The organism is Streptomyces sp. NPDC004752 (assembly GCF_053601275.1).
The window spans coordinates 1-43,621 of record NZ_JBSGBN010000082.1 but is presented as its reverse complement, the minus strand read 5'-3'; the positions used below and the strand labels follow the sequence as shown (position 1 = coordinate 43,621).

At 72.1% G+C, this 43,621-nt stretch carries 36 protein-coding genes; 15 read left to right on the top strand and 21 right to left on the bottom strand.

Translation table 11 applies throughout. The features are described 5' to 3' along the window. Window positions 1–169: 169 nt before the first annotated feature. Complete coding sequence (locus ACWEKM_RS29530) at window positions 170–625, bottom strand: tellurite resistance TerB family protein (RefSeq protein ID WP_451624302.1); 456 nt, start codon at window positions 623–625, stop codon at window positions 170–172. 646 nt (window positions 626–1,271) lie between these two features. On the opposite strand from ACWEKM_RS29530, the gene ACWEKM_RS29525 reads away from it, so the two are divergent. The 5 genes from ACWEKM_RS29525 (at window position 1,272) to ACWEKM_RS29505 (ending at window position 9,150) form a co-directional block, all read left to right on the top strand. Then, entirely contained in the window at window positions 1,272–1,919 is a 648-nt protein-coding gene (locus ACWEKM_RS29525) for a ScbR family autoregulator-binding transcription factor (RefSeq protein ID WP_451624301.1), read from the top strand. 22 nt (window positions 1,920–1,941) lie between these two features. Further along, window positions 1,942–3,132, top strand: a complete 1,191-nt coding sequence (locus tag ACWEKM_RS29520; protein WP_451624300.1) for a damage-control phosphatase ARMT1 family protein — start codon at window positions 1,942–1,944, stop codon at window positions 3,130–3,132. A gap of 334 nt (window positions 3,133–3,466) precedes the next feature. Further along, window positions 3,467–5,626 (top strand): germacradienol/geosmin synthase Cyc2, encoded by a 2,160-nt coding sequence (gene cyc2 / locus ACWEKM_RS29515; protein WP_451624299.1) that lies wholly within the window; start codon window positions 3,467–3,469, stop codon window positions 5,624–5,626. Window positions 5,627–7,013: 1,387 nt separating this feature from the next. After that, on the top strand, window positions 7,014–8,141 hold the full coding sequence (locus ACWEKM_RS29510) for an aminopeptidase P family protein (protein WP_451624298.1): 1,128 nt from the start codon (window positions 7,014–7,016) through the stop codon (window positions 8,139–8,141). 64 nt (window positions 8,142–8,205) lie between these two features. Beyond that, a complete protein-coding gene (locus tag ACWEKM_RS29505) occupies window positions 8,206–9,150 on the top strand; it encodes a phosphotransferase family protein (RefSeq protein WP_451624297.1) in 945 nt (314 codons plus the stop codon). Between the two features lie 59 nt (window positions 9,151–9,209). Here the strand turns inward: ACWEKM_RS29505 and treZ are convergent, their stop codons facing one another. Continuing rightward, on the bottom strand, window positions 9,210–10,955 hold the full coding sequence (gene treZ / locus ACWEKM_RS29500) for a malto-oligosyltrehalose trehalohydrolase (protein ID WP_451624296.1): 1,746 nt from the start codon (window positions 10,953–10,955) through the stop codon (window positions 9,210–9,212). A 185-nt stretch (window positions 10,956–11,140) separates the two neighbouring features. Here treZ and ACWEKM_RS29495 point away from each other — a divergent pair, with 185 nt between their 5' ends. After that, on the top strand, window positions 11,141–11,692 hold the full coding sequence (locus tag ACWEKM_RS29495) for an FHA domain-containing protein (protein WP_451624295.1): 552 nt from the start codon (window positions 11,141–11,143) through the stop codon (window positions 11,690–11,692). A 121-nt stretch (window positions 11,693–11,813) separates the two neighbouring features. Here ACWEKM_RS29495 and ACWEKM_RS29490 read toward each other — a convergent pair whose 3' ends face one another. The 3 genes from ACWEKM_RS29490 to ACWEKM_RS29480 form a co-directional block, all read right to left on the bottom strand. Further along, a complete protein-coding gene (locus ACWEKM_RS29490; protein ID WP_451624294.1) occupies window positions 11,814–13,064 on the bottom strand; it encodes a M14 family zinc carboxypeptidase in 1,251 nt (416 codons plus the stop codon). A gap of 568 nt (window positions 13,065–13,632) precedes the next feature. After that, window positions 13,633–16,056 carry a malto-oligosyltrehalose synthase gene (gene treY, locus ACWEKM_RS29485; protein WP_451624293.1) on the bottom strand — a complete coding sequence of 808 codons (2,424 nt, stop codon included), beginning with the start codon at window positions 16,054–16,056 and terminating at the stop codon, window positions 13,633–13,635. Window positions 16,057–16,062: 6 nt separating this feature from the next. Next, window positions 16,063–16,215 carry a hypothetical protein gene (locus ACWEKM_RS29480; RefSeq protein ID WP_451624304.1) on the bottom strand — a complete coding sequence of 51 codons (153 nt, stop codon included), beginning with the start codon at window positions 16,213–16,215 and terminating at the stop codon, window positions 16,063–16,065. Window positions 16,216–16,382: 167 nt separating this feature from the next. Here ACWEKM_RS29480 and ACWEKM_RS29475 point away from each other — a divergent pair, with 167 nt between their 5' ends. The 4 genes from ACWEKM_RS29475 to ACWEKM_RS29460 all read left to right on the top strand — a co-directional run bounded on the left by ACWEKM_RS29475 (window position 16,383) and on the right by ACWEKM_RS29460 (window position 21,001). Continuing rightward, entirely contained in the window at window positions 16,383–17,201 is an 819-nt protein-coding gene (locus ACWEKM_RS29475; protein WP_451624292.1) for a Tat pathway signal sequence domain protein, read from the top strand. A 110-nt stretch (window positions 17,202–17,311) separates the two neighbouring features. Then, complete coding sequence (locus tag ACWEKM_RS29470) at window positions 17,312–18,631, top strand: copper amine oxidase (RefSeq protein WP_451624291.1); 1,320 nt, start codon at window positions 17,312–17,314, stop codon at window positions 18,629–18,631. Between the two features lie 82 nt (window positions 18,632–18,713). Then, entirely contained in the window at window positions 18,714–19,985 is a 1,272-nt protein-coding gene (locus ACWEKM_RS29465) for an SAV2148 family HEPN domain-containing protein (protein WP_451624290.1), read from the top strand. Window positions 19,986–20,287: 302 nt separating this feature from the next. Continuing rightward, window positions 20,288–21,001, top strand: coding sequence for an exonuclease domain-containing protein (locus tag ACWEKM_RS29460; RefSeq protein WP_451624289.1), 714 nt, complete (start codon window positions 20,288–20,290; stop codon window positions 20,999–21,001). 63 nt (window positions 21,002–21,064) lie between these two features. On the opposite strand, the gene ACWEKM_RS29455 is transcribed toward ACWEKM_RS29460, so the two are convergent. Beyond that, window positions 21,065–21,928 (bottom strand): phosphotransferase enzyme family protein, encoded by an 864-nt coding sequence (locus ACWEKM_RS29455; protein WP_451624288.1) that lies wholly within the window; start codon window positions 21,926–21,928, stop codon window positions 21,065–21,067. Between the two features lie 495 nt (window positions 21,929–22,423). On the opposite strand from ACWEKM_RS29455, the gene mgt reads away from it, so the two are divergent. From mgt to ACWEKM_RS29440, 3 genes are all read left to right on the top strand, one after another. Beyond that, complete coding sequence (gene mgt / locus ACWEKM_RS29450; RefSeq protein WP_451624287.1) at window positions 22,424–23,635, top strand: macrolide-inactivating glycosyltransferase; 1,212 nt, start codon at window positions 22,424–22,426, stop codon at window positions 23,633–23,635. Window positions 23,636–23,971: 336 nt separating this feature from the next. After that, window positions 23,972–24,592, top strand: a complete 621-nt coding sequence (locus ACWEKM_RS29445) for an RNA polymerase sigma factor (protein ID WP_451624286.1) — start codon at window positions 23,972–23,974, stop codon at window positions 24,590–24,592. Next, window positions 24,589–25,659 carry a CU044_5270 family protein gene (locus ACWEKM_RS29440; RefSeq protein WP_451624285.1) on the top strand — a complete coding sequence of 357 codons (1,071 nt, stop codon included), beginning with the start codon at window positions 24,589–24,591 and terminating at the stop codon, window positions 25,657–25,659. Before ACWEKM_RS29445 ends, ACWEKM_RS29440 begins: the two co-directional genes overlap by 4 nt. Window positions 25,660–26,057: 398 nt before the next feature. On the opposite strand, the gene ACWEKM_RS29435 is transcribed toward ACWEKM_RS29440, so the two are convergent. Next, window positions 26,058–28,301 (bottom strand): MMPL family transporter, encoded by a 2,244-nt coding sequence (locus ACWEKM_RS29435; RefSeq protein ID WP_451624284.1) that lies wholly within the window; start codon window positions 28,299–28,301, stop codon window positions 26,058–26,060. Between the two features lie 428 nt (window positions 28,302–28,729). Here ACWEKM_RS29435 and ACWEKM_RS29430 point away from each other — a divergent pair, with 428 nt between their 5' ends. Both ACWEKM_RS29430 and ACWEKM_RS29425 read left to right on the top strand, forming a co-directional pair. After that, window positions 28,730–29,278, top strand: coding sequence for a DUF1697 domain-containing protein (locus ACWEKM_RS29430; protein WP_451624283.1), 549 nt, complete (start codon window positions 28,730–28,732; stop codon window positions 29,276–29,278). A gap of 186 nt (window positions 29,279–29,464) precedes the next feature. After that, on the top strand, window positions 29,465–30,073 hold the full coding sequence (locus ACWEKM_RS29425) for a TIGR03086 family metal-binding protein (RefSeq protein ID WP_451624282.1): 609 nt from the start codon (window positions 29,465–29,467) through the stop codon (window positions 30,071–30,073). 475 nt (window positions 30,074–30,548) lie between these two features. Here the strand turns inward: ACWEKM_RS29425 and ACWEKM_RS29420 are convergent, their stop codons facing one another. From ACWEKM_RS29420 to ACWEKM_RS29355, 14 genes are all read right to left on the bottom strand, one after another. Continuing rightward, complete coding sequence (locus ACWEKM_RS29420) at window positions 30,549–31,418, bottom strand: sirohydrochlorin chelatase (protein ID WP_451624281.1); 870 nt, start codon at window positions 31,416–31,418, stop codon at window positions 30,549–30,551. Window positions 31,419–31,426: 8 nt separating this feature from the next. Then, window positions 31,427–32,317 (bottom strand): ABC transporter permease, encoded by an 891-nt coding sequence (locus ACWEKM_RS29415; protein ID WP_451624280.1) that lies wholly within the window; start codon window positions 32,315–32,317, stop codon window positions 31,427–31,429. After that, window positions 32,304–33,083, bottom strand: coding sequence for an ABC transporter ATP-binding protein (locus tag ACWEKM_RS29410; RefSeq protein ID WP_451624279.1), 780 nt, complete (start codon window positions 33,081–33,083; stop codon window positions 32,304–32,306). Before ACWEKM_RS29410 ends, ACWEKM_RS29415 begins: the two co-directional genes overlap by 14 nt. Window positions 33,084–33,116: 33 nt before the next feature. After that, window positions 33,117–34,229: an aliphatic sulfonate ABC transporter substrate-binding protein gene (locus tag ACWEKM_RS29405; RefSeq protein WP_451624278.1), complete on the bottom strand. Its 1,113-nt coding sequence runs from the start codon at window positions 34,227–34,229 to the stop codon at window positions 33,117–33,119. Window positions 34,230–34,452: 223 nt separating this feature from the next. Next, entirely contained in the window at window positions 34,453–35,802 is a 1,350-nt protein-coding gene (locus ACWEKM_RS29400) for a sulfate adenylyltransferase subunit 1 (protein ID WP_451624277.1), read from the bottom strand. A 1-nt stretch (window position 35,803) separates the two neighbouring features. Then, window positions 35,804–36,739 carry a sulfate adenylyltransferase subunit CysD gene (gene cysD / locus ACWEKM_RS29395; RefSeq protein WP_451624276.1) on the bottom strand — a complete coding sequence of 312 codons (936 nt, stop codon included), beginning with the start codon at window positions 36,737–36,739 and terminating at the stop codon, window positions 35,804–35,806. After that, window positions 36,736–37,272 (bottom strand): adenylyl-sulfate kinase, encoded by a 537-nt coding sequence (gene cysC / locus ACWEKM_RS29390; RefSeq protein ID WP_451624275.1) that lies wholly within the window; start codon window positions 37,270–37,272, stop codon window positions 36,736–36,738. Before cysC ends, cysD begins: the two co-directional genes overlap by 4 nt. A gap of 26 nt (window positions 37,273–37,298) precedes the next feature. Further along, window positions 37,299–38,009: a phosphoadenylyl-sulfate reductase gene (locus ACWEKM_RS29385; RefSeq protein ID WP_451624274.1), complete on the bottom strand. Its 711-nt coding sequence runs from the start codon at window positions 38,007–38,009 to the stop codon at window positions 37,299–37,301. After that, window positions 38,006–38,251 (bottom strand): hypothetical protein, encoded by a 246-nt coding sequence (locus ACWEKM_RS29380; RefSeq protein WP_451624303.1) that lies wholly within the window; start codon window positions 38,249–38,251, stop codon window positions 38,006–38,008. Before ACWEKM_RS29380 ends, ACWEKM_RS29385 begins: the two co-directional genes overlap by 4 nt. Next, on the bottom strand, window positions 38,248–39,945 hold the full coding sequence (locus ACWEKM_RS29375; RefSeq protein ID WP_451624273.1) for a nitrite/sulfite reductase: 1,698 nt from the start codon (window positions 39,943–39,945) through the stop codon (window positions 38,248–38,250). The genes ACWEKM_RS29380 and ACWEKM_RS29375 overlap by 4 nt, the downstream gene beginning before the upstream one ends. A 126-nt stretch (window positions 39,946–40,071) precedes the next feature. Beyond that, window positions 40,072–40,155, bottom strand: coding sequence for a putative leader peptide (locus ACWEKM_RS29370; RefSeq protein WP_309486338.1), 84 nt, complete (start codon window positions 40,153–40,155; stop codon window positions 40,072–40,074). Window positions 40,156–40,282: 127 nt separating this feature from the next. Then, complete coding sequence (locus tag ACWEKM_RS29365; RefSeq protein WP_451624272.1) at window positions 40,283–40,870, bottom strand: GNAT family N-acetyltransferase; 588 nt, start codon at window positions 40,868–40,870, stop codon at window positions 40,283–40,285. 55 nt (window positions 40,871–40,925) lie between these two features. Continuing rightward, window positions 40,926–42,260: a hypothetical protein gene (locus tag ACWEKM_RS29360; RefSeq protein ID WP_451624271.1), complete on the bottom strand. Its 1,335-nt coding sequence runs from the start codon at window positions 42,258–42,260 to the stop codon at window positions 40,926–40,928. Between the two features lie 187 nt (window positions 42,261–42,447). Then, window positions 42,448–43,621, bottom strand: a 1,174-nt coding sequence (locus ACWEKM_RS29355; protein ID WP_451624270.1) for a GAF domain-containing protein, incomplete at its 5' end; no start/stop codon positions are given.

Below are 43,621 nucleotides of genomic sequence, written 5' to 3'. Positions count from 1 at the left end.
GATGCCGTAGCCGCGGGCCGCCACCGCCACCGCCGGTGCACCGTTTCGCCCGCGCCCCGCTCCCGCCCCGTTCCGGTTCCGTTGCCGGACCGGGAGCGGGGCGGTGCCGGTGCCGGTGGCGGCCGCACGCCGGGTGCCGGTCGTCAAAGAGGTTGAATCAGAGGGCGAGTCAGAGGTCGAACTCGTGCGGCGCGAGGTCCAGGGTGAAGCACGCCTCGCGCACCACCGCCTGCTCGGTCTTGTCGAAGTCGCCGTCGGCCCCGCCGATGACGATGCCGATCTGGATCACCGCGCGGGCCTCGGCGGGCTTCTTCTTCGCCTTGGCGATCTCCTGGAGCACGCTGACCTTGCCGAAGTCGAAGTCGGTGGTCAGTTTGTTCAGGTTCTCCTCGAAACGGCGCTGCAGGTCGTCCGCGGGGAAGTTCTGCAGCACCTCGTTGGTGGCGATCAACTGGGCCACGCGCCGGCGCTCGGCCGGGTCGATGGTTCCGTCGGCGGCGGCGACGAGCGCGCACATGGCCATGCTCGCGTCACGGAAGGCACCGCTCTTCAGGTCGTTCTTCTTCGCCACGAGCTGGGTCTGCATCGTCGATGCGGACTCCTTGATGCGGTCCCACAGGGCCATGCGAACTCCTTGAATGCACAGTCGAAAGCCTCTACAGCACCGTAGAAACTCTCAGGGGTCCCGTTAAGTTCCGGAAGTTCCGGCGGCCTGGAACACCCACGCCGCCGACTCGCCCGGCGCGGCCGTCGCGGGCACGCCGGGGCGCGCGTTGACCGCATACCGGGCGACCGGCCGGAACCAGCGGGTACTTTCCGGCCATATCGCATCGGCGTTCGAGGGTGGCGCCATCCGCGGCCCGGTGCCGTGCCCGGCCGTTGCAGGCGCGATGACCGCGAGCGGGGTGATGTCCCTGGCCGTCGAGCCGATCGATGTGCAAGTGCACCGATCGGCCCGGCCGTTCCACGGCCTGGCCGACGCGCCATTGAGAACAGACCGGCCGCCTCGTATGGTGGCGATCGCCGGTGTGGCTCGCCTGTCCGCCGGAGCCTCCGCAAACCGGCAGAGAACCGAGGGGATACCCATGCCTCGACACCGTCCGTATGTCGAAGAGAAAGGGCGGACCGGCTCGCCCGCGCCGCCGTGGTGCGTGCGGGGCACCCGGTCCGCACCCCGAACGACCGCTGTCGCACCGTGAGTTATCGTGTGCGGGGGGTAAAAACATACGGCACGTCCCGTTCTTTTCCGGCCGTCAAGGAGTGTCCAGCAGATGGCGAGGCAGTTACGCGCCGAGCAGACCCGTGCAACGATCATCACGGCCGCGGCCGACCTGTTCGACCGTCAGGGCTACGAGTCCACCAGCCTGAGCGACATCGTCGAGCACGCCCAGGTCACCAAGGGGGCGCTGTACTTCCACTTCGCCGCCAAGGAGGACCTCGCGCACGCCATCATGGAGCTCCAGTCCAGGTTCGCCCGGCTGCTGGTGGCCGAGGTGGACCGCCGTCGCTGCTCCTCGTTGGAGTCCCTGATCCGCACCACGTTCGGCATCGCCCGGCTCGCCGTCGAGGGCCCCATCCCCCGGGCCGGACTCCGTCTGGCCACCGCGGACATCGCCGTACGGCCGCCGCTCAGACACCCCTTCACCGAGTGGCTGGAGCTGGCCAACCGCAAACTCCTCGGCGCCGTCAAGGAGTCCGACGTGCACCCGGACGTCGACGTGGAGGCCGTCGCCCACTCCCTGGTCTGTTTCTTCGTCGGCACGCGCGTCGCCGGCCGCTCCCTCGATCCCGTCGGCCGACTGCCCCGCCGGATCGCCGAGATGTGGCACCTGCTGATCCGAAGTCTGGTACCGGTGCCCCGCAGAGCCCGCTATCTGACGCTCACCACGCAACTGGAGCGGGAGATCAGAACCCTCTGAACCGGGCGGTACGGTGACGGACATGCCCGACACCCCCGCCGCGCCCGTGATCCTCGGTAACGCACCCGGCTCGTTCCCGCACAGCGTGCTCGCCGAGCGGCACCCGGCGATCGTCCGCCAGGTACGGGACGCCGCACCGTACGGCCCCGAGCAACACCGCGCGCTCGACGCGCTGCTGAAGAGCTGCGCCGACGGCGTGATCGAACCGCTCCCCGCCGACGCGGCCGACCGTGACCGGTGGCGGGACTGGGGCCTGGCAGCGCAGACCGGCCGGTCCTGGTTCGACGTGCCGTGGCTGTGGTCCGAGAGCCACTTCTACCGCCGACTCCTCGACGCCGTGGGCTACTTCGGCCCCGGCGCCTGGCAGGGCATCGACCCCTTCCGTCCCGTGAAACGCGCCGAACTCGACTCGGCGGAGACGGACGAGGAACTGGCCGCGCTGGACGCGCCGGCGGACCGGCCGCACGACGAGCGGGCACGGGCCCTGCTGCACGGCTCGCTCTGGGGCAACCGTGCCGACCTCGGCTTCCGCCTCTCGGCCGTGGGCGCCGAGGCCCGGGCGGCGGTCCCCGCGCTGGTCCACGACGACAGCGACGCCCTGTGGGCGCGGCTCCCGCAGACCGGCACCGGCACGCTCTGCCTGGTCGCGGACAACGCGGGCCGCGAACTCATTCCCGATCTGCTGCTGATCGCCCACCTGCTCGCCGAGGGCCGGGCCGGGCGGGCGGTGCTGCACGTCAAGCCGTACCCGTACTACGTCTCCGACGCGACCACCGCCGACGTGGTGGACGCGCTGCGCCGGCTCACCTCGGCGCCCGGCGCGGCGGCCCGGTACGGGCGGCTGCTGTGGACGGCCATGGCCGACGGGCGCCTCGACGTGCGCGCACACCCCTTCTCCTGCGCCCCGCTGCCGTACGCGGACATGCCGGACGACCTACGCGCCGACTTCGCCGCGGCCACCCTCACGATCGTCAAGGGCGACCTCAACTACCGGCGTCTGGTGGGCGACCGGATGTGGCCGCCGACCACGCCCTTCCACGAGGTCACCGCCTACTGGCCCGGCCCCGTCGCCGCCCTGCGCACGCTGAAGTCCGACGTGATCACCGGACTGGACGCGGACACCGAGGCCGCCCTCGTCCGGGCCGAGGGGCAGCGCTGGCGCACCGCGGGCACGCATGCGTTGATCCAGGTCAGGGCGTCACAACGGTCGTAGCGGAAGCGACTTGACGGAAGCGACTTGAAGGCAGCGACTTGAACCCGTCGCCGCAGTTCGCCGAAGTCCGACACCAGCCGCTCGGGTGGCACGGCGAGGGCGGCGGCCCGCCGAGGCACAAGGGGTGAAGACGAGTGGCCCGACATCGGCCGTGAACCCGCCCCGGGGCCGCCGTGCGATCACCCCATACCGCCCGGTCACCGCCGGTCCGCCGGGTGCTCGGCCAAGCATCGGGACCGCGGAAAGTCCGGGTGTTCGGCCGGGGTTCACGCGATGGTGTGATCATGTGCTGGGGGGTGGATGGGGGTCGGAGGGCGCGGGTAGGGCCCCGGCCATGACGCAGCCCTTCGAACTTCCGCACTTCTACATGCCGTACCCCGCGCGGCTGAACCCGCATGTCGACGAGGCGCGTGCCCACTCGACCGAGTGGGCACGCGAGATGGGCATGCTGGAGGGCTCCGGGATCTGGGACCAGGCCGACCTGGAGGCGCACGACTACGGTCTGCTGTGCGCCTACACACACCCCGACTGCGACGGCCGGGCCCTCTCGTTGATCACCGACTGGTACGTGTGGGTGTTCTTCTTCGACGACCACTTCCTGGAGCAGTACAAGCGCAGCCAGGACCGCGCCGCGGGCAAGGCCCATCTCGACCGGTTGCCACAGTTCATGCCGCTGGACGCGACGGCCCCCGTGCCGAAGCCGGAGAACCCCGTCGAGGCGGGCCTCGCCGACCTCTGGGCGCGCACGATCCCTGCGATGTCCGCCGACTGGCGGGCACGGTTCGCCGTCGCCACCGAGCACCTGCTCAACGAGTCCCTGTGGGAGCTGTCCAACATCAACGAGGGGCGGATCGCCAACCCCGTCGAGTACATCGAGATGCGCCGCAAGGTGGGCGGCGCCCCCTGGTCGGCGGGGCTCGTCGAGTACGCGACCGCCGAGGTGCCCGCCGCCGTGGCCGGCTCGCGGCCGCTGCGGGTGCTCATGGAGACCTTCGCCGACGCCGTGCACCTGCGCAACGACCTGTTCTCCTACCAGCGCGAGGTGGAGGACGAGGGCGAGAACAGCAACGGCGTGCTCGTCCTGGAGACCTTCTTCGGCTGCGCCACCCAGGAAGCCGCCGACACCGTCAACGACATCCTCACCTCGCGCCTGCACCAGTTCGAGCACACCGCGCTCACCGAAGTGCCCGCGCTCGCCCTGGAGAAGGGCCTCGCCCCGGACCAGGTGGCGGCGGTGGCCGCCTACACAAAGGGTCTGCAGGACTGGCAGTCCGGCGGCCACGAATGGCATCTGCGCTCCAGCCGCTACATGAACGAGGGAGCCGTCTCGGGCTCCCCGTGGCACGGGCTGACCGGCCCCGGCACCTCCGCGGCGGACATCGGCGCCCTGCTCGCCTCCGCCGCGGCCGAACGGCTGCGCGCCTACTCCCACGTGCCGTTCCAGAAGGTCGGCCCGTCCCTGCTGCCCGACTTCCACATGCCCTTCCAGGTGGAGCTGAGCCCCCACCTCGACGCCGCCCGCGCCCGGCTCACCGACTGGATGCACCGCATGGGCATGCTGGCCGAGGGCGTCTGGGACGAGGACCGGCTCGCCGCCTACGACCTCCCGCTGTGCGCCGCCGGACTCGACCCGGACGCCACACCCGAGGCCCTCGACCTCAGCTCCGCCTGGCTCTCCTGGGGGACCTACGGCGACGACTACTACCCGCTGCTGTTCGGCCACCGCCGGGACCTGGCCGCCGCCCGGGTCACCACGGCACGGCTGTCGGCCTGCATGCCCCTGGACGGCGAGCCGGTCCCCACCCCGGCGAACGGACTGGAGCGCGGCCTGATCGACCTGTGGGCGCGTACGACCGCCGGGATGACCGCCGAGCAGCGGCGCACCGTACGGGCCTCCGTCGACGTGATGACCGAGAGCTGGCTGTGGGAGCTGTCCAACCAGGCGCAGAACCGCATCCCCGACCCGGTCGACTATCTGGAGATGCGGCGGGCCACCTTCGGCGCCGACCTCACCCTCAGCCTGTGCCGGATGGGCCAGGGCCCGGCGATCCCGCCGGAGGTGTATCGCAGCGGCCCGGTGCGCTCGATGGAGAACGCCGCCGTCGACTACGCGTGCCTCCTCAACGACGTCTTCTCGTACCAGAAGGAGATCGAGTACGAGGGCGAGATCCACAACGCCGTCCTCGTCGTGCAGAACTTCTTCGGCGTCGACTACCCGACCGCGCTGGGTGTCGTGCACGATCTGATGACCCGGCGCATGGAACAGTTCCAGCACGTCGTGGCGCACGAACTCCCCGTCGTACGGGAGGACTTCGGCCTCTCGGACGAGGCCGCCCGGGCGCTCGACGGCTATGTGGCCGACCTGCAGAACTGGCTGGCCGGCATCCTGAACTGGCACCGCGCGGTCGACCGTTACAAGTCCGGCTATCTGGCCCGCCGTGCCCACGGCTTCCTGCCGGACCGGCCGCCGACGCCCGCCCTGCCCGTCAGCTGAGGCCCGACACCGCCGCCCGGCACGCACATGTCTGTGCGTGCTTGGCCGTGGCCCGGGCCGACGCCCCTGCGTGGGGTGTGGGTGCGAGCCGTCGTCTGGGGGGCTTCGGCTGGAGGAGTGCGACGGGGGGAGGGGCGGTCGGCCGGTTCGGGGGCCTTGGGGGCCTTGCTGCTCACCTGCCGCCTGGCCGCGGCCAGCCCGGCGGTGAGGGGCTCCTGGGGCACGTGGGGCTTGTGGGTGCTTGCGTGCGTGTGCTTGCGTGCGTGTGCTTGACCGTGGCCGGGCCGCGCGCGTACCGCCGGGTGCGGTCCCGGGGGCACGCGGGACCGCTGCTGCCGTGGCCGGACGCGGCCCGCGCCGGCATCGCCCGGACGGCCGCGGTGCCCGCGCACGGGCAGGCGCTCGCCGCGACCCAGGCCCCGCCCGACCTTCGCGTCCTGGTCGCGCTCGACCTTCGCGTACCGGTTGCCCTGCCCGCCGCGGGCGCCACCCTGCGGGCCCGCGCCCGGCGCGAGATCCCGGCCGCCATCACCCCGGGCACGGCAAGAGCCGGGGTTGGCCGACGCTCTCGCCTTGCCCGGCGATCCACCGCGGCTGCCCGACGTGGCCGTGCTGACCGCGCATGGTGTTACGCAGGGGCCCGTCATGGTTCTGCTGTCAGTCGTGCACTCGGCGCCCGGTGTAGCGGGCTGTGGTGGCCTGGCCGCCGTCCATTGGTTCGGTGCGGCCGGTGTCGCGGTGCCGCTCGCTCGGCTGCGTACCGCCTACGGGGGGGCGCGTTCCGCCAGGCCCTGCGCTACGAGGACACCGAGGTGCGCGCCCGCATCGTGCGTGCCGCCGCGGGCCACGGCCTGACCCTGCTGTCCCGCCCGGCGATCCACCGCAGCTGTCCCACGTGGCCGCGCTGACTGCGTGCGACTGCGCGTAGGAGCCCGTCAGCGTTTTGTTGTTGGCCGCGTACCCGGTGGTCCGCTGCGTTGGGCCGCGTGGCGGTGATCTGGCTGCCGTCTGTCGGCTCGGTGTGGCCGGCGCTGCGTTGCCGCTCGGCCGGGCGCGTACCGCGCATGGGGGCGGCGCCTTCCGTCGGGCCAGCGCTCCGAGGGCGCCGGTCTGCGTGCCCGCGCTGTGCTTGTCGCCGCGGGCCACGGCCTGACCTGCTGCCCCGCCCGGCATCCCGGCGGCGCCCGTCGGCCGGTCGGCGGCCGGTCGGCGGTGTGGCGCCGGGGCGGGGGCGACCGGCCGCCGCCGGGACCCCGCGGTCACCGCCGCCGGGACCCCGCGGTCACCGCGACGCGAGTCCGTAACGGCTCGCGTCGCCCTTCGGGTCCGGGCAGGATGCTTCCCGTGGTTGTTCACCCTGTTCGCGCACGCGTCCCCGGAGGCCCGGATGCCCGGTAGCCCGCCCGCCCCCTTCACCGCCGACGACTACCGGGCCCGCATGGCAGGCGCGGCGCGCTCCGCCGCAGACGCGGGTCTCGCCGGGCTGCTGGTCGCGCCGGGACCCGACCTGGTGTGGCTCACCGGCTACGCGCCCACCGCCGTCACCGAACGGCTCACCCTGCTGGTGCTGGCCGCAGGCCGCGACCCGGTGCTCGTCGTGCCCGCCCTGGAGGCCCCCGACGCCCAGAAGGCGCCCGGCGCGCCCGCGCTGACCCTGCGTGACTGGACCGACGGCGTGGACCCCTACGCCGTGACCGGCGCCCTGCTCGCCCCGAGCGGCCGGTTCGGCGTCAGCGACAACGCCTGGGCGATGCACCTGCTCGCTCTCCAGAAGACGCTGCCCGACACCTCCTACGCCTCCCTCACCGACGCCCTGCCGATGCTCCGCGCCGTCAAGGACGCCGCGGAACTGGAGCTGCTGGCCGCCGCGGGAGCGGCGGCCGACGCGGCGTTCGAGGAGATCCGGAAGGCCCCCTTCGCCGGCCGCCGAGAGTCCGACGTGGGCCGCGACCTCGCCGATCTGCTGCGGCGGTTCGGGCACTCCCAGGTCGACTTCACCATCGTCGGCTCCGGACCGAACGGCGCCAACCCGCACCACGAGGTCGGCGATCGTGTCATCCGGCGGGGCGACATGGTCGTCCTCGACTTCGGCGGTCTGAAGGACGGCTACGGCTCCGACACCACGCGTACGGTCCACGTCGGCGAACCCACCGACGAGGAACGCGCGGTCCACGACATCGTGCGTGCCGCCCAGGAGGCGGGCTTTCGCGCGGTACGGCCCGGCGTCGCCTGCCAGGAGGTCGACCGCGCCGCCCGCGCGGTGATCGAGGACGCCGGGTACGGCGAGTACTTCATCCACCGCACCGGTCACGGCATCGGCGTCACCACGCACGAGCCGCCGTACATGATCGAGGGCGAGGCCCAGCCCCTCGTGCCCGGCATGTGCTTCTCCGTGGAACCCGGCATCTACCTGCCCGGCCGGTTCGGCGTGCGCATCGAGGACATCGTCACCGTGACCGGGGACGGCGGCCGTCGGCTCAACACCACCACCCGCGAGATGGTCATAGTGGAGTGAGGGCACCGCCCCCGCGAGCAGGAGACACCCCCTCGACGACACCCCGGACGACAACGGCGCGACCATGACCCAGGCACCGACCCCCAGCACGGACACCGTCCGCCGGCTGATCCGCGCGCTCGTCCAGGAGAGCGCGGACGGCGCCGCAGGACCCGATGTGCGGCCCGTCGCGGAGGGCGGCGAGCACGCCACGTGGTGGGTCGGCAGCCGCTATGTGCTGCGGCTCGCCCCCGACCGGGACGCCTCCGTGCGCCAGCGGCGCGAACTGCGCGTGCGCGATCTCGTGCGCCCGCACCTGCCGGTCGGCGTCCCGGTCAGCGTGGCGCACGGCGAGTGGGCGCCGGGCCTGGCCTACACCCTCGACGTCAGGCTGCCCGGCGGCTCCGGGGAGGAGCACGACGTGTCCGCCGTCGGCGAGGCCGACCTCGCCGGGCTGCTCATGGGCCTGCGCGAGGTGCCCGTACGGCAGGCCGAGGGCCTCGGCGTGCCGCGCGCCGCGCCGCGCTCGCTGCAGGCGCTGCGCCGGATGGCCGTGCCCGCCGCCGAACGCCTGGCCGCCGCCGACGAGTTCGACCCCACCCTGCTGCGGCAGCTCACCCGGGCCGGCGCGGCGCAGCTCACCGCACAGTCCGGCACCGCGGTCCTCGTCCATCACGACCTCAAGGGCGAGCACCTGGTGGTGCGCGACGACGGACGGGTGCGCGGTGTCCTCGACTGGACCGACACGGCCGTCGGCGACCCCGCAGAGGACATCGCCGGGCTCGCGCTCGCCGTCGGCTCCGGCACGGCCGTGCGCGCCGCCACCCTCGCCGACTACGGCGCCCGGCTCTGCCTGCGCGGCCTGTGGCTCGCCCGCTGCGACACCGTGCTCCGTCTCGCCGACCGCCTCGACGGCCGTGACGTGAGCCCCCTGCCGCTCCTGCGGACCCAGCTGCGGCGGGCCTGGGAGGCGATCCTGCTGGAGCGGGTCACCGAGTTCCGCGACGACAAGCCGGACGAGGCCGGGTAACCGGACGAGGCCGGGAGCCGGGCCGCCCGCTGGGCCCGGCGCCCTCGCGCGGCGGTGCGTCAGCCCTGGTTCAGCACCACGCACGACTGGCCGGGCAGGTGCAGCAGCCCGTCCGGGCCCGGCGCCTCGACCGGCTCCCACGCGGCGAGCACCTCGGCCCCGCGGGTGCCCAGCGCGATCGCCGCGGGGCCGGTACCGAGGTTCACGGCGACGCGGACGTCCCCGCGGCGGAGAGCGAGCCAGCGCGCCTGCTCGTCGTACGCCACCTTGGTGTCGGCGAGGTCGGGATCGGTGAGGTCCGGCAGTTCCCGGCGCAGCGCGAGGAGCCGGCGGTACCAGGCCAGCACGCGCGCGTGAGGCTCGCGTTCCGGCTCCGACCAGTCCAGGCAGGAACGCGCGCGGGTCGCCGGGTCCTGTGGGTCGGGCACGTCCTCCTCGGCCCAGCCGTGCGCCGCGAACTCCCGCCGCCTGCCCCGCCGTACGGCCTGCGCCAGGTCGGGATCGGTGTGGTCGGTGAAGAACTGCCACGGCGTGCCGGCGGCCCACTCCTCGCCCATGAACAGCATCGGCGTGAACGGCGCGGTCAGCGTGAGCGTCGCCGCGCAGGCCAGCAGGCCCGGGGAGAGGGCGGCCGACAGCCGGTCGCCCCGGGCCCGGTTGCCGACCTGGTCGTGGTTCTGGGTGTAGCCGAGCAGCCGGTACCCGGCCACGCGGGTGCGGTCCAGCGGCCGGCCGTGCCGCCGGCCCCGGAAGCTCGCATACGTGCCGTCGTGAAAGAAACCACCGGTCAGCGTCTTGGCGAGGCCGGCGAACGGGGCCCGCGCGAAATCGACGTAGTAGCCCTGGGACTCGCCGGTCAGCGCGGTGTGCAGGGCGTGGTGGAAGTCGTCGTTCCATTGCGCGTGCACACCGAGCCCGTGCTCCGCGCGCGGGGTGATGATCCGCGGGTCGTTGAGGTCGGACTCGGCGATCAGGAACAGCGGCCGGCCCAGTTCGGCGGCGAGGCCGTCCACGGCCGCAGACAGCTCCTCCAGGAAGTGCAGCGCGCGCGTGTCCCGCAGCGCGTGCACCGCGTCCAGCCGCAGGCCGTCGATCCGGTAATCGCGCAGCCAGGCCAGCGCGCTGCCCACGAGATAGCCGCGCACCTCGTCGGAGCCGGGCGCGTCCAGGTTGACGGCCGCGCCCCAGGGGGTGTGATGGGTCTCGGTGAAGTACGGGCCGAACGCGGGCAGATGGTTGCCGCTCGGGCCCAGGTGGTTGTGTACGACGTCCAGGACGACGCCGAGCCCGAGCGCGTGCGCCCGGTCGACGAACCGTTTCAGCGCCTCGGGGCCGCCGTACGGTTCGTGCACCGCCCACAGCGACACCCCCTCGTAACCCCAGCCGTGCCGCCCGGGGAAGGGACACAGCGGCAGCAACTCCACGTGGGTCACGCCCAGTTCCACCAGATGCCCCAGCCGCTCGGCCGCCGCGTCCAGGGTTCCCTCGGGGGTGTACGTCCCCACGTGCAGCTCGTACAGCACGGCGCCCGGCAGCGCGCGCCCCGCCCACACCGCACGCCACGCGTACCGCCCGTGGTCCACGACGGCGCTCGGCCCGTCCGGTCCGTCCGGCTGGCGGCGCGAACGGGGGTCGGGCAGCACCGGGCCGTCGTCCAGCGCGAACCCGTACCGCGCGCCGTCGCCCGCCGCCGCCTGACCGGACCACCACCCCACCCGGTCCCGATCGCGTTCCAACGCGTGCGTGGCGCCCTCGCAATGGAGCGTCACCCGGTCTGCCAGCGGTGCCCACACCTCGAACTGCACGGACGGTTCCCCTTCGTCTGCTCACCGTGATGTAGCCCGTCCATCGTGCCGTGAGCGGGGGTGGATCCGCGTTTGAATCGTGGCATTCCCGGTGTATGTCGCCGCAAGTACGCGCGCGTGGCGGGCGTTCTCACGTCGCGGCGGTCTCCTGGACACTCAGGGCTCACTGACCGACAATCACCAGGGTGACGTCGTCCTTCGAGCACCACACGTATCCCGCGCGGCTGTCCGACGCCGAGCGCGACAAGGCGCTGAAGGTGCTCCGCGACGGCGCCGCCGTGGGCCGGCTGTCGCACGACACGTTCTTGCGCCGCATGGAACTGGCGCTCGCCGCGCGGCGGCCCGACGAACTCGCCGCGCTCACCGCCGATCTGCCCCGGGAGAGCCGCTTCACGCGCGGCGTCCTCGGCGCCGTCGAAGCTGTCTCCGGGTTCACCGTACGGCTGCGCGGGGCCTGGCGTGTCGAGCGGTTGCCCAAGCTGCTGCTGCCGCATCCGGCGGTCGGCCGGCCGTTGCGCATCGGCCGTGATCCGGCCAATGGGCTGCGCCTGAACCATGAGACCGTCTCCCGGGTGCACGCCGAACTCAGCCGCCAGGGCGGCTTGTGGGTGCTCAGGGATCTCGGCTCGACCAACGGTACGAGTGTGAACGGACGCCGGGTGATCGGTGCCGCCGTCGTCCGCGCGGGCGACCAGGTCTCCTTCGGCCGGGTGGCCTTCCGGCTCGCGGCGGTCTGAGCGGGCTCGGCGGATGTACGCGCACCCGTGCCTGGGGGTACGTGCGCGTACTTGTACGTACGTGCGCGCACCCGTCCATGAGTGGCCCGGACACGTGTCCATGGGCGGGCCGGGACGTGGCTCACACGCCTCGGTCGCGGGCGTGCAGGGCCGTGGCCAGCACCGTGCGCGACTGGTGCTCGACCTGGTGCTCCAGGGGCACCCAACGGGCGCGGAAACGTTTCGCGAAGGCGTCGCACCAGGCCGCGACGAGCCGTTCGAGCCCGGGTGCGGCACGGTCGTCGGCGGCCCGGAGCACCCGCAGCAGCATCGCCGCCGCCCGCAGCGGCAGCCGCCGCCCGAACGCGTCCACGCTGCCGACATACGCCATCGTCGTGTCGACGGGAGGCGTGTCGATCCAGTCCGCGGCCAGCCCCGGGACCAGCTCCAGCGCCCACCGGGCGGCCCGCAGCAGCGGCCCCCCGCTGCCGTCCAGCCGCGGCAGCGACTCGGCCAGCACCCGCTCCACCTGGAGCGCGTCCCGCTGCAACCGGTGCGCGAGCCGGCGTATCGCCGCCGCCGGGGCGGGGTGCGGCGCCGGGTCGTCCACCAGGTCGCTGGCCCACATAGGCACCTCCACCACGGCCGTCAGACCGCCGTACCGGTGCGCGTGGTACCAGGTGCTGCGCCGCGCGTCGTCCGGCATGCTCGGGTATGCGACACCGCAGTCCGGACCCGGCATCACCCGCACCCCGGGCCCCGAGGCGGGCCACCCGGCGGCGTCCGAGGCGCCCGTCTCCACCGGGATGTGCAACTCGGCCGCGGACTTGGCGAACGGCTCGGCGAGCCCCGGCACGTCCCTGGTCAACTGCACCCAGCTGCCGCCCAGATCGGTCCCGTGCAGCGTCACCTGGAGATAGGGCCGCAACTCGTCGATCACCCCGGTCAGGGCCCGGGTCTCGGGCGGCAGCCGGTCCGGCGGCAGCACCGCGGGCGACCACTCCGGCTGCTCGGGCCCGGCCGGGCGGTAGAAGCCGAGGTGGTAGTCGAACAGGCTGCGCGGCGCCGGGGCCACATGCAGACTCGCCCCGTCCGGGTCCGCGCACAGCAGGAAGTGCCAGGCGGTGCCGGACAGTAACTCGCGCTCGTGCAGCACCCGTTCGGCGAGGGCGAGAAGAGTGCAGCCACCGGTCGGCTCGTTGGCGTGGGCACCCGCCACCACCAGGACGGCCCGTCGGGCATGCCCCACGGACAGCAGGTGCAGAGGTCTGCCCGCGCTGGAGACACCCACCTGCCGCAGGGTGCACAGGCTGGGCCGTTCCCTGGCCAACGCCCTTGCCGCAGCGGTGAGTTCGGGAACGCTGGGGTAACGCAGCTCCGGCAGCAGACCCACCCCCGACTTGTCCGCCTGACTTCGCCAACCCCAGTGCCGCACGACGGGGAGCAACTGTCAAGGACGATGCGGGGGAGGCACAGGGTCCGGGGTCACCACCGTTGGTGCGGGCCGCCGCGCCCGGCGAGCATCGGGAACACCACGCCGACCGCCTTCACCACGCCCCATACCCGTGCACGATGCTCCCCTGCCCGTGCACCATGCCCGTGCATCATGCTCCCCTGCCCGTGCACCATGTCCTTGGGGACGGCCGTCAAAGGCAGCGTGCTGACTTCGACGCCGTGTCCACGCGCGTGTGCCTCGGCCTCGGCCGGCCCCACCGACGCGGTCCGAGGCGACGACTACGCCCCCGGGGCACGGCCGTGTAGCCGACGGGCACGGCCGGCCGACCCCGGCGACGTGGTTCGGTCGCACGTCCATGGTGTGCGCCTCCATGGTGTACGCCACATGGTGCGCTCCTCCATGGTGTACGCCACATGGTGCGCTCCTCCATGGTGTACGCCTCCATGGTGCGCTCCTCCATGGCGGACGGTCACGGTACGGGCTCCGCATCGATGGGCGTGACGCCTCAGTCCGTCCCGTCGGTCCGCTCCAGCAGGGCCACCGGGCGCGGTCCGAACAGGTCGGCCACGCGCGCGTGGCCGTCGAACGTGCGCTCCAGGGCCAGCACGTCCAGCCAGCGGCCCGGCGGAAGCGTGAGCCGTGTGTCGCGCCAGCCGCCCGCCTCCGCCAGCCGCAGTGACAGCCGCGTCACCGCGGTCACCACCTCCCCGGACCGTGTGAACGCCAGACAGTGCGCCGCGGCCGGACCCTCCGCGGCCAGTGGCGCGTACGTCCCCGTGTCCCCGAAGACGTCGGGCCGGCGCGCACGCAGCCGCAGTGCCGCCGCCGTCACCGCGGTCTTCTCCCCGGACCGGCCCGGCTCCAGGGGCTCCCCGGACTCACCCGCCTCCCGGGTCGGGAACCGCACCGGCCGCCGGTTGTCCGGGTCCACCAGCGCCCGGTACTCGTCCTCCGTGCCCTGGTACAGGTCCGGCACCCCGGGCATCGTCAGATGGACCAGGGCGGTGCCCAGGACGTTGGCCCGTACGTGCGCCGCCAGGGAGTCCCGGAAGGCCGCCACGCGCGCGCCGGGCGGCCCGCACGGCCCGGCCGCGACGAACGCCGCCACCGCCTCCTCGTACACCGTGTCCGGTTCCGTCCAGCTGGTGTGCAGGCCCGCTTCGCGCGCGTGCTTCAGCAGGGCCCGCCCGACCCGCTCCGGGTCCGCCGGGCCCAGCCCGAACACCGTCTGCCAGGCCACCCAGGCGAGCTGCGCGTCCGGTACGACCGCGCCGTCGCGGCTCACCTCGGCGAGGACGTCCGCCCATCGCCGCGGGCACTCGGTGAGCACGGCAAGCGCGGCGCGTACATCGGCGCTGCGCTTGGTGTCGTGCGTCGACACCACGGTCCCGGTGCCCGGCCAGTCCCGCTGCACGCGCGCGCAGTACGCGTGGAAGTCTTCCGGGGACACGGCCGGGCGGCCCGGGTCGCCGCCGACCTCGGTCGCGGACAGCAGCGGTACATACCGGTAGAACGCGGTGTCCTCCACGGACTTGGCGCGCAGCGCCGACGCGGTCTGCGCGAACCGCGCCCGGAACTGAGCGAGGCCCGGACCGGCACCGGACGCCCCGTCGGCGCGCGGCCCCAGCAGCAGGCCGCGCACGACGTCCACCGCCGCGCCCTCCTCGGGCACGGCGAAGGCGTGCCGGGCCTCGGCGGCGGCCTCCCGGGTGAGCACCAGGGCCACGTCTTCGGAGGCGTACGGCCGGTACACCCGCAGCCGGACCAGCAGCTCCAGCAGCGCGGTGCGCACCGCCCAGGGCGCGCGGTCGCGCAGCGCGGGGTCCGGGGAGGCGGTGCACAGCCGGGCCGCCACCCGGGTCAGCCGGTCCGTCTCGGCGGCCAGCTCATGCGTGAGCACTTTGTAGGCGGCCCGGCGCACCGTGGCGTCCCAGTCGCCGCCCCGGTCCGTCTGCGGCGCCGCGAACCGCCGGTAGTGGCCGAGCAGTTCACCGGCGCCCGCCGGGTCCGTGAACAGGCCGTCGACGTGCCGGAGCGCGTCGTAGCCGGTGGTCCCGGCGACGGGCCAGGAGGCGGGCAGGTGTTCCCCGTCGGCCAGGATCTTCTCGACGACGGTCCAGCGCCCGCCGGCCGCCTCGTGCAGCCGCCGCAGATAGCCGTCGGGGTCGGCGAGGCCGTCGGGGTGGTCGATGCGCAGCCCGTCGATCACGCCCTCGCGCAGCAGTTGGAGGATCTTCGCGTGGGTGGCCTCGAACACCTCCGGGTCCTCCACCCGTACGCCGATGAGTTCGGAGACGCTGAAGAAGCGCCGGTAGTTGAGTTCCGTACGGGCCAGCCGCCACCACACCGGCCGGTACCACTGGGCGTCCAGCAGCCGGGGCAGCGGCAGGTCCTCGGTGCCCTCACGCAGCGGGAAGACATGGTCGTGGTAGCGCAGCACGTCGCCGTCCACCACCAGGTGCGCGGTCTCCGTGCCGAGGGGACCGCCGAGGACGGGCAGCAGCAACTGCCCGCGCTGTCCCTCCCAGTCGATGTCGAACCAGCGCGCGTACGGCGATGTGGGGCCCTCCCGCAGCACCTCCCACAGGGAGCGATTGTGGCGCGGGGCCATCGCCATGTGGTTGGGCACGATGTCCGCGACGAGGCCGAGCCCGTGCTCCCGCGCGGTCCGCGCGAGCGCCCGCAGACCCTCCTCGCCGCCCAGCTCACCCCGTACGCGCGCGTGGTCCACCACGTCGTAGCCGTGCGTCGAGCCGGGCACGGCCTCCAGGACGGGCGAGAGATGCAGATGCGACACGCCGAGTGAGGCCAGGTGGGGCACGGCGGCCGCGGCCGCCGCGAACGGAAACCCGGGCTGCACCTGGAGCCGATAGGTGGCCGTGGGCACGCCCGGTGCGGATCGCTCGGCTGTCATACGGACCTCTGTCATGCAGACCTACGTACCCATCCCACCTCTGGTCGTGTCACGCTCCCCCCGCATGGTCGGGCCCTTCACCTGGGCCTCGTAGCTCACCGTGTGGTGGTACGCGGTGTGCGGTCCGCGGTCGTCGCCCCGGTCGAAGTACGGGTCGACCACGACCGACGCCATGGTGCGCGGCGCCGGGTCGAGTCTTGGCGGAAAGTGAGGGAACCCGCCGTGACTTACGTCCCTCTTACCGAGCGACCAGCGCATACAGCGACGCATGTGTCGCCGTGTGCCGAATTAGTGGGGCAGACACGTACTCCCGGGAACACAGGGGGAGTAGGGGGAGGACAGTGCGCGAGACAGTGCACCGACATCTGGGCAAGGTGGTGGCCGGTGGGGCCATCGCGGTGGCGGCGACGGCCGTGATGATCGGGATCACCCTGCCGGGCACGGCGGGAGCCGAGGGCGCGGGAGGCGGCGCCGCGGCGGACGGCCGGTCCACGGGGCGGGCCGCGTCCGGACAGAACGCGGCGGTCGCGCCGGGCGTGGTCGAGCAGGCGCCCGAGGAGGGCGCGAAGGGCAGCGGAAACGACCCGCTCACCGACGACGAGATCACCCGGGTCGAACAGATCGCCCGGGACCGGCAGCAGTTCGGTACCGCGGAGAACGTCGAGGGCGAGCGCGGCCCGCAGCGCCTCACCGTCGACGTCGCCGAGCCGGACGCCGACGAGGCGGACGACCCGGCCGCGCCGCGCCGCGCGGACGTGACGTTCTACGACTACCGGGACGACACCCTCGTCACCAAGACCGTCGACCTCGGCGCCGGGAAGGTCGTGCGGACCGGTGTCCAGCACGGCGTCCAGCCGCCGCTGAGCCGCGCCGAGAACGCCGAGGCGGCCCGGCTCCTGATCGCCGACCCGCTGGGCGCGGGCCTGCGGGCGGACTACCGCGATGCCACCGGCCGGGACCTCACCTCCTCGGACCAGTTGCTGCTCAACGGGGCGGTCTACCGGGCCGCGCCGGGCGCCCAGCCCGCGGCCCTGGACAAGTGCGGCGAGCACCGCTGTGTGCGACTGTTCCCGAAGGTCGTCAACGGGCCCTGGATCGACACCCGGTACCTGGTGGTCGACCTGAGCGCGCGCAAGGTCGCCGCGCTGGACCGCGGCTGAGCCGCCGTCCGTGCGCCGCGTCCGTGCGCCGCGTCGGCCCGCTTCCGTGAACCCCGGTACCCGCTGAGACCCGGTACCTCCCGCACCTCCTGCAGGGGAGTCATTTCTTCATGCGTGTGAACAGAATCAGCCGTGCCCGCACGCGGGCGGCCGTCGGACTGTCCGTGGCCGCGCTGGCCGCCGGTGCCACCACCGGAACCGGTCCGGCCGCCGCCCAGCCGCGCGCCGCCGCACCCGCCGCCGCCGAGTGCAGCGCCGCCTACCGCATCGAGCAGAAGCTCGCCACCGGCACCACCTGGCGGATGTGCTGGCGCTACGACAGCAAGGCCGGACTCGTCCTCGACGACGTCTCCTACCAGCCCAAGGGCGAAGCCAAGCCGATCAAGGTCCTCAACAGTGCCCGGCTCGGCCAGATCCATGTCCCCTACGACGACGGCAGCGTCGAGTACGACGACCTGACGGGCTTCGGCTTCGCGCAGGGCCTGATGAACCTGGCACCGGGCGAATGCCCCGGCGGCACCATCAAGACCGTCAAGGTGCCGGACGCCTGGGACCCGCAGCACCCGAACGTCAACGGCCTGTGCACCACCACCCGCACCCGGGGCCACGCCTACCGGATGCAGGGCGACAGCGCGACCAAGGTCTACCAGACCCAGGGCAAGGACCTGCTGGTGTACACCGTCAACCAGGTCGGCTGGTACGAGTACATCTCCGAGTGGCGCTTCCAGGACGACGGCACGATCACCATGAACGTCGGCGCGACCGGCAGCCTCTCCTACGAGGACTACGACGCGGGCGACGGCCGCGGCTGGCCGATCGGCAAGGGCGCCAAGGCATACGCCACCAGCCACAGCCACAACGTCTTCTGGCGGCTGGACTTCGGCCTCGACGGCTCGTCCAAGACGAAGATCGAGCAGTACGACTCGACCGTCACCGCGCCGGCCCGCGGCCAGGAGGCCCCCACCGCGAAGACCACCCGCACCAAGGTCACCAAGGAACTCGCCGGGGACTACAAGACCTACCGCTGGTGGCGGGTGGTCAGCGCCACCGGCAAGAACAAGGACGGCCATGCCCGTTCGTACGAGATCGTCCCCGGGCCCACGACCAGGTACCCCGGGCGCAGCTACACCCGGCACGACGTGTACTTCACCCAGTACAACAAGTGCGAACAGTTCGCCAGCAACAACACCGGCAACTGCCCCGCCGGGGCGGGCAAGTCCGTCGACAAGTGGGTGAACGGCCAGACCCTCACACACCCCGTGGTCTGGATGAACGTGGGCTTCCACCACATAGCGCGGGACGAGGACCAGCAGCCCATGCCGGTCCACTGGCAGGGGTTCTCCATCGCCCCCCGGGACGTCACCGCCATGAATCCGCTCACTCCCGACCAGCTCTCCTGGCAGAACGGACACTGGCAGCCTCGCAGTTGAGAGACGACCTGTCCATCCGGCTGCATCGCCGACCGCTCCCGGAGTACCCTTCCTTGATCGTTGGGGGATCGTTGGGACAGGGATGCTCGGGGGAGCGGAAGGCGGTGCACGGGTGGGCTCGGGAGGGCTGGAGCTGCCCCCTGGTGACGAGGGTCACGAGGGGAACTCCACAGACGTCCCGCCCGGCGCGGTGTCCCTGGCGCGGCCGATGGACGCGGCGGGCTCGATCGGCCCGGAACTGGACTGGGACACCGACGCCTGGCTCGAGGTGCGCACCCGGGCCCAGCGGGCCGGGCGGGCCTATATCTGGCTGAACCTCGTCGAACAGCGGCTGCGCACGGTCGTGGCCGCCGTCCTGCGGCCCATCTACGAGCCCGTCCACGGCGACGAATGGGTGGTCGCCGCGGCCGGCCCCGCCGGACAGGAGTGGGTGCAGCGCGCGGTCGCCGTGCGCGAGGTCAGCCGCCGCAAGGGCTATCTGCTCGATCCGGCCGACGACAACGTGCTCAGCTTCCTCACACTGCCGCAGCTGCGCGAGCTGATGGTGCAGCACTGGCCGTGCTTCGAGCCCTACTTCGACGAGCGCCGGGACGTCGAACTCGCCCTGGACGAGCTGGAGGTCACCCGCAACGTCGTCTCGCGCAACCGCGCGCTGTCCGAGGCCGTCCTGGGCCAGGCCGAGCGGGCCTCCGCCCGGCTGCTGGACATGCTCGGCGCGGGCGGTGACGTGCCCTCGGCACGGCGGCTGCCCGTCGACGCGGTGGAAGACCTGGTCGGCGACCGGTACGCGGACGTGGTCGCCGTGCACCCGGACCGGGTGCGGCTGCTGCGCCAGTTCCCCGCCGAGGACATCTTCGGCGGCGCCCGCCGCCTGGACGCCATCGGGATCGGCCTCAACCTGCTCGTGCAGAACTTCTCCGGACGGCGCCTGGTGCGGCTGGCCGAGACCGGCGGCCGGGCCCGTCTGCTCTTCCTGAACCCGGCCTCCAGCGCAGTGAAGCGGCGGGAGCGCGAACTGGGGATGAAACGGGGCGAGCTGAGCCGGTCGGTCGAGATGAACATCCTGCACATGCGCCGGGTGCGGTCCCGGCTGCGCGACCCGGACGCCTTCGAGATCCAGGTGTACGACGAGACGCCGCGCTTCACGGCGTACCTCGTGGACGGCGACGGCGCGGACGGGATAGCCGTGGTGCAGTCCTATCTGCGCGGGGCGCGGGGGATGGAGTCACCGGTGCTGGTGCTGCGCGGCGGGAGCCGCGTGGTCAAGCCGGACGACGTGGTCGAAGCCGGACTCTTCCCCACCTATCGCGAGGAGTTCGAGCTGGCTTGGGCTGATTCGCGCCCGGTGTCCTGAACTGTCGCCGGACACAAGCGGAATGCGACCCTCGGATTGTCAGTGGCGCATGCGATGGTGAGAACCACTGGGGGAACGCACCATCAAGAAGGGGGGCCGCCCATGGGCCGGCACCGGGAGCCGCTGATCGGCTTCGACCTGGGGACGACCGGGACGACCGGGACGGATCCGCGTAGGACGCGCGGCGTCCCAGCCGTCGTCGCCGACGTCCCAGCCTTCGTCGCCATCGACGCCGTATTTTGTCCTCGCGCTTCGGCAGAGTCCCGGGCCTTGCGGGTCGCATCGGTGAACGGGGTCCCGCGATGAGCTGGATCAGCGGGCCGCTGGTCGCCTTCGACCTGGAAACCACGGGGACCGACATCGAGACCGACCGGATCGTCACCGCGGCGGTCGTGGCCGTGGCCGCGGACGGGCGACCGCCCGAGCCACGAACCTGGCTGCTCGACCCGGGCGTCACCATCCCGCAGCAGGCTTCGGCCATCCACGGCATCTCCACGGAACACGCCCGCAGCCATGGCGTGTCGGCCGCTCCCGCGATCGAGGAGATCACCTCGACCGTCGCCGACGTGGTGAACTCGGGCACCCCGCTGGTGGTGATGAACGCGCGGTACGACCTCTCGCTCCTGGACCGCGAGTGTCGACGCCACGGCATAGAGCCGCTCGCGACGCGGCTGCACGGCGAGGCATCGCCCGTCATCGACCCCCTGGTCCTGGACAAGCACGTGGACCGCTACCGAAAAGGCTCGCGCAACCTCCGGGCGCTCTGCGCGCACTATGGGGTGCCGCTCGACGACGCGCACAACGCGGTCGCGGACGCGGTGGCCGCGGCACGCGCGGCGCGATCCATGGGCGCCAGACACTCGGTGATAGCCACGCTGGCCCCGGCGGAGCTGCACGACCTCCAGGTCCGTGCGGCGGCCGAACAGGCCGTCTCGCTGCAGAGACATCTGCGCCGCACCTCGAACCCGGCGGCGACGGTCGAGCCGGCCTGGCCGGTCGTGCCGTACGGTCACTGACACCCGACCCGAGGGCCGGAGCGCATCCGACGCACCGGGCCCGTGCGGCGGATGCCCGCTCCGTCAGAAGGAGTGCCAGCGCACCGTTTCGTCGCCGTCGCGCAGCGACGCCACCCGGCGGCGGAACTCGGCCAGTGCCCGGGGGTCGGCCGGGGCGTGCTGGGCGACCCAGGCGCAACTGGCCGTCTCCCGGGCCCCGCGCAGCACCGAGCAGCCCTCCCAGTCGCGCACGTCCCAGCCGTATGTCTCGGTGAAGGAGTCGTAGGCCGCGGCGGGCAGGCCGTAGCGGTCGCGGGAGAGGGCCATGACCACCAGGTCGTGCTCGCGCAGGTCGGCGGAGAAGGTCTCCAGGTCGACCAGGACCGGTCCGTCCGGGCCGATGTGCACATTGCGGGGGAGCGCGTCGCCGTGGATGGGGCCCGGCGACAGCCGGGGGGTCAATGCGGCGGCGGCCGTCGCGAAACCGTCGCGGCGCTCGCGCAGAAATGCCGCGTCCGCGGGGTCGATCGCGTCGCCCGCGAGCCGCAGCCAGCGCTCCACACCGCCCAGCAGCTCGCGCCGCGGCAGCTCGAAGGGGGCGGCGGGCAGGGCGTGCACGAGCCGCAACAGCGCGGCCAGGTCCCGGGGTTCGGCGGGCCGCAGAGTCGTGGGCAGCCGGTGCCACACGGTGACCGGGTGACCGGCCACCAGCCGGGCCTCCGGGTCGGCCGCCCGCACCGCCGCAACGCCCGCCTCGGCCAGCCAGCCGGCGATCCGCAGCTCGCGCCGCGCCCGGTCCAGCAGTTCGGCGTCCCGGCCCACCTTGACCACCAGGTCACCGGCGGCGAACACCGCGTTCTCGCCCAGGGCGAGGAGCCGGGCGTCCTGGACGGGACCCGGCAGCACCCCAGCCGTGGCCAGTACGTCCCGCGCGCGAGCCTCGTCCATCGTCCGCCTCCGTGTGCGTGCCCAGGGCGCAGCCCGGTGGAGCCGCCCGGCGGCCAGTGTCGCATCCGTACAGGTGACGGCCTGTACGCGGTGTCTGTACGTGGTCTCTTGACGCGGTCCGTCCGCCGTCGTCACGGCCATGACGTGGGCCCGCGCGGTCCGCGCGGAGGGGGCAGATACCGGTGGCGGTGGGCAGGCACCGTAGCGGTGGTGACCGACGCGAGAGGGAGACCGGCGGGGCGGCCACCGGGCCGGGCCGCGACGGGCCGCCACCGGTCACGGCGCCGGGCTCCTGATGCTGCCCGCCCTGATCCCCTCTCCTTCGCCCTGGTCCAGGTACCGGCCAACGGCGTACTGGCCGACCGCGTACCGGTCAACGGTGGCCCAGGCGGACGCACTCCGTGTCATGCGCCGTTTCTCGCATCGTGGCACCGCCCGTCCGGCCGCCCGGAAACCTCGTTGCACGAGACGTATCGTCTTGTCTAGCCTCGCGGCATGACCACTCCCGCGCATATCGCCATGTTCTCCATCGCCGCCCACGGCCATGTGAACCCCAGCCTGGAGGTGATCCGCGAACTCGTCGCGCGGGGGCACCGGGTGACGTACGCGATCCCGCCGGCCTTCGCCGAGAAGGTGGCCGGGACCGGGGCCCGGCCGGTGCCCTACACCTCCACGCTGCCCGGCCCGGACGCCGACCCCGAGGCATGGGGGAGCACCCTGCTGGACAACGTGGAGCCTTTCCTGAACGACGCGATCCAGGCGCTGCCCCAGCTGATCGAAGCCTACGAGCACGGCGGGCACGGCGTGCCGGACCTCGTCTTGCACGACATCGCCTCCTATCCGGCCCGGGTGCTCGCCCATCGCTGGGGCGTGCCCGCGATCTCGCTCTCGCCGAACCTGGTCGCCTGGGACGGCTACGAGGAGGAGGTCGCCGAGCCGCTGTGGGCCGAGCCGCGCAAGACCGAGCGCGGCCGGGCCTACTACGCCCGCTTCGAAGCCTGGCTCGCGGAGAACGGGATCACCCAGCACCCCGATCCCTTCGCCGGCCGCCCGCCACGCTCCATCGTCCTGATCCCGAAGGCGCTCCAGCCGCATGCCGACCGGGTCGACACGCGCGTCCACAGCTTCGTCGGCGCCTGCCAGGGCGACCGCGGCGCCGAGGGCGACTGGCGGCGCCCCACCGGCGCCGAGAAGGTGGCGCTGGTGTCGCTCGGCTCGGCGTTCACCAAGCAGCCCACGTTCTACCGGGAGTGCGTCGCGGCGTTCGGGGACCTGCCCGGCTGGCACCTGGTGCTCCAGATCGGCCGGCACGTCGACCCCGGCGACCTGGGCGTCCTCCCCGCGAACGTGGAGGTGCGCTCCTGGGTCCCGCAGTTGGCGATTCTGAAGCAGGCCGACCTGTTCGTCACGCACGCCGGCGCGGGCGGCAGCCAGGAGGGGCTGGCCACCGCCACGCCGATGATCGCCGTACCGCAGGCCGTGGACCAGTTCGGCAACGCCGACATGCTCCAGGCCCTCGGTGTGGCCCGGCGCCTCGACACCGAGAAGGCGGACGCCGCGACCCTGCGGGCCACGGCGCTTGCCCTGGTCGACGACCCCGAGGTGGCCCGGCGGCTCCAGCGCGTCCAGGCCGAAATGGCCCAGGAGGGCGGCACGCCGCGGGCAGCCGACCTCATCGAGGCCGAACTCCCCGCCCACCGCCGGTGACCCCGCCGCCCCGACGAGCCGCGCACACGGGCCTGTTGGGTCGCGTCCGGAAGGGGGCCGAGCGGGGGCGTACGGGGGCTGATGCGGCTGCTGCCCCTCACCATCTTCGGAGTGTTCGTCGCGGAGCATGGAGTTGATTGGGTCCTCCGCAGCGGGACGACGCCGGGGCCGGGGACGGTCGGGCGGGCGGCTTCCGGGGTGGTCGGCAGCGCGACGATGGTGACTGGCTGCCGGCAGTGCGGGCACCTCCCTCGTGGTGGTGTGGCGCAGGACACAGGAACGGGGTCGGGTCGGCGGAGAGAAAAAAGTGTGAGACATACACAACCCAGTGAGTCGTTGCGCGCGCGAGTACGGGCGGGAGACCGTGCGGCGTTCGCCGACCTGTACGACCAGAACGCTCGCGCGGTCTACAACCATGCCCTGCGGCTGACCGGTAACTGGTCGGACGCCGAGGAAGTGATGTCCGAGACCTTCCTGGGTGCCTGGCGCACCCGGGGGACGGTGGATCCGGAGGGCGGTTCACTCACACCGTGGCTGCTCGGCATCGCGACGCACAAGGCGCACAACGCCAACCGCGGGCTGCGCCGGCGGCTCGCCTTCCTGACCCGCAGCCCGGAGCCCCGGCCGGTGGGGGACTTCGCGGACGAGACGGCCGGCCGGATCGACGATGCGCGCCGTCTCGGGCTGGTTTACGACGCCCTGCGTCAACTGAGTCGCCCAGACCGTGAGGTGATCGCTCTGTGCGTCGGTGCCGGGCTGGACTACCAGCAGGCCGCCGAGGCGCTGGGTATCCCGGTCGGCACCGTGAGATCGCGGCTCTCGCGGGCCCGGACACGACTGGCCCGGTACAGCTCCGATCCGGCGCCTCGAAAAAATGCGGAACCGCGTGGCTGTCGCGGAGAGGAAGAGAGTGAAGCCGCGATCGCGGCCCTGTTCCTGCGGGAGGAAACCCGATGAAACGCCGACAAAACCTGCGGGCCGACTCTGCCCGGAGTGAGGCAGAGCAACTGCTGGCAGCTTCGGCCGACTGGGACCTCTCGCCGAGCCGCCATCGTCATTACAAGGACATTCTGATGCAGCAGATCGACCAGGACGACAGCCCTTCCGCCGAAAGGTCGCCCGCTCCGTCCCGCCGCAGGGTGCCGCGCCTGGCCCTGGCGTTGCCCGCCATGTCGCTGGTGTTGGCCGGCGCCCTGGCCATCACGGCCTTCGTCCGCGACCACAGCTTTGCCCCGGAGGCCGGGCCCATCGCTTCCGCACCTGCCCAGGTGAACAACGCGACCGCCACCCTCGGCCGGATCGCCGCTGCAGCCATGAAGACGGACGCGACGCCGGTGAAGGAAAACCAGTTCGTGTACGTCCAGCGCCTGGCGCGCGAGAACAAGGGCGCCCTCAGCGGTCCGGTGGTGCTCGGCGCGGCGTACAAGGAAGAGATCTGGCTGGCCCAGAAGCCCGGTCCCTCGACCAGGACCGGCTGGCTCCGTTCGAGCGGCAAAGACGCCACAATGCCTGGTCAACTGGTGCCCAGCACGTTCGCGACTCCCGTGCGACCCGGTCTCTGGTACCCCACCTACGCATGGCTGGCCTCACTGCCCACCGACAGCGACGCCCTGCTCAAGCTGCTCTACACGCAGACCACGGTGGAACGGGGCGAATCGGAAGACGAGGCCGTCTTCAGGACGATCGGCGACCTGCTGGGCAGCGTGATCATGCCGCCCGCCACCGCCTCCGCCCTGTACAAGGCCGTCGCCAAGGTTCCCGGCATCACCTGGATCCCCGACGCCGTCGACGCGGCCGGGCGCCACGGCATCGGCATCACCCACAGGGACGGCGGTTCCGCGACCCGGACCGTGTTGATCTTCGACAAGGGCACTCTCGCCTACATCGGCTCGCAGGCGTACTTCATCAGCCACGGGGCCACGGTCAGGGGTACTACGAGCGACGTACTGTTCGGCATCGACGCCGTCATGGAACGCGGGGTTGTCGACCGGCAGGGCGAGGCACCCGCGAAGACCGCCAGTTGAATCCGACCCGTAGACGAAGATCGCCGGTTGAATCCCGCCCGTAGCCAGGGACGGGCTGAATCGGGGGTCCCGCTGCCGCAGGCTCTCCACCACTCACCGACGCCAGTTCGGCGCGCCGAGCAAGATCGCACAAAGGGGGGAGATCAACTGAGCAGGTTTGCCGAGCCCCGCGAGCGGGGGTGGCGAGATTCGAAGAGCGCCATCAGGCTCGGGGGCTCTGTGGCTTTCGGGGGCCGTGAGCGAGAAGCGCGGCCGTCGCCCCCGGAGCGGGGAGCCGCGGGGGTCCCCTGGTCGGGGCGGGCGTCGGGGCCGTGGGTCCCGGGCAGCACGGGCGAGGGCCCGTCGGTTCCCTCTGGGGGATCGGCGGGCCCTCGTGTGGAGGGGGTTCGGGTTCGGGGTCAGACGCGCAGCGGTTCTTCCTCGTCCCGGTGTGCCGGGGCCGGCGGCTCGGGGGACTCGTCGTGGGTGAGGTCGGGCAGCCGGTGCAGCCACTTCGGCAGGTACCAGTTCCGCTCGCCCAGCAGGGCCATGACGGCCGGCAGCAGCACACCGCGGATGACGGTCGCGTCGATGAGCACCGCCGCCGCGAGGCCCACACCCATCTGCTTCATGGACTGCATGGACAGCGTGCCGAAGATCGCGAACACGGCGACCATGATGACGGCGGCGCTGGTGACCACGCCCGCCGTGGTGACCACCCCGTGCTGGATCGCCTCCTTCGTGCTGCGCCCGCGCAGCCGTGCCTCGCGGATCCGGGAGACCACGAACACGTGGTAGTCCATGGACAGGCCGAACAGGATCACGAAGAGGAACAGCGGCAGCCAGGTGACGATCGCGCCTACGCCCTCCGCGCCCACCAGCGAGGCGCCCCAGCCGTGTTGGAAGACGGCGACGAGAATCCCGTAGGCCGCGCCCACCGACAGCAGATTCAGCACGATCGACGTGATCGCGACGGTCAGTGAGCGGAACGACAGCAGCATCAGCAGGAAGGCGAAGACGACCACGAACGCGAAGACCGGGACGACGGAGCCGACCATCCGGTCGTTGAAGTCCTTGGAGCCCGCGACCTGTCCGGTGATCGGCGCCGCAAGGCCGTCGATCTTGCCGAGGGTGGCCGGCCGCACCTCGTCGCGCAGCTTCTCCAGGCTCTTGCCCGCCTTGTCCATGTCGGAGCCGCCGACCAGCGGCACGGACACCAGGGCGACGTTCTGCGCGTCGTGCAGCGTGATGTCCACCGGGCCGCGTGAGGCACCCGAGTCGACCGCCTGCTGCTTGAAGTCGGCCAGCGCCTGCTTGACCTCGGGCGCGTTGATGTCCCGCGCCTTGACGACCACCTCGGCCGGCTCGGAGCCCCCCGGGAACGCCTCGTTGACGCGGTTGTAGGTCTGCACCATGGGCAGCTCGTTCCCGAACTCCTGGTCCAGGGTGAGCTGCGAGGTCTTCATGCCCAGCGCGGGCGCCGCGACGGCCAGCAGCGCGCCCATGGCGACGACGACGGACACCAGGGGCCGGGCGAGCACGCCCCGCAGCACGGCGGTCCAGAACCGGCTCTCGGCGGGCGCGCCCCGGCTGCGCCGGCGCAGGAACGGGATCCGCCCCTTCTCGACCCGCCCGCCCAGCAGCGACAGCAGCGCGGGCAGCACCGTCACCGAACCGACCATCGCGACCGCCACGACCATCAGCGAGGCCAGGCCCATCGCCTCGAACTCGGCGATCCCGGTGAAGAGCATGCCGGCCATCGCCACGCACACCGTGACACCGGAGACGATGATCGCGCGCCCGCTGGTCGCGGCGGCGATCATGAGCGCCGTGGCCGCGTCCCGTCCGGCCTCCCGCTCCTCGCGCTCCCGGCGCAGATAGAACAGGCAGTAGTCGACGCCGACCGCCAATCCGACCAGCAGCATCACGGAGTTGGCGGTGTCGCTCATCGGCTGGAGGTGGCTGACGAGGCCCATCAGACCCATCGTCGCCATGATCGCGGTGATCGCGAGGGCCACCGGCAGCAGCGCGGCCACCAGCGCGCCGAAGGCGATCAGCAGAATGCCGAGGGCCACCGGCACGGCGGAGTACTCGGCCTGCTGGAAGTCGGACCCGAAGGCGTCCTGGTACTGCTTGTTCATGCTGGCGCCGCCGATCTCCTCGATCCGCAGCGACCCATGGTCCTTCTGCACGCCTTCGACGGCCTTCAGCACCGGCTCGACCCGATCGGCGGCGGTCTCCGCCTCGCCGCGCATGTCGAACTGCACCAGCGCGCTGTGGCCGTCCTTCGAGATCGTCCCCGTGTCGTACGGGGACGTCACGTCGGTGACCTTGCCGGTGGCCCCGACCGCCTCGACGACATCGGCGACGGCGGCCTTGAACGCGGCGTCCGTGGTCTTCAGTGAGCCGTCGCGGGCCTGGATCAGCACGGACTCGCCGGCCGGCTCCTTGATCCCCGCGTCGTCGATGATCTGCGCCGCGGTGTGCGTCTCGCCCCCCATCTGGTTGCTCGCGTCGACGTCGACCCGTCCCGCGGTCGAGCCGAGCCCCATCGCCAGGACGACGAACAGCACCCATATGCCGACGGCAGCCCATCGGTGCCGTGCGCTCCAGCCGCCGGCCCGGGCGGCCAGGCCCCGCACCCGCGAATCTCGGTTCCCCATGACGGGCTTGCCCCCTCGTGTGCGGTGACGGCCCCGGCCGCCACGCGTTCGCTACGTGTCACTTCGAAGGTAGGGGCGGGATAAGCCCGTCTCGTCGTGCTGCCCGGTGAACTGCGGCCTGCCCGGCTCATTCCACGGGACTCAGGGAGCTCATCGCCCAGGAGTACGGCTGCCCCTTACACGTATCCGGGGCCGCGGCGAGGGGGATCAGGGTGGCCGACCTGCGCCGCGTCCGATCCGTCGGCGAAGAACCCGCTTTGTGATGACGAGGGCTTGATGAAACAGTCACAGGTGCGTGAACTGGGTGTTCCCCGCCCTGCCGATCGGCGAGAGTTTCGCCCAGCCCGCGACCACGACCACGGGCACGGGCACGGCCGTCGTGCCCGCCCCCACGGGGCACGACGGCCCCTCGTCGTTATCGTGTGCGGATGACGACGTATGCGGCGCTGCTGCGCGCGATCAACGTGGGCGGCAGAAAGCTCCCGATGGCCGAGCTGCGCCGGCTCCTGGAGGGCCTCGGCCATCACCGGGTACGCACCTATCTGCAGAGCGGCCAGGCCGTCTTCGTGTCCGACCACGGCGACGAGGAGTCCCTGGCCGCGGAGATCAGCCGGGCGGCCGGGGCGCGGCTCGGCTTCGTCGTGGACGTGATCGTGCGCGATCACGCCTATCTCAAGGCGGTCGCCGACGACTGTCCCTTCCCGGCCGCCGACCTCGAACCCCGGCAGCTGCACGCCACCTATTTCTCCGCCCCCGTCGACGCGGCCCGCTACGCGGACATCGACGCGGCCGCCCACCTCCCCGAGGAGTTCCGCCTCGGCGATCGCGTCCTGTATCTGTACTCGCCGGACGGCCTGGGCCGCTCCAAGCTGGCGGAGGCCCTGTCCCGGCCCCGCCGGACCAAGGACGTGATCGCCACCAGCCGCAACTGGAACACCGTGCTCAAACTCGTGGAGCTGACCGCCGGGGCGGAGTGAGCCCGCGCGGGCCGAGGCGCGGTGCCGGGGAGAGGATCGCCCGGAGCGGGGCCGGTCCCGCGTGGGCGGCCGGGCGGCGGACCTCGTCCGGTGGGCGGTCGCCGGGCCGCCGGACCCGCCGGCCGGCCCGCGGGGCTGTCGCGTTTGTTCAAGAGGCCCGCGTCGGCGCTCCCTAGCGTGGGCCGCATGACGTACGACGCTCTGCACCCGTACATGACCGAATGCGCCGCCGAGGCGGCCCGCGTCGCACGCGGGGTGCCCGCGGCCCGGCTCGACGACCGCTCGCACTGCACCGACTGGAACGTCCGCACCCTCGTGAACCACTGGGTCCTCTACACCTCGCACGGCCTGGAGCACCGCGCCCTGCGCAGGCCGCTGTCCGAGGAGCTGACGGCCCGCGACTTCACCGCCGATCCCGGTTGGGCCGAGGCGTACGCCGCCCAACTGGACCGCGCGGTCGCCGCCTGGGCGGACCCCGCGGTGTGGGAGGGCGAGATCGACCTCGGCCCGGCGACGATGCCGGCCACCGAACTCGCCGCGATGATCATCAAGGAGATGGCGGTGCACGGCTGGGACGTGGCGGTCGCCACCGGCCAGGAGTTCCACGTCTCGACGGGCGTCGCCCGCCTGGTCCTTGAGGTGGTGGACAAGCACGGCGACCTCTACCGGCAGTACGACGGCTTCGCCGACCCGGTGCCGGTGCCCGACGACGCGCCCGTGTTCGAGCGGGCGCTGGCGTCGAGCGGCCGGGACCCGAGGCAGGGGGCGGCCGGCCGTTCCTCCACGAACGTTTGATCTTTCGCCCGAGGCGGCGTTTCGTGTTCCCGACGGTCCGGACCGCCCGGACGGGGAAGGAAGCGCGGCACGGTGAACGGGATCACGGGCGAGGCCGGGTGGCTTGCGGCACGTTCCGAGGAGGACCGGCCGCATCTGACGACCGTGGCCCGCCAACTGCTCGGCTCCGGTGGCGCCCCATAGGGCCGCGGGGAACTGCGCGCTCGGCCACGACGCGCCCGCACCCGACGGACGGCAGGTGAGGGTGCTGTCAGCCGAGCGGTGAGCGCGAGGTCAGTGGCGTGAGGCTGGCGTCCCGTAGGGGCGCGGGGAACTGCGCGCTCGGCCACGACGAGGCGGCAGTTGACGGACGACCTGTCACGGTGTTGTCAGCCGAGTGGTGAGCGTGAGGTCAGTGGCGTGAGGCTGGCGTCCCGTAGGGGCGCGGGGAACTGCGCGACCGGCCACGACGAGGCGGTAGTCGACCGACGACCTGTCACGGTGCTGTCAACCGAGCGGTGAGCGCGGCCGCGGGGAACTGCGCGACCGGCCACGACGAAGCGGTAGTCGACGGACGACCTGTCGTGGTGTTGTCAGCCGAGCGGAGCGCGAGCGTCCTCCCGGCGGAGCCGACCGCCGCGTCGTACCGCTCCAGCACCACCCGGGCCACCTCCGGCGCCGGGCCCAGCACCTCGGCCAGAACGTCCGCGCCCGCCTCCCGCGCGCCCCGCGCGATACGGTCCGGCAGGAAACCGGGCGCCAGAACGTACGGCGCGACGGCCACCCGGGCGCAGCCGAGATCGCGGAGTTCCCGCACCGCCTCCTCGGTGCGGGGGAACCCCGCGGGCGAGCCGGCGGCGGCGAACGCGGGCCGCACGGCGCGCCAACCGGTGTGCCGCCACTCCCGCGCGATATCGGCGATCACCGCGATCGCCTCCGGGTCCGTGGACCCCGCCGAGGCCAGCACGACCCCGGTCGAGGACCGGTCGGCGGGCGCCACCCCGGCCGCGCGCAACCGGCGCTCCAGCGCCGCCAGCAGCCGCGGTGACGGCCCGAGCACCTCGGCCTGCCGGATCCGCAGTCGCGGCGGGGCGTCCCGCAGCACCGCGGGCACATCAGCCTTCGCATGGAAGGCCCGGGTGAGCAGCAGCGGCAGCGCCACCACGTCCCGTACGCCCGCCGCCGCCAGCGACTCCAGCACCCCGTGCGCGCGGGGCACGTCGAAGTCGAGGAAGCCGGTCTCCACCCACAGCCCCGGCCGCAGCGACCGTACCCGCCGCACCAGGGCGTGGACGGTCGCGGCATGCCGTGGATCGCGGCTGCCGTGGGCGATCACCACGAGCGCGGGACGGACCGGTGTGCGCATGCCGTGCCTCAGCCCTTCACCAGCAGTCCGCGGCTGCGCAGCACCCACCGCTCCAGCGGGCTGAAGATCAGCAGGTCGATGGCGATGCCGACGAACAGGATGAGCAGGATGGCCTCGAACACCATGGCCATGTCGCTGGCGTTGCGGCCGTTCTCCAGCAACTGGCCAAGACCCACGCCCAGGTCCGGGAACGACGCGATGATCTCGGCGGCCATCAGCGAGCGCCACGAGAACGCCCAGCCCTGTTTCATGCCCGCCACATAGCCGGGCAGCGCGGCGGGCAGCGTGATGTGCCAGGTGCCCTTCAGACCCGTCGCGCCCATCGTGCGGCCCGCGCGCAGGAACAGCGGCGGCACCTGGTCCACGCCGGACACCAGCCCGTTGGCGATCGACGGGACCGCGCCGAGCAGGATCACCGCGTACATCATCGAGTTGTTCAGGCCCAGCCAGATCACGGCCGGCGGCACCCACGCCACCGACGGCAGCGACTGGAGGCCGGACAGGATCGGACCGATGGCCGCGCGCACGAACCGCACCCGCGCCACCAGCAGACCCAGCGGGGTGCCGATGAGGAGCGCGAAGCAGAAGCCGAGCAGACCGCGCGAGACGCTGGTCCAGATGTAGTCCAGGAGCGTGCCCTGCAGCCAGGCGTCCTGGATCGCGTGCCACACCGCCGTCGGGGAGGGCAGCTTGGTCGGATCGTCGACGATCTTGAGGGAGATCAGGCCCTGCCAGACCACCAGCACCACGACGATCGCGGTGACTGGCGGTACGACCTTGTCCACAAGGGTCTTGCGCAGCGGGGTGCGGCCCGCGGCCGAGGTCTCCAGCGCGTCGAGGCCCGCCTCGATGCCGGGCAGTTCGGCGGCGTCCGCCGTCTTCGTCTCAGTGCTGGCCATGGCGGCGGATCTCCCCACGCAGTACTTCGGTGATCTCGACGGACAGTTCCGCCACCGGAGCGTCCTCGATGCGCCGCGGCTGTGGAATGTCGACCGTCCACTGGCGGGCCACCCGGCCGGGCCGGGAGGACAGCAGGACGACGCGCTGGGCGAGCCGTACCGCCTCGCGCACGTTGTGCGTCACGAACAGCACGGACAGCCCGGTCTCGGCCCAGATGCGGGTCAGCTCGTCGTGCAGCACGTCCCGGGTGATGGCGTCGAGCGCCGCGAACGGCTCGTCCATCAACAGCAGATTGCTCTCCTGGGCGAGCGCGCGGGCCAGCGCGACGCGCTGCCGCATGCCGCCCGACAGCTCGTGCACGCGCTTGCCGTACGCGCCCTTCAGCCGGACCAGTTCGAGCAACTCCTCGGTCCTGGTGCGACGCTCGGGCTTGGCGACGCCCCGGAGCTTGAGGGCGAGTTCGATGTTCTTGCCCGCGGTGAGCCACGGGAAGAGGGCATGCTCCTGGAACATCAGGGCCGGGCGGCCGTCCGTGGTGATCGCACCGGCGGTGGGCTCGTCCAGGCCCGCCACCAGGTTCAGCAGCGTGGACTTGCCGCAGCCCGAGGCCCCCAGGAGGGTGACGAACTCGCCCGGCGCGACATCGAGGCCGATGTCGTCCAGGACGAGCTGCTGCCCGCCCGGTCCCGTGAAGGACTTCGAGACATGCTCAAGGCGTGCGGCGTACTCGACGGCCTCGGCGGCCTCGGCGTACGTCGTGGCCATGGTCGTCACCTCCTGGGAACTGGTCGGATCGGGTCAGCTGGTGCCGAGACCGGCGGCGTCGACCGGGCTTTGGCCCGCGGCCTTGAGGACCTTGTTGAGGATCGTCAGATCGTAGATGCCGGCCAGGTCGGGCTTCTCCAGCAGACCGGCCTTGACCGCGTGCTCCGCCTCGGTGTGCAGTGTGGACGCCAGCGGGTCGTCGGTGATCTGGATCGACTTCCACGCCGGGTCCAGGACCTTGGCGGGCAGCGCCTTGCCGGAGTCCAGCTCCAGCTGCTTGTTGGCCGCCGCCTTCGCCTCGTCGGGGTTCGCGTTGATCCACTTGTTGGTCTCGACGGACGCCTTCAGCACCGCCTCGACGGCCTTCGGGTGCTCCTTGAGGAACTTCTGCGACACGATGATGTTCGTGATCACGAACTTCTTGTCCGGCCACAGATCGGCCTCGTCGAGCAGCACCTTGCCGCCCTCGGCGACCAGCTTCGACGCCGTCGGCTCCGGCACCCAGGCGCCGTCGAGCGAGCCGGCCTTGAACGCGTCAGGGGTCACCTTGTTGTCGCTGCGGACGACCGTGACATCACCCTTGCCGCTCTGCGCGTCGACCTTCCAGCCCTGGTCCGCGATCCAGTTGAGGAAGGCCACGTCCTGCGTGTTGCCGAGCTGAGGCGTGGCGATCTTCTTGCCCTTGATGTCCTTCAGGGACTTGATCTTGTCCGGGTCGACCACGAGCTTCACCCCGCCCGAGGCCGAACCGCCGATGATCTTCAGGCTCTTGCCCTTGGACTTGGTGTAGCCGTTGATCGCCGGGGAGGGGCCGATCCAGCCGATGTCGATGGAACCGGCGTTCAGCGCCTCGATCTCGGAGGGCCCGGCGTTGAAGGTGGCGTACTGGGCCTTGGTGGCCCCCAGCTCCTTCTGGAAGAAGCCCTTCTGGTTGCCGACGAGCGCGGTCGCATGGGTCAGGTTCCCGAAGTAGCCGATCCTGACGGAGTCCAGGCCGTCGGTCTTCTCGGAACCTGCGGCGACCTTCTGGTCGGACGAGCTGTCCTTGGACTCGGAGCCGTAACCGCAGGCGGCGAGTGCGAGGAGGGGGAGCGCAGCGGCCACGGCGAGCCCGCGGCGGAGTGCAAAGGAGCGGTTGGCAGGCACGGGAGGTGTTCCTCTCGTTGGCCCGGCGGTCACGGTCTCTCAGGCCGTGGCCGGGAGGTCGGCAGGTCTTCGGTCAGGGGGGTGGGGGGTGAGGGCGCGCAGGCAGTGCGCGTACGTCAGCGCACACATCGCGCCACCCCGCCCTGCCCGCTGCCGAGGGCGCCGCTGCCGACGCGGCCGCCCTCCTTGGCGAACGTCGAGAAGACGTCGGTTGTGGTCATGGTCAGAAGTCCCAGCCGTCGTTCTTGTCCTTCTCGTTCTCGTCCTCGTCCTTGACCGGCTCGGGTGCGGCGAAGGACTCGCCGACCATGCCGGCGGTGAGCGTCGTGCCGTCGCTCGGGTCGATCAGGATGAACGAGCCGGTGCGACGCGAGTCGGCGTACGAGTCGAGCGGAAGCGGTTCGGCGGTGCGGATCTTGACCCGCCCGATGTCGTTGGCGACGAGTTGTCCCGGGTGCGGGTGCAGGGAGAGGTCGTCGAGGGTGAGCCGGGACGGGATGTCCTTGACGATCGCCTTCACGGTGCGGGTGCCGTGCTTGAGCAGCACCCGGTGGCCGACGGTCAGCGGCTGGTCGGCGACATGACAGACGGTCGCCTCGACGTCCTGTGTGGTGGCCGGCGCGTCCTTGCTCGGCACGATCAGATCGCCGCGCGAGATGTCGATGTCGTCCGCCAGCAGGATCGTCACCGACTGGGTGGTCCAGGCCGCCTCGACCGGCGTGCCCAGCAGATCGATGCCGCTGATCCTGGAGGTCCGGCCGGCCGGCAGGATCGTTACGTCGTCGCCGACGTGGAAGGTGCCGGCGGCGATCTGTCCGGCGTAGCCGCGGTAGTCGGGGTGCTCGGTGGTCTGCGGGCGGATGACGTACTGCACGGGCAGCCGGGCGTGGCAGTGCGCCAGGTCGTGGCTGACCGGGACCGTCTCCAGGTGCTCCAGGACGGTCGGGCCGCCGTACCAGTCCATGGTGGCGGAGGGCTCCACCACGTTGTCGCCGACCAGCGCCGAGATCGGGATCGCGGTGACCTCGGGGACGCCCAGCTCCATCGCGTATGCGGTGAACTCCTCGGCGATCGCGGCGAAGACGGACTCCCGGTAGTCGACGAGGTCCATCTTGTTGACGGCGAGGACGACATGGGGGACGCGCAGGAGGGCGGCGATGGCGGCGTGGCGGCGGGTCTGTTCGACGACGCCGTTGCGGGCGTCGACGAGGACGACGGTGAGTTCGGCGGTGGAGGCGCCGGTGACCATGTTGCGGGTGTACTGCACATGGCCGGGGGTGTCGGCGAGGATGAACCGGCGGTGCGGGGTGGCGAAGTAGCGGTAGGCGACATCGATGGTGATGCCCTGTTCGCGTTCGGCGCGCAGCCCGTCGGTGAGCAGGGCCAGGTCGGGGCCCTCCTGTCCGCGGCCGGCCGAGGCCCGTTCGACGGCTTCCAGCTGGTCGGCGAGGACCGACTTGGAGTCGTGCAGCAGACGGCCGACGAGCGTCGACTTGCCGTCGTCGACGGAGCCCGCGGTGGCGAACCGCAGCAGGGTGGTGTCCTGGAGTTCCGCGGTGGTCGTCGTGGTCATGCTAGAAGTACCCCTCGCGCTTGCGGTCTTCCATCGCTGCCTCGGAGAGCTTGTCGTCGGCGCGGGTGGCGCCGCGTTCGGTGAGCCGGGAGGCGGCGATCTCGGCGATCACCTTGTCGATGGTGTCGGCGTCGGAGTCGACGGCGCCGGTGCAGGACATGTCGCCGACCGTGCGGTAGCGGACCTGCCGCTTCTGCACGCTCTCGCCGTCCTTCGGCCCGCCCCACTCGCCGGCGGTCAGCCACATGCCGTGCCGCTCGAAGACCTCGCGTTCATGGGCGAAGTAGATCTGGGGCAGGGTGATGTCCTCGCGGGCGATGTACTGCCAGACGTCGAGTTCGGTCCAGTTGGACAGGGGGAAGACACGGACGTGTTCGCCGGGTGCGTGGCGGCCGTTGTAGAGGTTCCAGAGTTCGGGGCGCTGGCGCCGGGGGTCCCACTGGGAGAACTCGTCGCGCAGCGAGAACACGCGTTCTTTGGCGCGGGCCTTCTCCTCGTCGCGGCGTCCGCCGCCGAAGACGGCGTCGAACTTCTCGTGCTGGATCCTCTCGGTGAGCGGGAGGGTCTGGAGCGGGTTGCGGGTGCCGTCGGGGCGTTCCTTGAGCACACCGCGGTCGATGTAGTCCTGGACGGAGGCCACATGGAGGCGCAGGCCATGTGTGCTGACCACACGGTCGCGGTAGTCGAGGACTTCGGGGAAGTTGTGGCCGGTGTCCACATGGAGCAGGGCGAAGGGCACGGGTGCGGGGGTGAATGCCTTCAGCGCCAGGTGCAGCATGACGATGGAGTCCTTGCCGCCGGAGAAGAGGATCACCGGTCGTTCGAACTCGCCCGCGACCTCGCGGACGATGTGCACCGCCTCGGACTCCAGCGCGTCCAGATGCGACAGCGAGTACGGCGTGCTCGTGCCCTCGTCGGCCTTGGGGACGGTCGTCATGCCAGTCCCCTCTCGCCGAGCAGGGCGTACACCGACGCCGCGGACTCCTGCACGCTCTGGTGCTGCGACTCGATCCGCAGATCGGGCGCCTCGGGCTCCTCGTACGGGTCGTCGACGCCGGTCAGCCCGGTCAGCTCGCCCGCCGCCTGCCTGGCGTACAGGCCCTTCACGTCCCGCTCGCTGCACACCTCGACCGGGGTCGCCACATGCACCTCGACATACGACGTCCCGTTCTCCTCGTGGCGCCCCCGGACCGCCTCGCGGCTGTCGGCGTAGGGCGCGATCACCGGGACGAGCGCCTTGACGCCGTTGCGGGCCAGCAGTTCGGCGACGAAGCCGATGCGCTGCACATTGGTGTGCCGGTCCTCGCGGCTGAAGCCGAGGCCCGCCGAGATGAACTCGCGGATCTCGTCGCCGTCGAGCACCTCCACGAGGTGGCCCGTCGCGCGCAGCCGGCCGGCCAGCTCGTACGCGATGGTGGTCTTGCCGGCGCTCGGCAGACCTGTGAGCCAGACGGTGGCTCCGGTCGTCACGTGTGTCTCCTGGGTCTCGGTGATCGTCATTCGTGCAGCCCGCACTCGGTCTTGGCGCGCCCGGCCCACCGGCCGGCGCGCGCGTCCTCGCCCGCCAGCACCCGGCGGGTGCAGGGCGCGCAGCCGACGGAGGCGTATCCGTCCATCAGCAGCGGGTTGGTGAGCACACCGTGCTCGGCGACATACGCGTCCACGTCGTCCTGGGTCCAGCGGGCGATCGGGGAGATCTTGACCTTCTGCCGCTTCTCGTCCCAGCCGACGACCGGGGTGCCCGCCCGGGTCGGGGACTCGTCGCGGCGCAGTCCGGTCGCCCAGGCCAGATAGTCCTTGAGGCCCTCCTCCAGGGGCTGCACCTTGCGCAGCCGGCAGCACAGGTCGGGGTCGCGGTCGTGCAGCTTCGGGCCGTGCTCGGCGTCCTGTTCGGCGACCGACCGGCGCGGGGTGAGGGTGATGACGTTGACGTCCATCACCGCCTCGACCGCGTCGCGGGTGCCGATGGTCTCGGGGAAGTGGTAGCCGGTGTCGAGGAACACCACGTCGACCCCCTTCATGGCCCGCGAGGCCAGATGGGCGACCACCGCGTCCTCCATCGAGGACGTCACACAGAAGCGACGGCCGAAGGTGTCCGCCGCCCATCGGAGGATGTCCAGCGCGGACGCGTTCTCCAGCTCACGTCCCGCCTGTTCGGCGAGCGCCCGCAACTCCTCGCTCCTGCGGTCTTCCTGAGCGGTCGTCATATGCGATCCTGCCCTCCGTGGTCGGCATCCCGAAGGCCGCCCTCCCGATGAGCGGCGCCCGCCTCCGGTGCGCTGAAGTCGGCGCTTCTGCGGCTCACGCCCCGGGCCAGCAGCCCGAGGAACGCCAGCTGGAAGGCGCGGTTGCACGCCGCGCACTCCCAGGCTCCGTGGTTCTGTTCGCTCGGACGCAGGTCCTCGTCGCCGCAGTACGGGCAGTAGAAGGGGGCGGCCCGCTCGCTCATGACAGGGCCTCCTCGTCGGCCCGGGCGGCCCAGGCGGCGAACCGCTCGCCGTCCGCGCGCTCGGCCTGGAAGCGCTTGAGGACGCGCTCCACATAGTCCGGCAGTTCCTCGGAGGTCACCTTGAGGCCGCGCACCTTGCGGCCGAACCCGGCCTCCAGGCCGAGCGCGCCGCCCAGGTGCACCTGGAAGCCCTCGACCTGGTCGCCGTTGTCGTCGAGGACCAGCTGGCCCTTGAGGCCGATGTCCGCGACCTGGATGCGGGCGCAGGCGTTCGGGCAGCCGTTCACATTGATGGTGAGCGGTTCGTCGAAGTCGGGGAGGCGGCGCTCCAGTTCGTCGATCAGCGAGGCGCCGCGCGCCTTCGTCTCCACGATGGCCAGCTTGCAGTACTCGATGCCGGTGCAGGCCATGGTGCCGCGTCGGAACGTGGACGGGCGTACGGTCAGGTCCAGCGACTCCAGGCCCGCGACCAGCGAGTCGACCTGCTCCTCGGTGACGTCCAGCACGATCATCTTCTGCTCGACGGTGGTCCGCACCCGGCCCGAGCCGTGCGCCTCGGCGAGGTCGGCGATCTTGGCCAGGGTGGTACCGTCCACCCGGCCGACCCGCGGGGCGAAGCCGACGTAGAACCGGTCGTCCCGCTGCCGGTGCACCCCGACGTGATCGCGCCAGCGCTCCACAGGCTGGGCGGGCGCGGGGCCGTCGAGCAGTTTCCGCTTCAGGTACTCGTCCTCCAGTACCTGCCGGAACTTCTCCGCGCCCCAGTCGGCGACCAGGAACTTCAGCCGGGCCCTCGTGCGCAGCCGCCGGTAGCCGTGGTCACGGAAGATCGAGATGACACCCTCGAAGACGTCCGGCACCTCGTCCAGCGGTACCCAGGCGCCCAGCCGCTGCCCGAGCTTCGGGTTGGTGGACAGACCGCCGCCGACCCACAGATCGAAGCCGGGCCCGTGCTCGGGGTGCTCGACGCCGACGAACGCGACGTCGTTGATCTCATGCGCCACGTCGAGCAACGGCGAGCCGGAGACGGCGGTCTTGAACTTGCGGGGCAGGTTCGAGAAGGCCCGGTTGCCGATGAACCGGCGGTGGATCTCCTCGATGGCCGGGGTGCCGTCGATGATCTCGTCCTCGGCGATGCCGGCGACGGGCGAGCCCAGGATGACGCGGGGCGTGTCACCGCATGCCTCGGTGGTGGACAGCCCGACGGCCTCCAGGCGGTTCCAGATCTCGGGGACGTCCTCGATCCGGATCCAGTGCAGCTGGATGTTCTGCCGGTCGGTGATGTCCGCGGTGCCGCGCGCGAACTCCTGCGAGACCTCGCCGATGACCCGCAGCTGCCGGGTGGTCAGGCGACCGCCGTCGATCCGCACCCGGAGCATGAAATGGGTGTCGTCCAGCTCCTCCGGCTCCAGGATCGCGGTCTTGCCGCCGTCGATCCCGGGACGGCGCTGGGTGTACAGCCCCCACCAGCGCATCCGGCCGCGCAGGTCGTTGGGGTCGATCGAGTCGAAACCGCGCTTCGCATAGATCGTCTCAATGCGCGTCCGTACATTGAGACCGTCGTCGTCCTTCTTGAACTGTTCGTTGCCGTTGAGCGGGGTGAAGTGACCCGCGGCCCACTGACCCTCTCCGCGGTGACGGCTCACCTTGCGGCGGGGCGCGGAGGCAGCAGGGTTCGGCGGAGTGGCGGCCATGGTGAATACGTCCTTCGGGACAGGCGGAAACGGCTCTGACCTGCGCTACGGGCGCGTGGCGGCATCCCTGCGCATCATTGCGCAAGAAGAGGGTGAAGAGGGGAATGTCGGCTTCGCTGCAGGTGCTCAGCTCGCCGGACAGATGGCGCTGGACATGCGGCCGAGGTCGACGTGCCGCCGACTCACCAAGGCGATTCCAGTTCCAGACATGACGGAAGCGTGTCACGGCGTTCTGGACACAGTCCAGCATCTTCCGCCATGTGGACATCCTCGTCCCGACATGCGAGACGAGGGTGTCATCGGTCACATGTTCCGCGGGGAGCCTTGTCGACGCAGGTCAGGCAGGGTAGGCGCCGGGCCACGGGCCGGGCGTGGGGGCCTCGCGCTCCTCCTCGACCTTGGTGTCGAGCAGCCGGAACCCTCGGCGCAGATAGTTGTCCATCGCGTGCTCCCCGTCCTTGCTGCACGTATGCAGCCACACCCGCTTCGTCGGGGTCAGCTTCGGCCACCGCTCGGCGAGGTCCCAGGCGCGGGCCGCGCCGTACGACAGCAGATGGCCGCCGATCCGCCGGCCCCGGAACGCCGGGAGCAGGCCGAAGTAGATGATCTCCACGACGCCGTCGTCCTGCGGACCCAGTTCCATCGGCCCCAGCTCCATATAGCCGGCGGGTGTGCCCCGGTCGTAGGCGACCCAGGTCTCCAGGCCGGGCCGGTCCAGCTGCTCCAGCCAGCGGGCATGGCTCCAGCCGAGCCGGTCGGTCCAGCGGATGTCGCCGCCGACCGAGGTGTAGAGGAAACGGCTGAGTTCGGGGGAGGGGACCTCGGCCCGCACGACCCTGACGTCTGCGTCGGGTGCGGCGGCGGGCAGCAGGTCGGCCGGGGAGGTCTGCTCCAGGGACCACGTGGTGACGGTGCGGGTTCTCATGCCGGCCAGGGAACCAGCTGGCCCGGCGACCTGTCGATGGTGGTCAGGGAACCAGCTAATCCAGCGACCTGTCGATGGTGGTCAGCGGGACGGCGAAGAGCATCCGGTCGGTGACCGACCACACCTCGCCGGTGTCCTGCGCGTAGGACAGCGCCCCGGGGTGCTCCGCCCAGCAATGGTGCGTGGCGTCCGAGCCGCAGCGCGCCGCCCGCGCGCCCTTGGTGTCCTGGCGCCACAGGCTGCCGTGGCCGTCCAGGTCGCCGGGCGGATGTCCGAGATACCAGACGGGGCGGGCCGACCCCGGCGGCCGGTACGACAGCAGGCCGCGGATCCCGGCGGCCCGAGTCGTGTACGCCTCCACCGCGTCAGCCCGCCCGGCGGCATCCGTGGCGAGCAGGCCGCTGCGGGCCGGGTCCGCACTGAACGAGTACCGCCACAGCCGGGCCCGCCGGTCGCTGCCGGCGGCGGTGTCCTCGCCGACCACGAGACTGTCCGGTGCCGTGCCGCGGTCCAGCGAGATCGTGCCCGGACACGGGGAGCCGGTCGCGGTGCACCGTCCCGCCGGGTAGCGGTAGGCGGCGACGGCGGGCATCACATACTGGTGGCCGTCGGCCGACCAGCCGCCCGGCACCCGGCCGATCGCCCTGCCGTCGACCGTGGTGTGCTGGATGCGGTGCAGATCGTAGACATAGAGCGCGTCGCCGCTGCCGGTGGCCGTGGTGACCAGCAGCTTGTCCTGGTACCAGACCATCCCGGAGACCCGCGAGGACAGGCCACGGTAGTCGCGGCCGTCGGCGGTGGGGACCACGAGGAGCACCCAGCGGTAGGCGAGCCGGGTGGGGTCGTCGGCGTCCACGAAGGCGACCCGGGCCAGGCCCCGGTCCGCGGCCGGCCCGTCCGTGGTGCTGTGCGTCGCGCCCGCGAGCAGCACGCGGTGCTCGCCCCACAGCCCATCGTCGTCCGCGTCCGCCGAGGTGGTCACCGAAGCGGTCCGCCAGTCCCGCACGGCGGGGTCGGCGGGATCCCAGCAGTACGCGCGCTCGGGCGCCGGTGCGACCGGCAGCGCGTCCCGGTCGTCCGCCGCGCACCCGGCCGCGGTGCGCAGGGTACGGTCGGCGCTGCGCAGTACGGCGTCGACACCGACCGGGCGGCCCATCGCCGAGGCCAGCCGGTCCAGCGTCCGACGCGGCACCGGGCGCTCCTGGAGCCGCAGCTTCGCGGTGTCGGCGGCGGAGGTCAGCGGCTTGAGCGCACCCGGGTCGCCGGCGACCGTGGCCTGCGAGGCACTGATCAGGGTGGCCGCCGCGGTGAGCGCGAGCGCGGCCCCGGCCAGGACGGCGCGCAGCGCCTGGCCCCGTTTGCGCCGGCGATGTCTGCCGCGATGCTTCATAGTTCCTCCCGAGGCGGGCCAACTGCGCCTGATGGTCCGTACGTTGACCAAGGAGCAGGTGGGGAGGCCCGTACGGGGATGCTACGGCAGGAGCGGGCCGCGGCGGTCGAAGACCCTGCAAATATGCGGAAGATACCGCCCGATGCGCCGAATCGGATGCTTCGCATATGCCACGGGTAGTACCCTCTCACCGCTCGCGTGCCGCCGTGACCGCCGGGGCCGTCGAGTGCGGCAGCAGGTCACGGATCTGGTCGGGAAGCAGCACCTCCACCTCGGCGTCCTCGCAGAAACGATACGGCCGGTGGCGCAGAAGCACCCCGAGATAGCGCCGGATCCGCGACAGCTCCGCGCGCACCGTCACCGTGCGGGACGGATCGCCGAACACGTCCTCGGCCAGGTCCGCCGCGCTGCGTCCGGCCCGGTGCACGGCCACCAGATACAGCAACTCGGCATGCCGCAGACTCAGTTCCCGCGACCAGGGGGCCGCCCCCGCGGACACCGTCACCGACCAGCGGTGCGGCCGCGCCAGATCCAGCACCACCCGGGTCGCGGCGGGCGGCGGCTGCTCGTCCACCGCGCGCACCAGCCAGCCCCCGGCCAGCGGCTCCACCGAGCAGGCGCCGAGCCCCGCCAGCCAACGCCGGCCCGCCGTCAGCGACTTGGGCAGCGCGATCCGCCGGGTGTACGGCATCCCCGTGACCGCCGCCGTCCAGCCGTTCTCGTCCACCACCAGGGCCCGCTCGTCCAGCCGCGCCAGCACCGGGGCCGCCACCGCGCGCAGCCGCTCAAGCGACCCGTGATGCCGCTCCCGCAGCCGCGCCTCGGCCAGCTTCGCCACCGAGCCGACCCACGCCAGCGTGGCCGGGTGCATCGTCTCCAGCGGGCCGCTGATGTCCACCACGCCGAGCAGCCGGCCGTCCCGCGGATCGGTGATCGGGGCGCCCGCACAGGTCCAGGAGGTGTGGGTGCGGACGAAGTGCTCGGCGGCGAACACCTGGACGGGCCGGCCCACCACCGCCGGGGTGCCCACGCCGTTGGTGCCGACGACGTCCTCCCGCCAGTCGGCACCCACTTCAAAACCGAAGCCGTCGGCCTTGCGCAGCACCGACGTACATCCCTCGCGCCACAGCACCCGGCCGTCCGCGTCCGCGACCACCATGATGTGGTGGGCGGTGTCCGCCACCGACAGCAGACCCTCGCGCAGCACCGGCAGGACCGGCGCGAGCGGCGACACCTCACGTCGGCACCGCACCTCGTCGGCGCTGAGCGGCGCCGGCCTGACATCGCGGTCCGGGTCGACGCCGCCGCGCAGCATGCGCCCCCAGGACTGCTCGATCACCGGTCGGGGCGCGATCCGCGCG

Bases quoted from the DNA above. Each gene is read 5' to 3' on its own strand.
- ACWEKM_RS29530 (WP_451624302.1), bottom strand. From the start codon at position 625: ATGGCCCTGTGGGACCGCATCAAGGAGTCCGCATCGACGATGCAGACC.
- ACWEKM_RS29525 (WP_451624301.1), top strand. From the start codon at position 1,272: ATGGCGAGGCAGTTACGCGCCGAGCAGACCCGTGCAACGATCATCACG.
- ACWEKM_RS29520 (WP_451624300.1), top strand. From the start codon at position 1,942: ATGCCCGACACCCCCGCCGCGCCCGTGATCCTCGGTAACGCACCCGGC.
- cyc2 (WP_451624299.1), top strand. From the start codon at position 3,467: ATGACGCAGCCCTTCGAACTTCCGCACTTCTACATGCCGTACCCCGCG.
- ACWEKM_RS29510 (WP_451624298.1), top strand. From the start codon at position 7,014: ATGCCCGGTAGCCCGCCCGCCCCCTTCACCGCCGACGACTACCGGGCC.
- ACWEKM_RS29505 (WP_451624297.1), top strand. From the start codon at position 8,206: ATGACCCAGGCACCGACCCCCAGCACGGACACCGTCCGCCGGCTGATC.
- treY (WP_451624293.1), bottom strand. From the start codon at position 16,056: ATGACAGAGGTCCGTATGACAGCCGAGCGATCCGCACCGGGCGTGCCC.
- ACWEKM_RS29480 (WP_451624304.1), bottom strand. From the start codon at position 16,215: ATGGCGTCGGTCGTGGTCGACCCGTACTTCGACCGGGGCGACGACCGC.
- ACWEKM_RS29470 (WP_451624291.1), top strand. From the start codon at position 17,312: ATGCGTGTGAACAGAATCAGCCGTGCCCGCACGCGGGCGGCCGTCGGA.
- ACWEKM_RS29465 (WP_451624290.1), top strand. From the start codon at position 18,714: ATGCTCGGGGGAGCGGAAGGCGGTGCACGGGTGGGCTCGGGAGGGCTG.
- ACWEKM_RS29460 (WP_451624289.1), top strand. From the start codon at position 20,288: ATGAGCTGGATCAGCGGGCCGCTGGTCGCCTTCGACCTGGAAACCACG.
- ACWEKM_RS29455 (WP_451624288.1), bottom strand. From the start codon at position 21,928: ATGGACGAGGCTCGCGCGCGGGACGTACTGGCCACGGCTGGGGTGCTG.
- mgt (WP_451624287.1), top strand. From the start codon at position 22,424: ATGACCACTCCCGCGCATATCGCCATGTTCTCCATCGCCGCCCACGGC.
- ACWEKM_RS29440 (WP_451624285.1), top strand. From the start codon at position 24,589: ATGAAACGCCGACAAAACCTGCGGGCCGACTCTGCCCGGAGTGAGGCA.
- ACWEKM_RS29435 (WP_451624284.1), bottom strand. From the start codon at position 28,301: ATGGGGAACCGAGATTCGCGGGTGCGGGGCCTGGCCGCCCGGGCCGGC.
- ACWEKM_RS29430 (WP_451624283.1), top strand. From the start codon at position 28,730: ATGACGACGTATGCGGCGCTGCTGCGCGCGATCAACGTGGGCGGCAGA.
- ACWEKM_RS29425 (WP_451624282.1), top strand. From the start codon at position 29,465: ATGACGTACGACGCTCTGCACCCGTACATGACCGAATGCGCCGCCGAG.
- ACWEKM_RS29420 (WP_451624281.1), bottom strand. From the start codon at position 31,418: ATGCGCACACCGGTCCGTCCCGCGCTCGTGGTGATCGCCCACGGCAGC.
- ACWEKM_RS29415 (WP_451624280.1), bottom strand. From the start codon at position 32,317: ATGGCCAGCACTGAGACGAAGACGGCGGACGCCGCCGAACTGCCCGGC.
- ACWEKM_RS29410 (WP_451624279.1), bottom strand. From the start codon at position 33,083: ATGGCCACGACGTACGCCGAGGCCGCCGAGGCCGTCGAGTACGCCGCA.
- ACWEKM_RS29400 (WP_451624277.1), bottom strand. From the start codon at position 35,802: ATGACCACGACGACCACCGCGGAACTCCAGGACACCACCCTGCTGCGG.
- cysD (WP_451624276.1), bottom strand. From the start codon at position 36,739: ATGACGACCGTCCCCAAGGCCGACGAGGGCACGAGCACGCCGTACTCG.
- ACWEKM_RS29385 (WP_451624274.1), bottom strand. From the start codon at position 38,009: ATGACGACCGCTCAGGAAGACCGCAGGAGCGAGGAGTTGCGGGCGCTC.
- ACWEKM_RS29380 (WP_451624303.1), bottom strand. From the start codon at position 38,251: ATGAGCGAGCGGGCCGCCCCCTTCTACTGCCCGTACTGCGGCGACGAG.
- ACWEKM_RS29375 (WP_451624273.1), bottom strand. From the start codon at position 39,945: ATGGCCGCCACTCCGCCGAACCCTGCTGCCTCCGCGCCCCGCCGCAAG.
- ACWEKM_RS29370 (WP_309486338.1), bottom strand. From the start codon at position 40,155: ATGTCTGGAACTGGAATCGCCTTGGTGAGTCGGCGGCACGTCGACCTC.
- ACWEKM_RS29365 (WP_451624272.1), bottom strand. From the start codon at position 40,870: ATGAGAACCCGCACCGTCACCACGTGGTCCCTGGAGCAGACCTCCCCG.
- ACWEKM_RS29360 (WP_451624271.1), bottom strand. From the start codon at position 42,260: ATGAAGCATCGCGGCAGACATCGCCGGCGCAAACGGGGCCAGGCGCTG.